Origin of the sequence: Lacinutrix venerupis, from assembly GCF_003663945.1 — a bacterium.
In the GTDB taxonomy this organism is placed as follows: domain Bacteria; phylum Bacteroidota; class Bacteroidia; order Flavobacteriales; family Flavobacteriaceae; genus Lacinutrix; species Lacinutrix venerupis.
Genome location: NZ_RCCH01000002.1, coordinates 1 through 57671, shown reverse-complemented (window position 1 = coordinate 57671; position 57671 = coordinate 1). Strand labels below are relative to the sequence as shown.

Here is a 57671-nt window from a genome sequence, read left to right as displayed (position 1 = left end):
AAGCCTTGTGTGGTTGTAAACAAAGTTGATAAAGAAAACTGTACTCCAGAAGAAGTGCATGAAAAAGTTTTTGACTTAATGTTTGAGTTAGGTGCAGAAGAGTGGCAGTTAGATTTTCCTACAGTTTACGGTAGTGCAAAAAATAACTGGATGAGTGATGACTGGAAAAAAGAAACTGAAAACATCGAGCCATTATTAGATATGGTAATTGAGCATATTCCTGAGCCTAAAATTGAAGAAGGAACTACACAAATGTTAATTACATCTTTAGACTTCTCTAGCTTTACAGGTCGTATTGCAATTGGACGTTTAACTAGAGGTGAGTTAAAAGTAGGACAAAATATTTCTTTAGTTAAAAGAGATGGTTCTATTGTTAAAAATAAAATTAAAGAGCTTCATACTTTTGAAGGTCTTGGTCGTTTAAAAGTTGAAGAAGTACAAACTGGTGATATTTGTGCAATTGTTGGTTTAGAAGGTTTTGAAATTGGTGATACTGTTGCCGATTTTGAAAATCCAGAAGGACTTAAAACAATTGCTATTGATGAGCCTACTATGAGTATGTTATTTACAATTAACGATTCTCCGTTTTTTGGTAAAGACGGAAAATTTGTAACATCTCGTCACATTAAAGACCGTTTAGCTAAAGAATTAGAAAAAAACTTAGCACTTAGAGTACAAGATACAGATAGTGCAGATAAATTTATGGTTTTTGGTCGTGGTGTATTACACTTATCGGTTTTAATAGAAACTATGCGTCGTGAAGGTTACGAGCTTCAAATTGGACAACCTCAAGTAATTATTAAAGAAATTGATGGTGTTAAATGTGAACCAGTTGAGGAAATGACTATAGATTTACCTGAGAATGTTTCTGGTAAAGCTATTGAAATGGTTACTATGCGTAAAGGAGAAATGTTAAGCATGGAAGCTAAAGGTGAACGTATGGTTTGTGAATTTATAGTGCCATCTCGTGGTATTATTGGTTTACGTAACCAGTTATTAACTGCTACTGCTGGTGAGGCTATTATGGCACACCGTTTTAAAGAGTACCAACCATTAAAAGGTGGTATTCCAGAACGTCAAAATGGATCATTAGTATCTATGGAGAAAGGTACAGCTATTCCTTACTCTATAGATAAATTACAAGATAGAGGAAAGTTTTTTGTAGATCCAGGTGAAGATATTTACGAAGGTCAGGTTATTGGAGAAAATTCTCGTGGTGATGACATGACAGTAAATATTACAAAAACTAAAAAATTATCTAACGTACGTTCTTCTGGTGCAGATGATAAAGCTAAAATTGTTCCTGCAATTAAATTCTCTTTAGAGGAAGCTTTAGAATATATCCAAAAAGATGAATATGTTGAGGTAACGCCTAATCACTTAAGAATACGTAAAATATACTTAACAGAAAACGAGCGTAAAAGAAATAAAATTATATAATTTTAAAAAGAAATTATAATAAATAGTTTAAAGAGAAATACCTTGTTGTATTTCTCTTTTTTATGAGATTAATTATGATTTTTACTAATATAAATATCGCTAATACACTTAAATTAAAATAGTCCGTTAAAGCTTAAATTAAGCGGAATAAAATATTTGAAGATTATGGAATTATTTGGAATTACTGGTACAGAATACATAGGCTACTTAGCCTCATTTATGGTGTTACTTTCTTTTACGATGAAAGATGTAAAAAAATTACGCATGGTAAACATGACAGGTTGTATTTTATTTATTATTTATGGTTTTTTAATGCCAACATTAAGAATAGGTCTGCCAATAATAATAGCTAATTTTGCTATTTTTTGTGTTAATTTTTACTACTCCTTTATCAAAAAACCGGAAGTAAAAGCATAATCCAATTTTAGCATAATTTTAAAAGCCACTATTTACTTGCTCTTTTTGTTCGAAAAATTAAAAAAATTGTATTTTGCAATACCCTAACCAACAATTTTTACTATTTATACTGTTCATAAATACTCAGCAAAACATCTAAATATTTGGAACAACTTTATCTCCAAAGCAAAGAATAGTACCTTTTTATTTAAGCGTGAGTTTATGGAATACCATAGCGATAGATTTCAAGATTTTTCGCTTATGGTTTTTAAAAATGAAAAATTAATAGCAGTATTACCAGCAAATAGAATTGAGAATAAATTATTTTCCCATCAAGGCTTAAGTTATGGCGGATTAGTTGTTTTAAAAGAAATTAGGACACTTGAGTATTTAAAAGTATTTAAGGCGCTTTTAAACTCGTTAAAAACCGAAGGAATTATAGAGGTTTCTATAAAACAATTACCTTTTATTTACAATAAACATTTAACAGAAGAGTTTGAGTATTTATTACATGAATTAAACTACAAAGTAATTGTAAATAATAGTTATTATGTTTTAGATGATTTGGCACACTATAAACCAAATCGAAATAGATTAAGAGGTATAAAAAAAGCTGAAAGTAATATGAAGCTTTTACAAACTGGGCTAGATGTTTTTTGGGAGCATATTTTAACTAAAAATTTGAAAGTAAAATTTGGAGTAAAACCAATTCATAGTTTTAAAGAGATAAACTTGTTAAAATCTCTATTCCCAAATGAAATTAAGTTTTATGCTGCAGCAAATACTAATGGTATTCAAGCAGGAGTAGTATTGTTTATTACAGATAATGTTGTGCATTTTCAATATAGTTCTGGAAAGGAGGATAGAAATGAAACCGGTGCATTAGATTTTTTATTTAATGCGATAATAAAAAAATATTCACATTATAAGTTTATTAGCTTTGGCAGTTCATCAACAGATAATTCTTATAAAATAGATAAAGGTTTAGCATATTGGAAAGAAAGTTTTGGAGCCTATTTAATACCACAGCGTACTTATAATATTAAAACTAATTCAGAAATTAATTTAGAAAATATTATAAAATGATTAAGTTTCTAGATTTACATAAAATAAATGCACGCTTTGATGTTCAATTAAAAAAAGAATTTCAACAGTTTGTAGACTCAGGATATTATGTGTTGGGAGATGGTACAACTGTTTTCGAAAACAATTTCGCAAACTATTGCAAAACAAAGCACTGCATAGGTGTTAGTAATGGCTTAGATGCTTTAATATTAATTTTTAAGGCCTATTTGCAATTAGGTAAACTTAAAATTGGAGATGAAGTTTTAGTGCCAGCCAATACTTATATTGCTTCTATAATATCAATTTTAGAAGTTGGCTTAAAACCTATTTTTATAGAACCAAATCTAGATACTTTTAATTGGGAAGCTTCTACAATAAAAAACCATATTACAAATAAAACTAAAGCAATATTAACAGTACATTTATATGGCCAATTAGCAGATAGCGAAGCTATTTTAAAATTAGCACAAAACAATAAATTATTATTAATAGAAGATGCTGCTCAAGCTCATGGAGCTGAAAATGAATTTGGGAAAAGAGCAGGTAACTTAAGTCATGCAGCTGCATTTAGTTTTTACCCAAGTAAAAATTTAGGAGCACTTGGTGAAGCTGGTGCTATAACAACCAATGATAGCGAACTTGCAGAAGTGATTTTAGAGCTAAGAAACTATGGTTCGGCTTTAAAATATCAAAATGTAAGACTTGGAGTTAACAATAGAATTGACGAGATACAAGCACGATTTCTAAATATAAAATTAGATTATTTAAACGTAGATAACGAAAGGAGGCGAGAGATAGCTAAACAATATTTATCTCTAATAAAAAATGAAAAAATTAAGCTTCCGTTTTATAATGGTTCAAAAAATCATAACTTTCATTTATTTGTTATTTTAGTAGAAAATAGAAGTAAGTTTATGGAGTTTTTATTGGATAAAGGCATTCAAACATCCATACATTATCCAAAACCACCTCATAAACAAAAAGCATTACAAGTGTTTTCTAAATTGCAATTACCTGTTACCGAATTTATTCATAAAAACTGTGTAAGTTTACCTATAAATCCTGTTTTATCTCAGGAGCAAGTTTTAAAAGTAATAACCGCTATTAATACATATTAATTGAAATTTATTTTAAAATATATAGATAATAATGTATTAGTTAAGGTTGCTTCTCTAAATTCTGTCTCTGTATTTATAAAAATTATTTCTGGATTTTTAACCTCTAAATTTATAGCTATTTTTGTTGGTGCAGAAGGATTAGCACTCATTGGTAACTTAAGAGATTTTGCTAGCGCTGCACGTACATTTTCTATTTTAGGGATGTATAATGGTGTTGTTAAATATGTAGCTCAATTTAAAACTAATAAATTGGAGCTTAGTAAAATACTCTCTACCACATTATATCTTGGCTTTATAGCTACCGGTCTTGTTAGTATATTTAGCTATTATTACTCAGAAGAAATTAATACCTACCTTTTTAAAGAATATAACGACTATGGTTATGTAATAAGAATATTTGCTATTGTATTACCTTTCTACGCATTAAATATGATGGCTTTTTCTATACTTAATGGCTTTTCAAAATTTAAATACCTTATCCTCTTTAATATTTTTGGGCAAATATTAGGAGCTGCTATTACTATAATTTTAATCTGGCAAAATCAAATAGATGGTGCTCTAATAGCAGTAGTAATTGCTGAGTCTATGCTATTTTTAATAACGTTAGTAGGTATATTGAATAGGCAAAATTTTGCACCATTAATAAAGGCCTCAAATTTTAATTTTGGATATGTGAAAAAATTAAGTGCTTATTCTGTAATGGCACTTTTCTCGGCTATATTGTTACCATTTATAGCAGTAAAAATTCGAGGATATATAACCGATGAATTAGGACTGCAAAAAGCAGGAATGTGGGAAGCTATGAACCGTATTTCTAAATACTATTTAATGTTTATAAGTTCTCTATTAGCTTTATATATCTTACCAAGATTTTCTGAGATAAACACCATAAAAGGTTTTAGAAAAGAAGTGTTTAATTTTTATAAAACTATTGTACCAATCTTTGCTTTAATTTTGGCAGTTATTTATTTATTAAGAAATTTTATTATTCAAATATTATTTACAAATGAATTTCAGCCAGTTGAAGAGTTGTTTTTATGGCAATTATTAGGAGATTTTATTAAAGTATTATCTATGATAATTACTTACCAATTTTTAGCCAAAAAAATGTTTTGGCATTATATTATAGTTGAAGCTTTTTCTGTTGCTGTTTTATACTTAACAAGTATTTATTTTATTGATGCATTTGGAGTTGTTGGTGCCACTATTGCACATTTTGCTACTTTTGTCTTGCACTACGGAATAGTATTATTAATTTTTAGTAGTTCTCTTTTTGGAGTATTGCCTAAAAACGAAGAAAACGATGATTAATAAATTAGCATCAAAAATTTACTTTTTTATATTTAGAGCAGTCTGTGCTGTAAAATCTAGCAATAATAATGTTGATGGAAATTTTAAAGCGTACCAACCGGTAGTTATTAGAGGGAAAGGACATGTGAAGTTTGGTAATAAAGTAAATATAGGAGTTATTAATTCTCCATTATTTTATAATACTTATGCTTATATTGAAGCTAGAAGTAATGATGCAGTAATATCATTTGGAAATAATATAAATATTAATAATTCATTTAGCGTTGTTTCAGAAAAAAGTATAACCATAGAAGATAATGTTTTAATTGGCTACAATTGTTCAATAATTGATAGTGATTTTCATGATTTAGAACCATCCAATCGAAATAATAATACCCAAAAAAAAGAAAGTGTTTTAATTTCTAAAAACGTATTTATAGGTAATAATGTTTCAATTTTTAAAGGTGTAACTATTGGAGAAAATTCTGTTGTAGCAGCAAGTTCTGTAGTTACAAAGTCTTTTCCTTCTAATGTAGTAGTTGGTGGGAATCCTGCAAAAATTATTAAAACACTTTAATATTATTTATTCCATTTTTCGAGGTACAATTTTGCACACGAAATATAATTGTGCTCACGTTCAATAAACCTTCTTGCTTCTTTAGAAATTTCAAGAATTTTATTCGGATTCAAAATTAGCCATTCTAGTTTTTCTACTAAATAATCTACATTTGGTAAAGCATTTATTGTAACGGTATTTTCTTTTAAATTGTAATAATCTAACCATTCTTGTTCTGCACCAGTAAAAACCACCTTTCCTTTAGCCATAGCTTCTAAGGCATTGTAACCTTGGTCATAACCATAGACTTGATCTAGTAAAATATGAGTTTCATTATAAATTTTTATGTACTCGTTATATGGCAGGTTTTCCGTAATTTTAATAGATACTTTTTCAGGATATTTATTTTGTATAATTTCTAAAGCTTTTTCGAAAAAAGAAATCCCTTTTTTTATTCTTGAATGTGTATTAATTCCTAAAAAAATATTGATTTTACCATCTATATTCAGTTTGTTGAATGCAATCTTTTTAGTGTTAATTGGGTTTGCTATCAATCCTATATAGTTGTTTTCATTTTGCATTGGAATATGGTAATCTATATCTGATGCAATAGTTCCTAAGCTATTTTCTTTTAAAAATTCATGAAGCTTTTTAAAAGGTTTTGTAGTGTATTTAAGTGAAAATACAAACCTGTGTTTTAACGATTTGTCGTTTAAATACGGAGTTAAGACAGAGTATTTTAGCTCTTCCTTTAAATAGTAATTTACAACAGTGTAATCGTCTCCACAACATAAAACAAAAAGTTTTTTGTTTTGAGAAATTAGTTTTTTTAATATTTTAATTTGTGTATAAGGTTCAACAAATAAAGCGTCTTCATTTATTAATTGTACAACATCAAAATTCTTAAATTTTGGAAGCAATTTTTTAAATCTATAAGCATTTTCAATTTTAATAAAATCGGTTTTTAAATATCTAATACATAGATTATTCAATTTGTTTAAAATAAACGAAGCTTTAATTTTAGAATTATAATTAATGTCTGTCTTAAATTTTTTCATACCATCGCCAGAGCTTACAATTGTTACATTGTGCCCAAGTTCTACTAAGCCTTCTTTTAAAGAACTGTGTAGTCTACTATACTCTCCAACTAATAGAATCTTCATTTATATTTTATACATTTGTTTTCAAAGATATATTAATGAGTAATGCTACCAAAACTAATTTAAAGTTAGAAATTCTGTTGTCTACCATGAACAGAAATTCTTTAGATTTTTTGGCGCATCTTTTTCCTAATAAAAATTATCAGGAATATAATTTACTCATTATAAATCAAACTACTAAAGATTGTTTATTAACGTCAAATTTTAAAAATATTCGTGTAATCAATTCCTTTAAAAAAGGTCTTTCAAATAGCAGAAACTTAGCTTTAAAAAATGCGATTGGTGATATTTGTTTAATAGCAGATGATGATGTTATTTATAATGTAAATTTTGATAAAATAATACTCAATAGTTTTATTGTTAACAATAATAGCGATGTTATTACATTTAAAATGAAAGATCTTATTGGTAAAGATTTTAAAAAATATACTATAAGCAAGTGGCATAACGAATCTTCTATAAAGCAAGTTAATTCTGTTGTTATAGCTTTTAAATTAAATAATATAAAATATAGAAATATAACCTTTAATCCTTTTTTTGGTTTAGGTTCTATGTTTAAAACAGGAGAAGAGTATGTTTTTTTAAGAGATTGTTTAAAAGCGGGTTTAAAATTGTGGTTTGAATCTACTTATATATTATCTCATAAAATTAATAGTTCGGGAAGAGATTCTGGTAGCGATAGACTAGTGTTTGCTAGAAGTGCTCTTTTTTATAAATATCACGGTTTTAAAGCTTATTTAAAAGTTGTACATTATCTTTTACTTATTAAAAGAGAAAGACTTATTAATAATAAAATGTTTTTTAAAAAGTTAAAGGTTGGATTGCAAGGTATTTCAGCATATAAAAAATTAGTTAAATCGGGTCAAGAAACAAGATAATTATATGAAAAAAACAACAATAGATAATGTTACAATAATAGATATACCTAAAATAATAGATGCAAAAAGAAGAGGTAATTTATGTGTTATTGAAAATGAAGTTTTGCCATACAAGGCAGAGCGTATTTATTATCTGTTTGATGTGCCAAGTGATGCGAGTAGAGGTGGACATTCTCATATAAATTGTCATGAGCTATTAGTGGCTTTAAGTGGTAGCTTTGATGTGGTGGTTAAAGATGGTAAAAACCAGAAAACAATTACATTAAATAAACCAGATAAAGGATTGCTAATTGTAGATGGTATTTGGCGAGAACTCGATAATTTTTCGTCTGGAGCAGTCTGTTTAGTAGTTGCATCAGAAACTTATAGTGAGGCAGATTATATAAGAGAATATACCGAATTTTTAAAATCTAAGCAGTAATAATGTGTTTGTAAGCATAACACATAAAGGTAATTCTATAAGCTTGTAATAAAGAAATTGATGGTGCTTTACCTAATAAGTTTTTTTTCATTTTAGTTTTAAATAATTTATAAAATAAACTAAAAAGCCAAACCAATTTTAATGTTTTAATTTTTGAAAACAAACGCAGCAAATCATTACTGTGGTTATTAAAACCTTCAGTTTTGTAAAAATGAAGTAAGGTTAATGCTGCTTGTTCTTTCTTTTTTAAATAAAGACTACTTTCTTCTATGCCAAGATGGTATACTTCATTATCTATGTGGTAAATATTAACATTGATATTTTGAAGTAATGCACCAAAATAATTATCGAAGCCATAGCCTTTGTTATCTTCAATTTTAAGGTTAACAGTATTAAATACTTTTTTTCTTATTAAATAATTTGCAGAAATTATTACTTTATATGGAGATAAGTTTCTTTTGGCTGCAATAACTTCTTCTTTTGTAGTTCCGTATTTCCAGCGTAAAAGATATTGTTTTTTGGGTTTAGCCTTATAATATGCAAAACCACCAAAATACGCATCATGCTTTAGTTTTATAGCGTCTATATAATTAGATATAAAAGATTTAGATTTAGGTAAAACATCCGCGTCTAAAAATAAAAGCCATTCGTAATTTGCTTTTAGAGCTAATTCTTGACGTGCTTTTACTCGTCCATTATTTGTTTTATTTATTAAAACAGTAGTGTTGCTTAAATTATTTGTAGAATTAATGTGTTGTGTGCTGCCATCTTCTAAAACCAAAATTTCAAAAGGGACATTGCAATTACTTAACTGCAAATGTATTGTTACAATTAGTTTTGAAACATCATAGTTATATGTTGGAATTAATACTGAGAGCATGTTTTTTTTTAGCTTTAAAAATACTGCTTTTTAATAGGAAGAAATAAGAAATTGTCTTTTAAATTTTTAACACCTAAATTCTTAATAAATTGGTAAATTGCGATAGTTTAATTTTTTATATTTTTCTTTTGGATAAGCAGGCCATTTCAGATGTTATTTACAATCATATTTTTGCCAATAAGCAATCTTTAATAGATCAGTTTAATAAAAGCAAAGAGGCAATTGGCTATTTTTATATAGACAATGTTTTACCAGAAGATTTAGCTTTGGAGTGTGCAAAGGTTTTTCCTAAACCTGAACAAATGAAAATGCTTAAGTCTTTACGCGAGTACAAACATGTGTCTGCCCAAATGGATAAACATCATCCGCTTTTAGAGCATGTAATTTATGCTTTTCAAGATGAAAGAATAGTAAAGCTTATTGGTGATATTTGTAGTATTCCTGTGCTGTATGCAGATGAATCATTGTATGCAGGAGGTTTATCTTTAATGGCTAAAGATAATTTTTTAAATCCTCATTTAGATAATTCTCACGATGCAAACCGAGCACGTTGGAGAGTTTTAAACTTGTTATATTATGTAACACCTAATTGGGAACAAAAAAATGGAGGACATTTAGAGCTTTGGCCTAACGGACCTAAAAACGATGCTATTGAATTAGAAAGTAAATTTAATAGGTTAATTGTCATGGCTACACATTCTAGTTCATGGCATTCTGTAAATAAAGTTAAGGTAGATAATAACCGTTGCTGTATTTCTAATTACTATTTTAGTAATAATGCTTTACGTGAAACCGATAAGTTTCATGTTACTAAATTTCGTGGTAGGCCTAACCAAACAGTTACAAATCTAATATTAGATTGTGATGCTAATTTAAGAATGCTTGTAAGAAAAATTTTTAAAAAAGGAGTCCGAAAAAATCCACACGTTTATAAAAATAAGTAATTAGGATTTGCGTTGTACAACCTCAAAAACTTGGTTTTCATCACATTTTAAAGTCTTACTTGGATATTTTAATAGTAAAGCATAGTCATGCGTTGCCATTAATATAGTGTTTCCATTTTTATTAATATCCTGTAAAACTTCCATAACTTCAACACTAGTTTGCGGATCTAAGTTACCTGTAGGTTCATCAGCAAGAATAAGCTCAGGGTTATTAAGTAGTGCGCGTGCAATAGCAATACGTTGTTGCTCTCCACCAGAAAGTTCATGAGGGAATTTAAAGCCAGTAGTTTTCATGCCAACTTTACTTAAAACCTCTTCTATTCTTGTTGCCATACTATTTTTGTCTTTCCATCCTGTGGCTTTTAAAACAAATTCTAAGTTAGCATTTACAGTTCTATCTGTTAAGAGTTTAAAATCTTGAAAAACAACACCTAATTTTCGTCTTAAAAAAGGAATATCTTTTTCCTTTAAAGTTTTTAAATTAAAGTCTACAATACTTCCATCGCCTTTTTTTAAAGGGATATCTGCATATAAGGTTTTCATAAAACTACTTTTTCCAGAACCAGTCTTTCCTATTAAATAGACAAAATCACCTTTGTTAATTTCCACATTAACATTAGATAAAACTAAGCTTTCGCCTTGAAAAATAGAAGCATCTTTAAATTCTAGAACAGTTTGAGACATATATTTGTAGTTATTTTTCTGTAAAGTATTTAGACTTCAAATCTAAAAAATTAATAACAACAAAGTAAACAATTAACGGTAAAAATGGAAATGCAAACCTACTATTCGATCCAAAAGCAACTAAAGCTTGTGCTAATGCACCAGAGAATACAATACAAACTATAAATAGATTGAAATTAAAAACTTTACATTTTGTTTTAAAAAACAAAAACAGTGTTTTTAAAGAGAAAATAATAAACAAAATATTAAATAGTATTAAAATATGTTTTTGAATTTGAGACCAAAATAGACCAAATAAAATTTTAGCTTTGCTATTAGCAAATTTTTTGTAATTCCATTTCATACTATCTGCATTCCCAAAAAATAAATAGAAAGATTTAAAAACTTGTTTGGCATATAAATCTGGATGTTCTTTAAATAAGGTCTTAGAAATCCTGCCAAGTTCTGCCGATAAATCTTGAGGTGAAAGCTCTGTTTTTTCAATAAGCTCATCGTATGCGAACCAAACACTCATTGGTAGTTTTTTTGGAGCGAAAACTGCTATAGAATCTCTTTTTCTGGTGAAAATATCGCGAATCAACGCATCTTCATCTGGAGCTTTATCAAAAAAAGAAGTTGCAGTTTGAGCTAGATTTATTCCAAAATAGTAAGTGTTTGTAAAATATCCAATATTCTTTTTATTAAAATTGTTCCATGAAAAATAAGTAAGAAAAGGAATAAAAATAACTAACATACTTTTTAAAATGGTATGTTTTAAATTACTTCTAAAATGTTTAACTAAATAAAATAAAGCAAAACCTAAACTAAAGTAAATAAACAATGGTTTTGTAAGGTATAACCAGCTTAAAATAATAGAAAGCAAGAGGTAATATTTTTTAGAGGTTTCAGCCATAAATAATTGATAGTATTCAATAATCCAAAAACTGAAAATGACTAAAAAAACGGTTAACGTTTCGGTTAAAATTGCAAATTCATAAAACAGAAAATGTAAAAACGAAGTGGTTATAAATGTAATCCAAAAAGCTGTTGATTTATTCTTAGTTTTTCTTAAAGAAAAATCGAATAAAAAATAAGTGCTTAATACTCCTAAACACAATTGAAAAAATACGGTAACTAATAAGCTGTTATTAGCTATAGCTATTAATAACGAATAGCCGGGAGTTCTATTTCCTGCATAGTTTTCAATATTAAACAGTGAAAGTAAGTTGCCCAAAACAATATAGTCTTGGCTATCTGGAAAAATGGTTATATTATTATAAAGCAGAGCAATAAAAATACGTGCTATTAGCGCGTAAATTAATAAGATAATTAATGCGTGTTTATTAATAAATACTTGTAATTTATTTAGCATAATTACTATAAAGTTTAAGCAATGCAAAAGGTGTTTTTAAGAAATCTATAAAAGATATCCTGGTGTCTTTAGTATCATGCCATTGATTAAGTGGAACTTCTATAATATTAGATTTGCAATACGCTTTTCCGTGTAGTTTTTTTGTTCGAGCCAATAATTCTACATCAAACAGCCATTTTGTTTTAAAAGGTTCTTTAAAAATGGAGAGCGCTAAATCGCTTTGTATAATTTTTGCTCCACATTGTGTATCGTAAATATCTAATTTTAATATTAGCGAGTCTATAAATGTGGCAACCATTCTCCCAAAAAAGTGTCTATAAAACTTTCGTTTAATAGAAGCACCTAAAACCTTTACTCTAGAGCCTAAAACGAAAGTTTTATTTTTAGTTTTGGCGATGTTAAGAAGTCTAGAAATCTCAGATAAAGAGGTAGATAAATCGGCATCAAGATAGCCAATATAGTTGTACTTTTTATTGGTTTGTAAAACTGCTTTTCTAATAGTTTCTGCTTTACCAGAATTTTTCTCAAAATTTAAAATGGAAACATTGGGTAATTTTTCATTTAAACTATTTAAAACAGCAAAAGTGTTATCTGTACTGCCATCGTTAGCAAAAAGTAAATTGATTGCATTATTTTGCTTTTGAAACGTTTTAAAAGTTTCAATATCAAGTCTATTTGCTTCATTAAAACAAGGAATAATAATACAACAATCTACCATAAAATATATTGAAATTACTTGGTAAAAGTATCATTAATAAGTTTAAGCACAAAAGTTATTTTTTCAATTTTTAATAAGTTGGTTTATAATTATAACAAATTTCTAACGTTAACATATTAGGATTAATTTATCTTTGATTTTTAAATTTAAAACACCTAGTCGATGACTAAAAAACATATAATTTCTCTCTTTTTTGTATTAAGTCTAGCTTTAACTTCTTTTGCGCAGCAATCTGCAGCTTACACAAATAATTTTGTAGCCTATCAAAAAGCATTAGCTTTATATAACAATCAGCAATATTTAGCATCTCAGGCAGCTTTTAAGCAAATAAAAAAAACAGCAACAGACAGAGCGATAGAGTCGGACTGTGCTTATTACATTGCTAATTGTGCAGTACGTTTAAACCAAAGAAATGCAGATACTTTAATAGAAGAATTTGTAGAGGATTACCCGACAAGTACTAAAAGAAATACAGCTTTTGTAGACGTTGCAGATTACTATTTTGAAAACGGAAAATTTGCGCATTCCGAAAAATGGTATAGTAAAGTAGATGAAAATGCGCTATCGCAAAAAGAACTTGAAAAATTTAACTTTAATAGAGGTTATACAGCTTTTTCTACTAAAAATTTTACAGCTGCAAAAAAGTATTTAAACCGTGTTGAAAATTCTCAAAAATATGGATCTCAAGCCAAATATTATATTGGTTTTATGGCTTATGAAGGCGATGATTATGATAAAGCAAACGAATATTTTACACAAGTTGAAGGAGAGGATAAGTACAAAGAAAAATTAAGCTATTATCAAGCAGATTTAAATTTTAAACTTGGGAAATTTGAAAAGGCAATTGAATTAGCAAAAGCTCAGTTGGAAAGTACTAACGATGTAAACGAAGTATCTGAACTTAATAAGATTATAGGAGAAAGTTATTTTAACCTACAAAAATATACTGAAGCTATTCCGTATTTAAACGAATATAAAGGTAAAAACGGTAAATGGAATAATACCGATTACTATCAATTAGGTTATGCTTATTACAAGCAAAAAGATTACGATAAAGCTATTTCAGAATTTAACAAAATTATAGATGGAAATAATAGTGTAGCTCAAAACGCCTATTACCATTTAGGAGAAAGTTATGTGAATTTAAATAAAAAGCAAGAAGCATTAAATGCTTTTAGAAATGCTTCACAAATGACTTACGATTTAAAAATCCAAGAAGATGCATGGCTTAATTATGCTAAAATTAGTTATCAAATAGGAAACCCATATCAATCTGTGCCACAGGTTTTAACTAGCTATTTAGATAAATATCCTAAAACTAAATATAGAGAAGAACTCGAAGCGCTATTAATAGACTCTTACATTACTTCAAAAAACTACAAAGAAGCTTTAGAGTTATTAAAAGGGAAAAACAGTTTCGAGAACAAGGTTGCTTACCAAAAAGTAGCTTATTATAGAGGAATTGAATTATATAATGAAAGTAATTATAGCGAAGCAGAAAGTATGTTCGATGCTTCTTTAAAAGAACAGCAAGATTCAAAATATACTGCTAAAGCAACATTTTGGAAGGCAGAGGCAGATTATAACTTAACAAATTATGATGATGCTTTAGTTGGTTTTAAACAGTTTCAACAACAAACAAACGCAAGTCAAGCTTCAGAGTTTAAAAACTTAGATTATAATTTAGCCTATACGTATTTTAAACAAAAAGATTATGCGCAAGCTGTGCAGTATTTTAAAAATTTTATAGAAAAAAATAAGGAAGATAAAATTAGGTTAAACGATGCTTACTTACGTTTAGCAGATAGTTATTTTGTTACAAGCTCCTACCAAAACGCTATTGCAATGTATAGCGAAGCTTTAAAAATTAATAAAATTGAAATGGATTATGCTTTTTTTCAAAAAGCAATGAGTTATGGTTTTTTACAAGAAACGGATAAAAAAATATCAGATTTAGAAACTTTTATAACTAAATATCCAACGTCAAAATTACGAGATGATGCTATCTATACATTAGGGAATGAGTATATTAAATCTGGTGACTTGGCTAAAGGAATGGAGATGTATAATCAAATAATTTCAGATTATAGTAATGGAACATTTACATCTAAAGCGTTATTACGCCAAGGTTTAGTTTATTACAATAAAAGTAAGAATGAGCAGGCATTAACTAAGTTAAAACAAGTAGCTGCAAATTATCCTAATTCTCCAGAAGCAAATCAAGCAGTAGCAACAGCACGTTCAATTTATATAGATTTAGGTCTTGTAGACGATTATGCAGCTTGGGTGCAAACTTTAGAATATGTAGAAGTTACAGATGTAGATTTAGATAATGCCACGTACCAATCTGCAGAAAAAAAATATTTAGATGGTAATACAAACGATGCTATTAAATTGTTTAATAATTATTTAAACGATTTTAAAAACGGATTACATTCAAACCAAGCGCATTTTTATTTAGCACAATTATATTTCAAAAAAGATTTAAAAGAGAATGCAAAACCACATTATAAATCAGTTTTAAATGCTTCACAAAGTGAATTTACAGAAGAAGCTTTATTGCGTTTATCACAAATTATTTTAGATCAAAAAAACTGGGAAGAAGCTATACCTGTTTTAAAACGATTAGAGACCGAATCTAATTTTCCTCAAAATAGTTTATTTGCGCAGTCTAATTTAATGCAGGCAAATTACCAATTAAAAAAGTATGATGCTGCTGTCGCTTACGCGGAAAAAGTACTAACTAATACAAACTTAGATAATAAAGTAAAAAGCGATGCATATGTTATTATTGCTCGTTCTGCAATACAAACAAACGATGAGGTTAAAGCAAAAGAAGCTTATTCGGAGGTAGAACTTACAGCAACTGGAGAAACAGCAGCCGAAGCTTTATATTATAACGCTTACTTTAGAAGTAAAGAAGGTAGTTATGAAACATCAAATGCAATAGTACAACGTTTAGCAAAAGATTTTTCTGGCTATAAATTATACGGCTCAAAAGGTTTAATAATTATGGCAAAAAACCAATATGCTTTAGGCGATGCCTTTCAAGCAACTTATATTTTAGAAAGTGTTATTAAAAACTTTACAGAGTTTCCAGATGTAATAGCAGAAGCTCAGGAAGAGTTAAATATAATTAAAACAGAACAGGCTAAAACAAATGCCTCTGTAGAAACTGAGGATTAAAAAAATAGTACAGTTACCATAATTTAACTCCTTTCAAATTTAAATTAAGAAATAAATAAAAGAATATATGTTTAATAAAAAGCAATTCTTATTAATAATAATAGTTTTAGCAACAACATTAACATTTGCACAAGAACGTGAACAAGACACGTTAAATCCAGATGTAATTAATGTAATAAAGCCTTATACGCCAACAATTTCAGATGCTTTTAAAGTAAAAGAAGTGCCAACGTTGGATGATGAAGAAACTTCTACAAAAAAAGAAGTTAAATACAATATATTTTCCTTTCCAGTAGCCTCAACATTTACACCTGCAAAAGGAAAAGCTGCGGTGGTTGATAAAGCAAAAAAGGTAAAATTATTCGATAATTATGCAACATTAGGTGTTGGAACATATACAACTATTTTAGGCGAAGTATATTTAAATCACGAAATAAACAATGGAGAGAATATTAGTGCACACTTGAGTCATCATTCTTCTGCTGGAGGAATAGATGATGTATTAACTAATGATGATTTTTTAGATTCTAAAATAGATTTAAGTTACTCTCAGTTAAATAATGATTTTAATTGGACTGTTGCCGGAGGCTTTGGTATGCAATCTTTTAATTGGTATGGGTTACAACAGCCACTATTTAATCAGGTGACAGCAAATAGTCTAGATGTTGGGCACAATTATACAAACGCTCATATAACAGGAGAAGTAAATATAGAAGATGGTATTTTTAAAGGCGCAAATGTTTTATTTAGACGTTTTGGAGATAACCAAGGATCTGGAGAAAATAGATTTAAACTTAGCGGTACAGCAGATTTATATATTAGCGACGAAATCGTTTCTACAGAAGTAAGTTTAGATTATTTAGGAGGTAATTTTGAAAATAACTACGCTAATACAGCAGAAGTAAATTACAGCAACATTCAAGTAGGTATAGCTCCAACATATCAACTAAAAAGAGATGATTTAACTGTAGATTTAGGTGTAATATTAACCTATTTAAATAATACAGAAGCAAGTAAAAGCAGCTTCTTTATTTATCCAAATATTAGTGCGAGCTATAGGTTGGTAGATGAGTATATAGTAGCTTTTGGAGGTGTAAAAGGAGGTTTAATACAAAATTCATATTATAATTTTGCAGACCAAAATCCATTTGTATCTCCAACATTATTTATAGTCCCAACAGACCAGCAGTATAATGCTTATGCCGGTTTAAAAGGAAAGCTATCAAACACCTTAGGTTATGCTGTTAGTGGTAGTTTTAAATCTGAAAAAAATAAAGCTTTATATACTAATAATCCATTAACTGCAGTACAAGATTATGCATATGGTAATTCTTTTGGAATAACTTACGACGATGTTACAACTTTAGCCTTTACAGGAGAGTTAAGTGCAGACGTTAATAGAAATTTTACATTAGGAATTAAAGGAGAGTACTTTGTTTACAATACTAAAAATGAAGCCGAAGCTTGGAACTTACCAGACATAAAAGCATCTTTATTTATGGATTACCAAATAAATGAGCATTGGTTTACAGGCGCAAGTATGTTTTTTGTAGGAGAACGAAAAGATGTTTTTTCAGATTTAAGAACAACAGTTATTTCAAACGAGCCAACAATGCTTAGTTTAGATAGTTATTTCGATGCAAATGCGCATGTAGGCTACCATGTAAACGATCGTATTTCAGTATTTGTAAAAGGAAATAACCTTATTGGAGAAAACTATACAAAATGGCAAAATACTCCAGTTCAAGGTATTCAGTTTTTAGCAGGAGGGACATATAAGTTTGATTTTTAATAAATAGCTACTATTAGAGATAAAAGAATAATCTCTTAAACCAATATTTAGTGATCTTGTAATAAAACTTTTATGCCTATATTTAGCATCCAAAAATATAGAGATGAAAAACCTTATAATAGCTATTACTTTACTTGCAATATTAAGTTGTAGCCAAGATAAAACAGAAGCAGATTCTATTGTTGTAAACGCTAATGTATATACAGTAGATTCAAATTTTAATAAAGCGGAAGCATTTGCTATTTCTAATGGCAAATTTGTAGCAGTAGGTAGTGCTTCAGAAATTAAAGAAAATTACACTTCAGATAATATTATTGATGCCAACGGCAAAACAATTGTACCAGGATTTATAGATGCACATTGTCATTTTTATGGGTTAGGCTTAAACCTGCAAACTGTAAATTTAGTAGGCACAAATAGTTTTGATGAGGTCATGAAACGAATTATTGACTTTCAAAATAAAAAAAATGCAACATTTATTATAGGTAGAGGTTGGGACCAAAACGATTGGGAAGATAAAACTTATCCTAACAAAACACTTTTAGATAAACTATATCCTAACACTCCTGTTGCAATAACAAGAATAGATGGTCACGCCATGCTTTGTAACCAAGCGGCATTAGATTTAGCAGGAATTACAACAAAAACAAATGTTAGTGGTGGAGAAATAAAAGTAGAAAATGGAAATCTTACAGGAATACTTATAGATAATCCTATGGAGTTAGTAGAAGCTATTTTTCCAAAACCCACTAAAAAAGAACAAGTAAACGCGTTATTAGATGCTCAAAAAATTTGTACAAATTTAGGCTTAACTACTGTAAGTGATGCCGGATTAGATAAACAAGTTATTGAGTTAATAGATAGTTTACAACGTGTAGAAGCGTTGCAAATGCGTGTTTATGCCATGATAAGTAATAAAAAAGAAAATCTTGACTATTACTTAAATAAAGGAAAAATTAAAACCGAAAGACTAAATGTGCAATCTGTAAAAGTTTATGCAGATGGCGCTTTAGGTTCTCGAGGTGCAGCTTTAAAAGAAGCTTATAGTGATGCTCATAATCATTTTGGTGCTATGGTAATTGGTGCAGATGCATATAAAACACTAGCCGATAAAATAGATGAAGCAGGTTACCAAATGAACACACATGCTATTGGAGATTCGGCAAACAGTTTTGTGTTAAAAACCTACGAGAAAACACTAGCAAATCAAAAAAATAGGCGTTGGAGAGTGGAGCATGCGCAAGTAATAACAGATAATGATTTTAATTATTTTACAAACCAAAATATAATACCTTCTATACAGCCTACACATGCGACTAGCGATATGTATTGGGCAAAAGACAGAGTAGGAGAAGAACGCATTAAAGGCGCTTATGCATACAAAACCTTATTAAATAAAAGTGGTAAAGTAGCTTTAGGAACAGATTTTCCTGTAGAACAAGTGAGCCCGTTTTTAACATTTTATGCCGCAGTTGCTAGAAAAGATTTAAAAGGATATCCAGAGAGTGGATTTCAAAAAGAAAATGCTTTGTCAAGAGAAGAAACTTTAAAAGGAATGACTATTTGGGCTGCTTATTCTAATTTTGAAGAAGAAGAAAAAGGAAGTATAGAAACAGGAAAGTATGCCGATTTTATAATATTAAATCAAGATATTATGGAAATTGCAGAAGAAAAGATACCTTTAACAAAAGTGCAACAAACCTTTATTAACGGTGTGGCACAATAATTGTTTTTAGAAAATAAAATATAAATTATGAAAAAAATATATACAGTATTATTGTTTTTTATATGTGCTTCAGCAAGTTTTGCTCAAGTCGATGCATATAGCGAAGATGTAAAGAAGTGTGTTAAAAGTAACGGTACAATGTCTTATTACGAAGATGTAATGGAGCAAATGTACGATATGCTTAAAGTACAATTTACAGATGAAAATGTACCAGAAGCTGTTTGGGCAGAAATTAAAAAAGGCAAACAAGACGCAATGGACGAGCTAGCTCAAATGATTGTGTCTGCATATAGAGGTCATTTTACACACGAAGATGTTAAAAACATGAATAATTTATATGCTTCTAAGGCAGGAAAAAATATGTTTAAAAAAGATGCACTTACAGAAGGTGATAAAGTTGTTTTAAACGAATTCTATAAAAGTGATACTGGGCAGAAAATTTTAGGATCTCAAGATTCTATGAACGAGTCTATGAGCAAAATTTCCGAGATGTGGAGTAGCGGTGTGTATCGTGGCGTTATAGCACAATTATCAGAAAAAGGCTATAATCTGTAGCCTTATTCTGCTACATATAGCTTTGCCAGATAATCAAAATGATCGCCTTCGGCAATTAGTTCACATTTTAAGCCAACCGTAGCACAAGCAATATTTAAAGTGCTAAAATCAAGATATAGCCATTTCATTGGCTCTTCTCTTTCGCCTTTATAACTTAAAAAGTAATCTAATTCTCCGTAATATCCAGAATTAAGATCTTGCCAAAAACCACCATCTTCATCTTCATACATATATTTTATGTCGCTAGAATCTATTAAAATTTGACCTTTTTCATTTAATAAACTCTTTAAATGATTTAGATATATTGGTAAATTTAAAATTGTTTGAAATATTCCAGTACCATTCATTAATAACAAAATAGTATCAAAATTTTGTTTCTCTTCTAAAAGTGGCAATAGTTTAGTGTTTAAAACACCTCTTTTTTTACAAACCTCTATAGCGCCTTTAGATATATCTATAGCTTTAACTTTAAAGCCTTTTTCTTGTAGCCATAAACTGTGGCTACCGGCACCACAACCAACATCTAAAACCTCTCCTTTAGCTAGTTTTAATGCTTTTTTTTCAAGTTTTGGCATTTCGGTATAGCTTCTAAATAAGTAATCTAGAGGTAAAATATCTTCGTCTGATATGTTCGTGGAAGTAATAATATCTTCGGTACTATTTTTATTGTAAAAATCTAATATAGCTTTACCAAATATGTCCTTTTTCATTTAATTGTATTGTTAGACTTTAGTTGTATTAATCTATTTACATAAATATTACTTTAGTCATAGTTTCTTTGTAAAAACGAAAACATTATTTTTGTTTTCTATGAAAGAACTTTTAAATAATCTTCCAAAGCTTGCCAAAGATAAGCATAAGGAGAATAAAACTTTTTTTACGAAGCTAAAAAAAAAGCCACCTAAACAATTAGATTATATTATGCAGGAATTGCATGATGAAGAATTTAAAAAAACCGATTGTTTAACCTGTGCTAATTGTTGTAAAACTACTGGTCCATTGTTTACAGATAAAGATGTTGAGAGAATTTCAAAGCATTTTAAAATGAAAGCACAAAAGTTTATAGAACAATTTTTAAGAGTAGACGAAGATAACGACTATGTTTTACAAAGTGTGCCATGCATTTTTTTAGGTGCAGATAATTACTGTTCTATTTACAATGTAAGACCAAAAGCTTGTAGCGAATTTCCGCATACCAATAGAAAGAAGTTTCAACAAATATCTAATTTAACAATTAAAAATGTTGCTATTTGTCCTGCCGCTTTTAATATTGTTGAGAAAATGAAAGAAAAAATAAAAGTTTAAAGCTACTATTATTGGCTTGATTATAAGCTTATAGCTAAGTTTTTCTTTTTAAAAATTGAAATAAATTATTTGTTTATCTTTAAAATAAAATTTTTTGGAAACTATAATATCTTATTTCGAAACGATACCATCTCTTCATAGAAGTATTATTCTTATTGGTGGAATTACATTATTCTGGGTTTTAGAAGGCATTTTGCCATTATTTAATTTTAGTTATAAAAAATGGAAACATGCTTGGCCAAATCTGTTTTTTACATTTACAACAATTATAGTAAATTTTGCTCTGGCATTTTTACTATTAAAAACAGCAGATTGGGTAACTATTAACAATTTTGGAATTATTAATTGGTTACCAGAAATGCCGTTGTGGTTATATGTAATATTAGGATTATTATTACTGGATTTTATTGGTGCTTATTTAGCACATTTTACAGAGCATAAAATAAGTGTATTGTGGATGGTACATTTAGTACACCATAGCGATCACGAAGTAGATACAACCACAGCAAACAGGCATCATCCTTTAGAAAGCATAATACGTTTTATATTTACGCTGGCAGGAGTTTTTGTTATAGGAGCTCCAATAGGTATTGTTATGTTATATCAATCTATGTCTTTAATTTTTACACAATTTACCCATGCAAATATTAAAATGCCTAAGCAATTAGATAAAGTGTTAAGTTATGTTGTAGTTTCTCCAGATATGCATAAAATACATCATCATTTTAAATTACCTTATACCGATTCTAACTACGGCAATATATTTTCTATCTGGGATCGTATTTTTGGAACCTACATGTATTTAGACAGAGAGAAAATAGTATATGGAGTAGATACTTTTCCTAATGCCGAAGAAAATGCAAGTTTAAAGCATCTTTTAAAACAACCTTTCCATAAATATAGAAAACCTACTCATTAGGTTGCATTTTTTTTAATGTTTTACTAATTAAAACATATATTCTTTAGTTTTTTAACAAAACTTATGTTTTATACTAATAGATTATACCAAAAAATTTATTAAGTGATTGATTATCAGATAAAATTGTATTTTGCCGACTATATTGGGCTTTTCGGCTAAATTACCCTAAATTATATATGAAACACATATGTATAAGTAGTATTTGCTTTACTTTTGTGTACCTGATACTAATTGATTTTTAGCAAAATTTAATAATTAGTAAAAATTTCAGTCATGAAAACCCAAAAAATCCTAAATTTACTTGTATTCGCTTTATTATTAGGCATGTCTTCCTACGGACAGCAAGCACCATTAACAAATATTCAAAAAAATATTAATGAACGTGCTTCAGGTTTAGAACAAACTTTAAACTTTACATTAGATACATTATCACTTAAAAGTGATAAAAATATATTACGTGTTTCTTTTTTAAGTCATGATGAAAAAGATACAGTATTTATAGATGTTGATGCACCAGAAGTTAAAATTCCACTATACCACTTTAAAAAAGGACGTTATACTATTGTTGTTTATAGAGAAGATGTTTTAATTACAGTAGGAGCAAATAGATTAGTAGACATACCTAAGCCCAAAAATGCTATAGAAGACTTAGAGGAGAGTATTTTAAGATCGAGTTTAAGTGAAGAAGAGCAAATAGCTAGGAATATGAAACCACTTAAAAAGGAGCCTAAAGTTGTCGAGCAAGTGGATACTCGTGTAGCAGAAGCTAAACCAAAAGAAACTAAAAAAGTAGAAAAGCCTAAGGCGCAAGTAAGCACTCGTAAACAAAGAGAGCCAAAAGTTGTTTCTAATGTAAATAAGAAAAATATATTTGAAATTGCAGCAGAAAGAGAAGAAGCCAAAAAAGCTGCAAGACTTAAAAATGAAAACAGTAGAGACGTTGCAGAGGTTGAAAAACCAACACCACCAGCAAGGCAAACTACCGAAATAGAAATTAAAAAAGTAACCTACAACCTTTCAGACGTGCAAGGAAAAAATGTAGAAAAACAAACTCGTGCAGATTATAGAAAAAATAATTTACGTCCTAACGGAACCAGATACGAGAATTAATTATAAAGTAAATATTTACTTCTAATATTTTTAAATTTATCTAAGCCATCTTTCCAGGTGGCTTTTATATTTTCTATACTTTCTCCAGCTTCAATTTGGTTTTGTAATTGTTTTGTTCCTGCAAGTTTTGTAAAGAATCCGTTAGTTAAAAAGAATTTACTTTTATCGCTTGTAGCATTATAAGCATTTATTAAATAACTTAAATCTAAGCTATTTAATTTAGGAGAGTTAGTTAAGTTAACACCATAACATACTTTGTTTTCATGTTTTGGGTACTTAGATCCAAAATTAGGTTGAGGTGTAAAACTAAAATCCGTTTTAGGTAAAAAAGGAGCGCCATAAATTTGGAACTGTAATTCTGTACCACGACCAACGCTTATGTTTGTACCTTCAAAAAAGCAAAGACTTGGATATAAGTTTATAGCAATATCATTAGGTAAATTAGGAGACGGTTTAATAGGTAAACTATATGTAAGTTTATGGTTGTAGTTTTTCATTGTAATAACAGTAAGCTCACATTTTATATTGTTATTTAGCCAATTTTCACCATTAATCATTTGCGCATATTCGCCAATCGTCATACCATGAATTACAGGAATAGGATGCATACCAATAAAGCTTTTATGTTCTTTTTCTAGAATAGGACCATCAATATAATGTCCATTTGGGTTTGGTCTGTCTAAAATTATTACAGGAATATTAGCTTCGGCACAAGCCTCCATAACATAATGTAATGACGAAATGTAAGTGTAAAAACGAGCTCCTACATCTTGAATATCAAAAACCACAACATCTAAACCTTTTAACTGTTCTGGCGAAGGCTTTTTATTACTACCATAAAGAGATACTATAGGTAAACCGGTTTTAGTGTCAAAACCATCTTTAACCACTTCACCGGCATCAGCTTGACCTCTAAAACCATGTTCTGGAGCAAACACCTTTTTTATATTAACATTAAGAGAAAGTAAAGAGTCTACAAGATGAGTGTTCTTTTTATTTTTAAAAGTAGAAGCAGTATGTTCTTTAAACACAACACTTGTTTGGTTTGCTACAATGCCTATATTTTTATTTTTTAATAAATTTAAATAAGCCTCAGTTTGGTTTGCGCCAACAATAATAGGTTTAAGGCTTTCTAGATTATCTTTTTCGCTTAGAGTGCTTTCATTTTTTACATCTAGCTTTTCGCTAATTGTTTCAAATTTATTAGTCTTTCCGCAAGAAATTCCTAAAAAAAGAAATAATAAAACAGTATTTTTACACCACATTAATTGTACACTCATAACTTTTTTGAATTTAGAATATTTTATAGCTAAACGCATTATAGACAGTAAAGCGTATAAAAGTAGTATATCGGCACCAATAATAAAAATTGGTATCGTGGCAATTGCATTGGGAATTATAGTAATGATGATTGCTATAGCCACCGGAATTGGTCTTCAGCAAAAAATAAGAGACAAAGTAGTAGCTTTTAATGGGCATGCAACAATTGCTAAATACGATACAAATAACTCTCAGGAAAGCGAAAATCCTATATCAATAAACCAAGATTTTTATCCAAATTTCAATAGTGTAGAAGGAGTAAAACATATACAAGGAGTTGCAACAAGACACGCTGTTTTTAGACTAGAAGATACTTTTGAGAGTGTTGTAGTAAAAGGAGTTGGTGCAGATTACGATTGGCAATATTTAAAAGAATATTTAGTAGAAGGTGAGTTGCCAGATTTTTCTAATAAAAGAAACGAAAATCTTTTAATATCTCAATACTTTGCAAACAGGCTAAACTTAAAAATAGGAGATACCGTAAATGCCTATTTTTTAAGAAAAGACCTTAACAAAGCGCCTAGAATCCTTCCTTATAAAATTGTAGGTATTTATAATTCTGGTTTTAAAGAATTCGATCAGCAATTTGCCATTGGAGACATAAAACACATTCAACGTTTAAATAAATGGGAGCCAGACCAAATAGGAAATTTTGAAGTTTTTATAGATAATTTCAATGCTCTAGACGAAAAAACAAAAGCTATTTTTCAAGAAACACCATCTACTTTAAACGTGGTATCTGTAAAGCAAAAATTTAGTTTAGTATTCGAGTGGATTGGAATATTCGATAAAAATATAGCAGGCATCATTGGTATCATGATTCTTGTAGCAGGTATTAACATGATAACTGCATTACTTGTACTAATTATGGAACGAACACAAATGATTGGTATCCTTAAAGCCATGGGAAGCAGTAGTAATAGTATTAGAAAAATATTTGTTTACAATGCAACCTATCTTATAATTATAGGCCTTTTTTGGGGTAACCTAATAGGATTAAGTTTACTATATGCGCAAAAATATTTTGGTATATTAAAGTTTCCAAACCCAGAACAGTATTACATGACAATTATTCCAGTATATATAAGCTTAGATTACATATTGCTATTAAATCTAGGCACATTTATACTCTGCTTAGCAATGCTGTTAATACCATCTTACATTATAACCAAAATATCTCCGGTAAAAGCTATCCGTTTCGAATAAAATAATTTGGGCGTTACCTAAAGGTCGCGTTTTCCGCAGTCGCTCTCTGCGAGGAGCTCCAACAATGCTCCAACCGCTAACGCGTTCCACTATATAAAATCTCTTTTATTTAATAAAGTATAGTTCTCTTAAGTTTAGGCTTTTTATTACTTTTGCACCAATAAAAAAAATTACATGCAATACGCAAAAAACATTCTAGAAACTATAGGTAATACACCATTAGTAAAAATAAATAAGTTAACAGCAGACCTACCTTGCTTAGTACTTTCAAAATACGAAACCTTTAACCCAGGAAACTCTGTTAAAGACCGTATGGCATTACAAATGATTGAAGATGCAGAAGCAGACGGCCGTTTAAAACCAGGCGGAACCATTATAGAAGGAACTTCTGGAAACACAGGAATGGGCTTGGCATTAGCAGCCATTGTAAAAGGTTACAAATGCATCTTTGTAATTAGCGATAAACAATCTAAAGAAAAAATGGATATTCTTCGTGCTGTAGGCGCAGAGGTTGTAGTTTGCCCGACAGATGTTGAGCCAGAAGATCCAAGATCATACTATTCAGTATCAAAAAGATTAGGTGAAGAAACACCAAACTCATGGTACGTAAACCAGTACGATAATCCAAGTAATACCAAGGCACATTACCAAAGCACAGGACCAGAAATCTGGAAACAAACCGAAGGTAAAATTACACACTTTGTTGTTGGAGTAGGAACAGGTGGAACCATTTCTGGAGTTGGTAAATATTTAAAGGAGCAAAATCCAGACATTAAAATTTGGGGAATAGATACTTATGGTTCTGTATTTAAAAAATACCATGAAACAGGAATTTTTGACGAAAAAGAAATTTATCCATACGTTACAGAAGGTATTGGAGAAGATATTTTGCCAGAAAATGTAAATTTCGATGTTATTGATGGTTTTACAAAAGTAACCGATAAAGATGCGGCAGTTTACACGCAGCTTTTAGCAAAAGAAGAAGGTATGTTTTTAGGCAACTCTGCAGGAGCAGCCATAAAAGGTTTACTACAGTTAAAAGAGCACTTTACTAAAGACGATGTAGTTGTAGTATTATTTCACGATCATGGTTCTCGTTATGTAGGTAAAATGTTTAACGACGACTGGATGCGTAAAATGGGATATATAGAGTAACAAATTCCTGCGAATGCAGGAATCTCAAAATAGAAAAGCAAAAAGCACAGTTTATAAACTGTGCTTTTTTTATGAATTTTATAAAAGGTTCGTTTAACGTGTTTGTATATGGTTTGTTGCGTGGTTAAGCACGTAATTTAGTAAATAAAAACCGAATAGAAAATCCGCGAGGATTTTCGTAAGTAGGCTAGAACTAGCAATAAATTATATACGGTGTTAGAGGCAGTTTTTATTACTATTCTAATTCCTTTAGTTTAGCTTGAGCTTCTTGATTTCCGTCTATTCCAAGTGCTTTTTTATAGTATTTAATTGCTTCTGATTTGTTTTTTTGAGATAAAAAGTAATTCCCCAAAGCAACAAAACTTTTTGATTCATTAGGATAGAAATCAGCATTCAGTTCTAAATATGCTAAAGCTTTTTTGGGAAGATTATGTCCATCCAACATAAAGAACCCAACTTGATTTAGTAATTCCCAATCAGGTTTTACTTCACGTTTCATTCGAATGCTCAATTTTTTATAGTGCGTTTTAAAGGGTTCTGTTAATTCTTTGGCTGAATATTCTTTTGGTGTGTTAAAACGCCACATTTCTGGGAATGGAAACCAAGAGAAAATAGACCGCAATCCATTATATTGGGCTGGAACAACAATGCTTCCGTGGTCTTCATTCTCAAAGTATTCCCATTTAAAATTAATCTCTTTATTATTTTTCACTAATAGGTCGTGAAACTTTAAATTGGCTCTAATCTGTTCAGTAGGAACTGTTTTGTCTTTTCTAACTTTAACCGTGTCCATTGCTTTGCCAATACTATTAGCCACAGCTATATATAATGATTTTTCTTTACGATTTCCTTTGTTTAGTAGTTCTTGAGTTTCTTTAACCAGATTTTCTTTGTCCCACCAAAGACTTGGGTCAATTGCCAAATAATTATCAAAAGAATTTTCGTGATGTAAGAATGAATAAAGTACAAACAGACCTCCTGTAGAATGACCAATAATGGTATTGTTGTTTTCGGTTGGGTATTTGTTGTTTATATATGGTTTTAATTCTTCGTCTATAAACTTTATAAAATTACTGGCACCTCCAGAAGTTTCCGATTCGTGTCCGCGTTGAAAAGGAACATTAGTATGCGTAAAATCTCTTGTTCTATCTGTATTGGTAATACCAACTATTATAGATTGAGGAATTTTGAAAGGTGTTAGTTGTTTTTGCATTCCAGCAATAACATAAAATTGTTGAGATGCGTCCAATACATAAATAACTGGATATTTTTTAGTGCTATTAAAGTCCTCAGGTGTATGTATCCAAATTTCTCTTTGTTCTTTTAATATTTTAGAATATAAACTATCAACTTTCCCAACTACTATTTGCTTTTCGCTATTTTGATTAAATTGTGCTATTCCTTTGAAACATAGGAACAAGGTAATTATGGTTATTACAATTTTAGACTTTCTCATTTGTTTGGTAAGGTTTTAGTTTGTAATTATTTCTTTTGGCTAATTGACAACATCAAAAATAATTTCATACTTGTCTTTTTTACCTATCGTGCTTTTTTTAAATTGCCTCTAATATTTCGTTGATATAAAAACGTTTCAATGTTTTATATCATACGTTAAACGAAGTTAGCAGAAAAAAATAACAAAGTCAACATTGTAATGCGCGAAAATGCGTACATTTAAAAATGCAAGAAGACTTCTTACATTATCTCTGGAAACATAAAAAAATAATTTCCACAAACTTAAAAACAACTAAGGGAGAGTTAATTACCATAGTTGCAGTAGGCAAGCATAACCATAATACAGGTCCGGATTTTTTTAATGCTCAAATTTTAATAGATAATCAATTATGGGCAGGAAACCTGGAAATACACATAAAATCTAGCGACTGGTATTTGCACAATCATGAAATAGATAGTAATTACGACAATGTAATATTGCATGTGGTGTGGGAGCATGATACCGAGATTTTTAGAAAAAACAATACCGAAATTCCTACACTAGAATTAAAAAATTACGTAACAAAAACAGCGTTAAATAACTATCAAAAATTATTTAGTAATACGCAAAAATGGATAAATTGCGAAAACGATTTTGCATCTATTCCAGAATTTACATTTAATAATTGGTTAGAACGTTTATATTTTGAGCGTTTAGAACGCAAAGCAGGTAATATAGAATCTGTATTAAAACTTAGTACTAATAATTGGGAAGTTGTTTTGTTTAAATTGTTAGCTAAAAATTTTGGATTAAAAGTTAATGGAGATTCCTTTTTTAGTATTGCTAATAGTTTTGATTTTTCAATAGTTAGAAAACAACAATCTAATTTATTAAGTTTGGAAGCTCTGTTTTTTGGTCAAGCTGGATTGTTACAAATAGATTGCCAAGAGCCATACTATTTAGAATTAGAAAAAGAATATAATTTTTTAAAACAAAAATTTAATTTAAGTGCCCAAAATGTAACTGCGTTGCAATTTTTTAGATTAAGACCGCCAAACTTTCCAACAATTAGATTGTCTCAACTAGCTAACATCTATTTTATACATCAAAATGTATTTTCAAAATTATTAGAAATTAAAACTTTAGAAGACTTTTATACTTTTTTTCAAATAGAAACATCTGTGTTTTGGGAAACACATTATACATTTGGTAAGGCATCTAAAGCCTCAAAAAAGAAGTTAACAAAGGCATTTATAGATTTGTTATTAATAAATACTATAATACCAGTTAAATTTAGTTACGCTAAACAATTAGGTAAAAATATAGACGAAGAAATTATAAAATTACTTCAGCAAATTAATTCAGAAAAAAACAGTGTAATAAATAAGTTTAATAGTTTAAAAAATGTTTCAAAATCTGCGTTACAATCTCAGGCATTAATTCAATTAAAAACCGAATACTGCGATAAAAATAGATGCTTAAAATGCGCAGTAGGAAATTCACTTTTAAATAAAATTTAAATCAAATAAAAGATTTATTACCTTGCAGTATGCAAATAGCAAGAAATACATTATTGTTTTTTCAAAAACACGGTTATCATGTTTGCCAAAGAATTGCAGATAGATTAGGTATTCGTGCAAAAATTGTACGCACTTCTTTTATGTATTTAACTTTTGTAACATTAGGTTTTGGTTTTGCACTGTATTTATTTATGGCTTTTTGGATGCGTATAAAAGATATTGTTTATACCAAAAGAACTTCAGTTTTCGATTTATAATAAATGAAAAACTTTTTAACAAATATTTTTAAAACTAAAATATATTTAGCATTAGCGCTATTAGTTTTTGTTTTATTAGTAGGCGTTTTAGGTTTTAAAATTATTTCAGAATACTCATGGGTAGATGCTGTATACATGACGGTTATTACTATAACAACTGTTGGTTTTGGCGAGGTGCAGCCATTAGATGATAACGCCAAAATTTTTACCGTATTTTTAATATTATCTAGCGTTGTTATTGTAGGTTACGCACTTTCTATTATTACAGAATACATATTGAGTAGCAATAATTTAGAGGATTTAAAAAAGAAAAAAATGCAAAAGAAAATTGACGAGTTACAAAACCATACCATAATATGTGGTTATGGCCGCAACGGAAGACAAGCTGCTAAAAAATTACTGTCTTATAATAAACCTTTTGTTGTAATAGAAAAAAACAAAGAAATTATAGAAAGTAATCAAGACGATAAAGTGCCAATGGTTTTTGGTAATGCTAATGAAGACGATGTGTTAATTCAAGCAGGTTTAGACCGCGCAAGTACATTAATTACAGCATTGCCAAGTGATGCAGATAATTTATTTGTAGTACTTTCTGCTAGACAGTTAAATAAGAAAGCTTGTATTATAAGTAGGGCGTCCCAAGAAACATCATACCAAAAATTAAAATTAGCAGGAGCAAATAATGTTATTTTACCAGATATTATTGGTGGTGACCATATGGCTTCATTAGTTGTTGTTCCAGATTTAATAGAATTTATAGATAATTTAGCTGTTGGTGGAAATGAAGATGTTAATATAGAAGAAATCGATGTAGATAAGCTTTACAATACATCTAGTAAAGTACAAACAATTAAAGATTTAGATTTACGAAATAAAACAGGTTGTACAGTAATAGGTTATAAAGGCAGTGATGGAGAGTATATTGTTAATCCAGAAGCCGAGATTAAATTAGTACCACATTCTAAGGTAATTGTTTTAGGTCGTCCAGAGCAAATTCAAAAAATGAATTCTATTTACGAATTAGATTAAAGCAGCTTTTTAACAACTTCCATTTTAAATATTCAGCATTTTTTTGCATATTGCTACATTAAATTTAACATTAAACTAACAAAAACTAATTATGAAGAAGTATCTTCTCTCAATTTTTACATTAATATTACCATTGCTAACTTTTGCGCAAGATAGCACAGCAGATCAAATCGATTCTATATTTAAGAAATACACAGGTTGGTTTGTTGAAGGCATCTTTTCGGAAATTCCATTTACCGACACCATAAAAATTCCTTGGGTATTATTAGTATTAATTGGAGGCGCATTATTTTTTACTATATATTTTAAATTTATAAACTTTACTGGATTTAGAACCGCAATAAAAGTAGTTCAAGGTAAATATGAAGATATCGAAAAACATGGTGTAGATTCTCTTTATGGAGATCAAACACCAGGAGGAGATGTTATTGAAACTATGAAAAAAGAAGGTGCAGATGGTGAGGTTTCTCACTTTCAGGCACTAACAGCAGCATTATCTGCAACCGTAGGTTTAGGTAATATAGCAGGTGTTGCAGTAGCACTATCAATTGGTGGGCCAGGAGCAACATTCTGGATGATTATTGCAGGATTATTAGGTATGGCATCTAAATTTGCAGAATGTACATTAGGTGTAAAATATAGAGATGTTGGTGAAGACGGAACGGTTTACGGTGGACCAATGTATTATTTAACAAAAGGTTTAAAAGAAAAAGGAGCAGGTGGAATAGGTAAGGTTTTAGCAGTCCTTTTTGCAATATTTGTAGTTGGTGGTTCTTTTGGTGGAGGAAACATGTTTCAAGCCAATCAAGCAGCAGCGCAGTTTACAAAATTATTTAACTTAACAGGAGAAAATGCAGGAATGTATTTTGGTATTGTTATGGCTGTTTTAGTAGCCGTTGTAATTATTGGTGGTATTAAGCGTATTGCTTCGGTTACAGAAAAAGTAGTACCGTTTATGGCGGGAATATATGTGTTAGCTGCTTTAATAATATTATTTGCTAACTTTACTTTAATAGATGATGCTTTTGTAGCAATATTTAATGGAGCATTTACGCCTTTAGCAGGTTTAGGTGGTATTATTGGTGTAATGATTCAAGGTGTGCGTCGTGGAGCTTTTTCTAACGAAGCAGGTGTTGGTTCTGCAGCAATTGCACACTCTGCAGTACGTACAAAATATCCAGCGAGTGAAGGTATAGTTGCATTGTTAGAGCCATTTGTAGATACTGTAGTAATTTGTACAATGACAGCTTTAGTTATTGTAATTACTAACTTCGATGGTGGTTTTATGGAATATGGAGTAGAAATAAAAGAAGGTGTAGAAATTACTGCAACTGCTTTCGATAGCGTTATACCTCACTTCTCAATTGTATTAACTATTGCAGTTATATTATTTGCATTTAGTACTATGATTTCTTGGTCATACTACGGTATGCAAGGTTGGGTTTTCTTATTCGGAAAAGGAAAAATTACAGATTTAGTTTATAAAGTATTATTTTTATTCTTTGTAATTGTAGGAGCTTCAATTAGTTTAGGAGCTGTAATAGATTTCTCTGATGCCATGATTTTTGCTATGGTAGTTCCAAATATTATTGGTGTAATTATGTTGTCTCCAATAATTAAAAAAGAGCTTACAAAATATATGAATGCTATTAATAAAAAAGAAGAGGCATTAGAAGACGGAGCAACAGATTTAGTTGATGAAATGTAAAATCTTAAAAATATAAAATGAATATTAAATCCCATTTCAAGTTTTCAAAACAACAACGAAATGGGATTTTTTTATTGTTGGTTTTAATTATTGTGCTACAATGTGTATATGCTTTTGTAGAATTTCCTTTAAAAGATGTTACGATTAATTCTAAAGAGTTAGAGGGATTTCAAGCAGAAATAGATTCTTTAAAATTAGTGGAAATTGAAAATAGAAAACCAAAAATATATCCATTCAATCCAAATTTTATTACAGATTATAAAGGCTATGCTTTAGGAATGTCTAACGAAGAAATAGATAGGCTGCTAAAGTTTAGAGCCAAAAATCAATGGATAAATTCTGCAAAACAATTTCAACAAGTAACAGAAGTTTCAGACTCTGTTTTTAATAGAATATCACCATACTTTAAATTTCCAGATTGGGTAACAAATCCTAAGCCCAAAAAACAATATGCTAAGTCTTTCAATACAAATAAACCAAAAACTGAAGCTCAAAAAATAGACTTAAATAAAGCAACAGTTGCTCAACTTCAAAGTGTTTATGGTATAGGAGAATATTATGCAAACAGTATTGTAAAATACCGTACTAAACAAAATGGATTTATTTCTATGGTAGAATTAGGTGAGGTTTATGGTTTAAAACCAGAAACAATAGAAGAAATTAAAAAGTCTTTTACACTAAAAACACCAAGAGAAATAAACAAAATAAACATCAATACAGCTACAAAGGCGCAATTAGTAACTGTTAGATATATAGATTACGAAATTGCGCATAATATTATAGAGTACAGAACACTACACGAAGGTATAAAGTCTCTTGACGATTTAATAAAAGTTAAAGACTTTCCGGTGAAAAAAATAGAGATAATTAAGTTATATTTACAACTTAATTAGAATATAATAAAAATGGATAACAGATACTTCACCGAAGAGCATAATTTATTTAGAGAAAGTTTGGCAGATTTCCTTAAAAAGGAAGTCGTTCCGCACATAGAAAAATGGGAAAAAATTGGACATATAGAGCGTTTTATTTGGGAGAAATTTGGTGAAATGGGCTTCTTTGGTATTGCATATCCAGAGACTTATGGAGGTATGGATTTAGATTTGTTTTATACCGTTATATTTTTAGAAGAATTACAAAAAATAAATTCTGGCGGATTTGCTGCTGCAATGTGGGCGCATGCTTACTTGGCTATGACTCATGTAAATGCAGAGGGTAGTGAAGAAATAAAACAAAAATACCTAACAAAAAGTATTACAGGAGAATACATTGGTGCTATGGCAGTAACAGAACCTTTTGGAGGTAGTGATGTTGCAGGAATGCGAACAACAGCTGTAAAAAAAGGAGATACATACGTGCTAAATGGCTCTAAAACATTTATTACAAATGGAGTATATAGCGACTATATAGTAGTAGCGGCCAAAACAAGTCCGGAACTTGGTAATAAAGGAATAAGTATGTTTATTGTAGATAGAGATACAAAAGGAGTAAGCGCTACTAAGCTAGATAAATTAGGATGGAGAGCAAGTGATACAGGTGAAATAGCATTCGATAATGTTACCATTCCAGCAAGCCACTTAATGGGTGAAGAAGGAAAAGGTTTTCCATATATAATGCAGCATTTTGCATTCGAGCGTTTAATTATGGGAATCAATGCGCACGCAAGAGCAGAATTTGCTTTAGAATATGCTGTAAAATACATGGGAGAACGCCAAGCTTTTGGTAAATCTATAGATAAGTTTCAAGCATTACGCCATACTATGGCAGATTGTTATGCAGATATGGAAGTGTGTAAAGAATTTAATTATACAGTAGCAGCTAGATTAGATAAAAACGAATACGTTGTAAAAGAAGCAACCATATCAAAACTGCGTTCAACAAAAATGGCAGACGAAGTTATATACCAATGCTTACAAATGTTAGGAGGCTATGGTTATATAGAAGAGTATCCAATGGCACGCTTATTGCGAGATAGTAGACTAGGACCTATTGGTGGAGGAACTAGTGAAATTCTTCGTGAGATTATCGCTAAAATGGTAATTGATAAAAAGGAATATAAACCGGCGGTAAAACACTAATTTCTGCATTTGCAGAAATCTTATAATAAATAGGGAAAGGTCATCGTTTAAATATAATATAATCAACTTTTTTAAAATGAAATACCCAAATCAACTTCTATACATTCTATTTTTCTTATTTGCTACATCAGTATTTGCACAAAAAGAAATTAATAATCAAGTAGTAGATTTTTTTAAAGATGAACCCATAGAAAGCGCAAGTGTGTATATTCAAAATACTGCAATCGGTACTATTACAAATGCCGATGGTAAGTTTGTGCTTAGAATACCAAAAGAAAATGTATCAGATACATTGGTAATATCATCTATCGGGTATTCTACCGAAAAAATACCTTTAGATCAGTTTGATGCATCAGATGCAATATATTTAGTAGAAGCAGTTGCATCTTTAGACGAAGTTGTGTTAGAGGCAGAAGTTAGGCCAAAAACAGGAAACGATATCGTGTTAAAAGCTATTGAAAGGCTGTCTTCAACAATGCCAGACTCGTCTTATATTCAAAAAGGTTTTTTACGTCATAAAGAGCGTAATAAAAAAGAATTTAAATGGTTAATAGAAAGCGCAATTTCTGTTTACGATTCTAGTAATAGCGTTCCAGCTAAAGACTATTTAAAAATTAACGTAGATCAAATGCGTAAAAGTTACGATCTTAGAGATATAGATAGTCTATTTACATATGCATCATACTTAAACCAGAATACTAAAATAAAAACAAATCCTAGAAACTTAAAAAGAAGTCAAGTAAAAACAGCTCTTCTTGAAAAGTCTATAAAATGGAACGATAATAGAGTAAACGGACTCCAAAATATATTCCAAGGAAAACTTAATATGTTTAGAAATATAGATGGAAAAAAAGCCATATTCGGAGAAAATATTTTAGAAAATCATCAATTTAGATTAGATACTATTTTAGTAGATAACGAACGTAAGCTTTATAAAATAGAAATAAATAAAGGAGAAGAATACGTAGGTTTAGATACTAAAGGAATATATAACGAAGGCTTCGAACCTAAAGGATGGTTGTATATCTATTATGATAACTTTGCAATTAAAAAAGTAGAATACGAATTATTAGCAGCTTCAAAAGAGCAAAAAAGTAGAAGTAAAAGATTGTTTGATACTAATGTGAACCATAAATTAATAATTAACTATAAGGAATTTCAAGATAAAATGTATCCAAATTATATTTACTACGAAACTCCAAAACTTGTAAATGTAGGCTTTAAACCTAAAAACAAGCAAGAAGAACACCTTGCAGAACAATACAATAAAGAAGAACGTTATTATTACACCGTTCAAGAAATACTGTTCTCAGATATTATTGTTAATCATGATGAAATAGAAGCAGAACTTAAAAAAGAATGGGATATGGATATCTTTTCTCCTAAACCATATAATAAAGAATTTTGGGAAACTTATAATGTATTATTAGAAAGCGAGGATGACGAAAAATTAATAGAAGACTTAAGTAAAAGAGCTTCATTATTTAAAGAATAATTTTTTTTGGGCGTTCCCAAGACATGCAAAAAAAAGCATGACTTGGTCAGGCTCTCAGCTATATCTTTTTTGCGCATAAGCGCGCACAAAAAAGGATGCCGCTTTCATCCTTAACGCATAAAGTGCGCTGGCAAATTTATTATCGTTAATAAATAAATATTAATCATGTCTATAAAAGCCTTTACAGATTATCTTTTATTAGAAAGAAACTACTCAAATCTTACTGTAAAAGCCTATATGAACGATATAAGCTCCTTTCAATCTTTTTTAGCTAAAGAGTTTGAAAACTCTCAATTAAGCCTAGTAAACTATCCGCAAATAAGAAGTTGGATTGTACAATTGGTAGAATCTAAAATTTCCAATCGAAGTATAAATCGTAAAATTTCCGCTTTAAATTCCTATTATAAATTCTTATTAAAAATAGGAGATATAGATAAAAATCCACTAGCAAAACATAAAGCTCTTAAAACAAGTAAAAAAGTTCAAGTACCATTTTCAGAAGCCGAAATTAATATAGTGCTAGATGAATTGAAATATGATGATGATTTCGAAGGATTAAGGAATAAATTAATCATAGAATTGTTTTACTCAACCGGTATAAGGCGAATAGAGCTTGTAAACTTAAAACTTTCAGATATTAATAATAAAACATTAAAAGTACTCGGTAAACGCTCTAAGGAACGCTACGTTCCTTTATTACAGTCTGTAACACAAACACTAGAAGATTATCTGCAAAAACGAAAAGAGCTAAAAGATATAAAAGATAATGAAGCTCTTTTTTTAACAAAAAAGGGAGTTAAAATATACGAAACTCTTGTCTATAGAATAATAAATGATTATTTTAGTCAAGCATCAAATAAAGTGAAAAAGAGTCCACATATATTAAGGCACTCATTTGCAACACACTTATTAAATCAAGGTGCAGATTTAAATGCTGTTAAAGAGCTTTTAGGGCATTCAAGTTTAGCTGCAACTCAAGTTTATACACATAATAGTATAGCCGAACTTAAAAAAGTTTATTCAAACGCACACCCAAGAAGTAAAAAATAACAGCTATTGTATAACAAATACTCAAAACGTAAACCCATGTTTTAGAGTATATTAATAGCAGTATTTATGATAGTAAACACCCAAGCAGTAAATTTCAATGCAAATCCAGAATTGTTGAATTTTGTTAAAACACGAATGGATAAATTAGAAACCTATTACGATAAGGTCATAAAATCAGACGTATTCTTAAAAATAGAGAACACAAGCGGAAAAGAAAACAAAATTTTTGAAGCCAAAGTAAGTATACCTGGAGATAGTTTAATAATTAAAAAGCAATGCAAATCTTTCGAAGAAGGTGCAGATACTGCAATTGCATCGCTTCAAAGGCAATTAAAAAAACGAAAAGAGAAATTAAGAGCACATTTATAAAAATATTTGTAAAAAATATTTTTGAATAACTAAATAAATATATACATTTGCAGTCCGTTAGAAATAGCGGGCTTTTTTTATTCGTAAAAAAAGAATAAAAAGCCGATGTAGCTCAGCTGGCTAGAGCAGCTGATTTGTAATCAGCAGGTCGTGGGTTCGAGTCCCTCCATCGGCTCTTAAAATTAAGAAGGTTTAAAAGCTTTTTTAAAGTTCTTTAAAAGATTGATAAAATTTAAAATTGGGGAGATACTCAAGCGGCCAACGAGGGCAGACTGTAAATCTGCTGACTACGTCTTCGCAGGTTCGAATCCTGCTCTCCCCACATTTTTACCAAGAAATGTAAGTTTTAAATTTGAGAATTTAAATAATTGCGAGAGTAGCTCAGTTGGTAGAGCGTCAGCCTTCCAAGCTGAATGTCGCCGGTTCGAACCCGGTCTCTCGCTCTAATATTTAGCCGGTGTAGCTCAGAGGTAGAGCGTTTCCTTGGTAAGGAAGAGGTCACGGGTTCAATTCCCGTCATTGGCTCGATTTTTTAGAAAACAAAAATTTGAACACTAATATTATTATATAACTAAGATTAAATTATTTAAAACATGGCAAAGGCAACTTTCGATCGTTCAAAACCACACTTAAATATTGGTACAATTGGACACGTAGATCACGGTAAAACAACTTTAACTGCTGCTATTACTAAAGTATTAGCTGATGCAGGTTTATCAGAAGCAAGAGATTTCGATACTATCGATAACGCTCCAGAAGAAAAAGAAAGAGGTATTACAATTAATACTTCACACGTAGAGTATCAAACAGCTAACCGTCACTACGCACACGTAGATTGTCCAGGTCACGCCGATTATGTAAAGAACATGGTAACGGGTGCTGCACAAATGGATGGTGCTATATTAGTTGTAGCTGCGACTGATGGTCCTATGCCACAAACTCGTGAGCACATCTTATTAGGTCGTCAGGTAGGTATCCCAAGAATCGTTGTATTCTTAAATAAAGTGGATATGGTTGATGATGAGGAGTTATTAGAGTTAGTAGATATGGAGGTTCGTGAATTATTGTCTTTCTACGAGTATGATGGAGATAATGGGCCTGTAATATCTGGTTCTGCTTTAGGAGCTTTAAATGGTGAGCAAAAATGGGTTGATACTGTAATGGAATTGATGGAAGCTGTTGATAACTGGATTGAAGAGCCATTAAGAGAGGTTGATAAAGATTTCTTAATGCCTATTGAAGATGTATTCTCTATTACTGGACGTGGTACAGTAGCAACTGGTCGTATTGAGACTGGTATTGCTAACACTGGAGATCCTGTTGAGATTATCGGTATGGGTGCAGAGAAATTAACTTCTACTATTACAGGAATTGAAATGTTCCGTCAAATATTAGATAGAGGTGAAGCTGGTGATAACGCTGGTATCTTATTAAGAGGTATTGAGAAGTCTCAAATTTCTAGAGGTATGGTTATTACAAAGCCAGGTTCTGTAACACCACACGCTAAATTTAAAGCTGAGGTTTATATCCTTAAAAAAGAAGAAGGTGGACGTCACACTCCATTCCATAATAACTACCGTCCACAGTTCTACGTACGTACAACTGATGTAACTGGTAACATTGCACTTCCTGATGGAGTTGAGATGGTTATGCCAGGAGATAACTTAACAATTACTGTTGAGCTTATCAATACAATTGCGATGAATGTTGGTCTTCGTTTCGCTATCCGTGAAGGAGGAAGAACAGTTGGAGCAGGTCAGGTAACTGAAATCTTAGATTAAGATTTAGTCTAATAAATATAGAGTTAAGGTGTCTCGTTTTCGTGGCACCTTGACTTATATTTACGGGTTTAGCTCAGTTGGTAGAGCACTGGTCTCCAAAACCAGGTGTCGGGAGTTCGAGTCTCTCAACCCGTGCTTATAGTTGTAAAGAGTTTTAATAACACTTTGTAACTAAAATAAATTTGAAAAATATAGAAATATATTTTTTATAAAATAAAGATTAAAAATGGCTGGAATAGTAAATTATATTAAAGAATCATTTGGTGAGTTGAAAAATAATGTGACTTGGACACCTTGGCCAGAAGTGCAAAGGTTAACAATATTGGTTGCTGTTTTTTCAATCATATTCTCTTTAGCAATTTGGGGAGTTGATACTGTTTTCAGTAAGGTTATTGCCGAGTACTTTAAATTAATAAGTTAGTATAAAGTTTATGGCTGAAGTAGGAGAAAAAAAGTGGTACGTTGTAAGGGCAGTAAGTGGTCAAGAAAATAAAATTAAAACTTATATAGAGAATGAAATTGCTCGTTTAGGTTTACAAGATTATGTTGAGCAAGTATTGGTGCCTACAGAAAACGTAGTACAAATAAGAAACGGAAAAAAAATAAATAAAGAGAAAGTATATTTCAGTGGTTATATAATGATTAAGGCAAACCTTACAGGTGAAGTTCCTCATATCATAAAATCAATAACTAATGTAATAGGCTTTCTAGGAGCTACTAAAGGAGGAGATCCTTTACCGTTAAGACAATCAGAAGTTAATAGAATGTTAGGTAAAGTAGACGAATTATCAGTAGATATAGATACAAGTGTAGCTATTCCATTTACAAAAGGTGAAACTGTTAAAGTTATAGACGGTCCTTTTAATGGTTTTGATGGTACTATTGAAAATATTAATGAAGAAAAACGTAAACTTGAAGTAATGGTTAAGATTTTCGGAAGAAAAACACCGTTAGAATTAAGTTACATGCAAGTAGAGAAAATTTAATAATTGTTACAACAATAAAGAAAGTATTAAGTCAGCTTCAACTATAGACTTAATATGAAACTAAATTATTTAAAATGGCAAAAGAATTAGGCAAAGTAGTCAAATTACAAGTAAGGGGAGGTGCAGCGAATCCGTCGCCACCGGTTGGACCCGCTTTAGGTGCTGCTGGTGTTAATATCATGGAGTTCTGTAAGCAATTTAATGCTAGAACTCAAGATAAAGCTGGTAAGGTTTTACCAGTTGTGATTTCTGTTTACAAAGACAAATCATTTGACTTTGTAATCAAAACTCCTCCAGCTGCAGTTCAATTATTAGAAGCGGCCAAAGTAAAAAAAGGATCAGGTGAACCTCATGTACGTAAAGTAGCTAAGGTAACTTGGGATCAAATTAAAACAATTGCAGAAGATAAAATGGTAGATTTAAATGCCTTTGAAATCGAATCAGCAATGAAAATGATCGCAGGAACAGCAAGATCTATGGGTATAACAGTTAAAGGTGGAGAAGCACCTAATTAACCTAAAAAGATTTTAAAATGGCAAAATTAACAAAGAAACGTAAAGAGGCTGTTGCTAAGATAGAAAAGGATAAATTATATTCTTTACAAGAAGCTTCAGCACTGATAAAAGAAATATCAAACACAAAATTTGATGCTTCAGTAGATTTAGCGGTACGTTTAGGAGTAGATCCTAGAAAAGCAAACCAAATGGTTAGAGGAGTTGTTTCTCTTCCACATGGTACAGGTAAAGATGTAAAAGTATTAGCATTAGTAACTCCAGATAAAGAAGCAGAAGCAAAAGAAGCTGGAGCAGATTTCGTTGGTTTAGATGAGTACCTTGATAAAATTAAAGGTGGTTGGACAGACGTAGACGTAATTATTACTATGCCTAGTGTAATGGGTAAATTAGGTCCATTAGGACGTGTATTAGGTCCTCGTGGTTTAATGCCTAACCCAAAGACAGGTACTGTAACTATGGATGTTGCAAAAGCTGTTACAGAAGTGAAAGCTGGTAAAATTGATTTTAAAGTTGATAAAACTGGTATTGTTCACGCTGCTATTGGAAAAGCATCTTTTAGTGCTGATAAAATTGCAGGTAACGCAAACGAATTATTAACAACATTATTAAAACTGAAGCCAACAGCAGCTAAAGGAGTTTATGTAAAAAGCATTTTTATGTCGTCTACAATGAGTCCTAGTATTGCAGTTGATACAAAAATCGGTTAGTAGTTAAATACTTTATATCATGACAAGAGAAGAAAAATCACAAGTTATAGAAGAATTAACTGCACAATTAGCAGATAATGCTAATATTTATTTAGCTGATATATCAGGTTTAAACGCAGGTAGTACTTCAGATTTACGTCGTGCTTGTTTTAAAGCAAATGTAAAATTAGCAGTAGTAAAAAACACATTACTTGAAAAAGCAATGGAAGCTTCAGATAAAGATTTTGGAGACTTACCATCAACGCTTAAAGGAAATACATCAGTGATGTATTCTGAAACTGGAAATGCTCCAGCAAAAGTAATTAAGAATTTCCGTAAAAAATCTGAAAAACCTTTATTAAAAGGAGCTTTTATTGAGGAAACAGTTTATATAGGAGATGATCAACTAGATATGTTAGTTGATATTAAATCTAAAGAAGAATTAATTGGAGATATTATTGGATTATTACAATCTCCTGCTAAGAATGTTGTTTCTGCACTTAAATCTAGTGGAGGAAAACTTTCAGGAATTCTTAAAACATTATCTCAAAAAGAGGGATAATTTCACTAGTACGCACTTTATACTTAAATATTAAAAATTAAAAATTATTACAAAATGGCAGATTTAAAAGATTTCGCAGAACAATTAGTTAACCTTACAGTAAAAGAAGTAAATGAGTTAGCAACTATATTAAAAGATGAATATGGTATCGAGCCTGCTGCTGCTGCAGTAGCTATGGCAGGACCAGCTGCTGGTGGTGGAGACGCTGCTGAAGCTCAAACTGAATTTGATGTAATCTTAAAAGCACCAGGTAGCGCTAAGTTAGCTGTTGTAAAATTAGTTAAAGAATTAACTGGTTTAGGATTAAAAGAAGCTAAAGGTTTAGTTGATGATGCACCAAGTGCAATCAAAGAAGCTGTTTCTAAAGATGAAGCAGAAGCTCTTAAAACTCAGTTAGAAGAGGCAGGAGCAGAGGTAGAGCTTAAGTAAGCATTACCAATAATTTTTACAAAGGTTTAGGTCTTGAGAATGCTCTCAAAGACCTAGACCATTTGTCGTATATAGGTAATACCTATAAACAAGTATTTTTTTTTAATCAAAATTTCGTCCATTGATGTTAGTAACACAAGCTGAAAGATTAAATTTCTCGTCTATTATTAATAGAACTGAATATCCAGATTTTATGGATATTCAAATAAAATCCTTTCAGGATTTTTTCCAACTTGAAACAAAATCTGAAGAAAGAGGTAATGAAGGATTGTATAATACCTTCATGGAGAACTTTCCAATCACAGATACTCGTAATCAATTCGTTTTAGAATTCTTAGATTACTTTGTCGACCCACCAAGATATGCTATTGAAGAGTGTATAGAAAGAGGACTTACGTATAGCGTTCCATTAAAAGCAAGGTTAAAACTATACTGTACAGACCCTGAACATGAAGATTTCGAGACCATTGTTCAAGATGTGTACTTAGGAACAATACCTTATATGACACCTTCTGGTACATTTTGTATCAATGGTGCAGAACGTGTTGTAGTATCTCAATTACATAGATCACCAGGAGTATTTTTTGGTCAATCATTCCATGCAAATGGAACAAAATTATATTCAGCAAGAGTAATTCCATTTAAAGGATCTTGGATAGAATTCGCTACGGATATCAATCAAGTGATGTATGCTTACATCGATAGAAAGAAAAAATTACCTGTAACTACTCTATTTAGAGCTATAGGTTTTGAAAGAGATAAAGATATTTTAGAAATATTTGATCTTGCGGAAGAGGTTAAAGTATCAAAATCTGGATTAAAAAAAGTATTAGGTCGTAAACTTGCTGCTCGTGTATTAAATACATGGCATGAAGATTTCGTTGATGAAGATACAGGAGAAGTTGTATCTATAGAGCGTAACGAAATTGTATTAGATCGTGATACAGAATTAGATAAAGACAATATTGAAGAAATTCTTGAAATTGGAGTAAAAACTATTCTTTTACATAAAGAAAGTGCTCAACAAGGAGATTACGCAATTATACATAATACGCTTCAAAAAGATCCAACAAACTCTGAAAAAGAAGCAGTAGAGCATATTTATAGACAACTACGTAATGCTGAGCCGCCAGATGAGGAAACAGCACGTGGTATTATAGATAAATTATTCTTTAGTGACCAACGTTACTCTTTAGGAGAAGTAGGACGTTATAGAATGAATAAAAAATTACAGTTAGATATCGGAATGGATAAGCAAGTACTTACCAAAGAAGATATTATAACTATTATAAAATATTTAATTGAGTTAATAAACTCTAAAGCAGAGATTGATGATATTGATCACTTATCTAACCGTCGTGTACGTACAGTAGGAGAACAATTATCTTCTCAATTTGGTGTTGGTTTAGCACGTATGGCTCGTACTATTCGTGAACGTATGAACGTTCGTGATAACGAGGTTTTTACACCAATCGATTTAATTAATGCAAAGACATTATCGTCTGTAATTAATTCTTTCTTTGGTACAAACCAATTATCTCAATTTATGGATCAAACCAATCCACTTGCAGAAATTACGCACAAGCGTCGTTTATCAGCATTAGGACCAGGAGGTTTATCTAGAGAGAGAGCTGGTTTCGAAGTACGTGATGTACACTACACTCACTATGGAAGACTTTGTCCAATTGAAACTCCTGAGGGACCAAACATTGGATTAATTTCATCTTTATCTGTATATGCAAAAGTGAATTCTATGGGATTCATTGAAACACCATATAGAAAAGTAACAGATGGTGTTGTAGATATTAAAGGAACACCTACATATTTAAGTGCAGAAGAAGAAGAAGAAAAATTAATAGCGCAAGCAACTGTAAAAGTTGATGACGAAGGTAAAATTTTACACGACAAGGTAATTGCTCGTATGGAAGGTGATTTTCCGGTAATGGATCCAAAAGATATTCATTATACAGATGTTGCACCAAACCAAATTTCATCTATTTCAGCTTCTTTAATTCCTTTCTTAGAGCATGATGATGCCAACCGTGCATTAATGGGATCTAACATGATGCGTCAAGCCGTACCATTATTACGCCCTCAAGCACCAATTGTTGGAACAGGATTAGAAAGACAAGTTGCATCAGACTCTAGAGTATTAATTAATGCAGAAGGAGAAGGTGTTGTAGAATACGTAGACGCTAACGAAATCGTAATTAAATACGAGCGAAGCGATGATGAAGCTAAAGTAAGTTTCGATAGTGATATTACAAGATATCCTTTAGTAAAATTTAGAAAAACAAACCAAGGAACATCTATTAACTTAAAACCAATCGTAAAGAAAGGTGATAAAGTAAAAAAAGGACAAGTTTTATCTGAAGGTTATGCAACTCAAAAAGGGGAGTTAGCTTTAGGAAGAAATATGAAAGTAGCCTTCATGCCTTGGAAAGGATATAACTTTGAGGATGCCATTGTAATTTCAGAAAAAGTTGTTCGTGAAGATATTTTTACATCTATTCATATTGATGAGTATTCATTAGATGTTAGAGATACAAAATTAGGTAACGAAGAGTTAACTAATGATATTCCTAACGTATCTGAAGAAGCAACAAAAGATTTAGATGAAAACGGAATGATCCGTATTGGAGCAGAAGTTAAACCTGGAGATATATTAATAGGTAAGATTACTCCTAAAGGTGAAAGCGATCCAACACCGGAAGAGAAATTATTACGCGCTATCTTTGGAGATAAAGCGGGTGATGTAAAAGACGCTTCATTAAAAGCATCTCCTTCATTACACGGTGTAGTAATTAACAAAAAGTTATTTGCTCGTGCTATTAAAGACAAACGTAAAAGAGCTCAAGATAAAGAAGATATCGCTCAATTAGAAGGTATCTATAATTCTAAATTTGATGCTTTACAAGCAGTATTAGTTGAAAAACTTTTCACAATTGTAAACGGAAAAACCTCTCAAGGTATATTTAACGATTTAGGAGAAGAAGTTTTACCAAAAGGTAAAAAATTCACACTTAAAATGTTAAATGCTGTTGATGATTATACGCACTTAACTGGTGGAACTTGGACAACAGATGAGCACACAAATAAATTAGTTGCAGATTTAATTCATAACTATAAGATTAAAGAAAACGACTTACAAGGTTCTTTACGTCGTGAGAAGTTTACAATTTCTGTAGGAGATGAATTACCAGCAGGTATCATTAAATTAGCTAAAGTTTACATTGCTAAAAAACGTAAACTAAAAGTTGGTGATAAAATGGCAGGACGTCACGGAAACAAAGGTATTGTTGCACGTATTGTACGTCAAGAAGATATGCCTTTCCTAGAAGATGGAACTCCAGTAGATATCGTATTAAATCCATTAGGTGTACCATCACGTATGAATATTGGACAAATTTATGAAACAGTATTAGGATGGGCTGGACAAGATCTTGGTCGTACTTTTGCAACACCAATATTCGATGGAGCTACTATAGACCAAATTAACGAATTAACAGATGAAGCTGGAATTCCAAGATACGGTCATACATACTTATACGATGGAGGAACAGGAGAGCGTTTCGATCAGCCAGCAACAGTTGGTGTAATCTACATGCTTAAATTAGGGCATATGGTAGATGATAAGATGCACGCACGTTCTATTGGACCATACTCATTAATTACTCAACAACCATTAGGAGGTAAAGCACAATTTGGTGGTCAGCGTTTTGGTGAGATGGAAGTATGGGCACTTGAGGCATATGGAGCTTCAAGTACGCTTAGAGAAATCTTAACAGTAAAATCTGATGATGTAGTTGGTAGAGCTAAAACTTACGAAGCTATCGTAAAAGGTGAACCAATGCCAGATCCAGGATTACCAGAATCTTTTAACGTACTTATGCACGAATTAAAAGGGTTAGGATTAGACATTAGATTAGAGGAATAAAAATAGTTTACAGTGTTCAGTCAGCAGGTTTACTGCGACTGAATACTGAATACTGAAAACTATAAAAAAATGGCAAGAAAGCAAGATAAGAATACAGTACAGAGATTTAACAAAATCTCAATTGGTTTAGCATCACCAGAGTCTATTTTAGCAGAATCAAGAGGTGAAGTTTTAAAGCCAGAAACTATTAATTATCGTACACATAAACCAGAAAGAGATGGTTTATTCTGTGAGCGTATTTTTGGTCCTGTAAAAGACTACGAATGTGCTTGTGGTAAATATAAAAGAATTCGCTACAAAGGTATTGTTTGTGACCGTTGTGGTGTAGAAGTAACAGAAAAGAAAGTACGTCGTGACAGAGTTGGGCACATTAATTTAGTTGTTCCTGTTGCACATATTTGGTATTTCCGTTCTTTACCAAACAAAATAGGATACTTATTAGGCTTACCATCTAAGAAATTAGATATGATAATTTACTACGAACGTTATGTAGTAATTCAAGCAGGTAATGCTAAAAATGCAGAAGGAGAACCATTACAAAAAATGGATTTCTTAACAGAAGAAGAATACTTAAATATTCTTGAAACACTTCCGCAGGATAATAATTACTTAGAAGATACAGACCCAAATAAGTTTATTGCTAAAATGGGAGCCGAGTGTCTTATTGATTTATTAGCACGTATAGATTTAGATTCTTTATCTTTCCAATTACGTCATAAAGCAAATACAGAAACATCAAAACAACGTAAAACAGAAGCATTAAAGCGTCTACAAGTTGTAGAAGCTTTACGTGAGTCTAATTTAAATAGAGAAAACCGTCCAGAATGGATGATTTTAAAAGTTGTACCAATTATTCCACCAGAATTAAGACCTTTAGTGCCTTTAGATGGTGGTCGTTTTGCAACTTCAGATTTAAATGATTTATACCGCCGTGTAATTATTAGAAACAACCGTCTTAAAAGATTAGTTGAAATAAAAGCACCAGAAGTTATTTTACGTAACGAGAAGCGTATGTTACAAGAGTCTGTAGATTCTTTATTAGATAACACACGTAAATCTTCAGCTGTAAAAACAGATTCTAATAGACCTTTAAAGTCGTTATCAGATTCACTTAAAGGTAAGCAAGGACGTTTCCGTCAAAATTTATTAGGTAAGCGTGTTGATTATTCTGCACGTTCTGTAATTGTTGTTGGACCAGAATTAAAATTATTTGAATGTGGACTGCCTAAAAATATGGCAGCAGAATTATATAAACCTTTCATTATTCGTAAATTAATTGAAAGAGGAATTGTAAAAACTGTAAAGTCTGCAAAGAAAATTATAGATAAAAAAGAGCCTGTGGTTTGGGATATTTTGGAAAATGTTCTTAAAGGACATCCAGTATTACTAAACCGTGCGCCTACGCTTCACAGATTAGGTATACAAGCATTCCAACCAAAATTAATTGAAGGGAAAGCAATACAGTTACACCCATTAGCATGTGCCGCATTTAATGCCGATTTTGATGGAGATCAAATGGCAGTGCACTTACCATTAGGACCAGAAGCTATATTAGAATGTCAACTTTTAATGTTGGCTTCTCATAACATTTTGAATCCAGCAAATGGTGCTCCAGTAACAGTACCATCTCAGGATATGGTACTTGGTCTTTATTACATGACTAAATTACGTACTTCAACACCAGAAGTACCAGTTAAAGGAGAAGGTTTAACTTTTTATTCTTCAGAAGAAGTAACAATAGCTTATAACGAAAAACGTGTAGATTTAAATGCACAAATTAAAGTTCGTACTATTGATTTTAATGAAGAAGGAGAATTAGTACCACAAATTATTGAAACCACTACAGGACGAGTACTTTTTAATGAAAAAGTACCGGCTGCCGCAGGTTATATAAACCAAGTACTAACTAAGAAATCTTTAAGAGATATTATTGGTGAAATATTAAAAGTAACTAGTGTTCCAGAAACAGCTGCTTTCTTAGATGAAATTAAAACTTTAGGATATTTATTTGCCTTTAAAGGTGGATTATCATTTAGTTTAGGAGATATTATTATCCCGCCAGAAAAGCAATCTATGATTGATGCTGCAAACACAAAAGTTGATGGTATTACTGGTAACTATAACATGGGACTAATTACCAATAACGAACGTTATAACCAAGTAATTGATATTTGGACTTCAACAAATGCAGAATTGACAGAATTGTCAATGAAACGTATTAGAGAAGATCAGCAAGGATTTAACTCAGTATTTATGATGCTTGATTCTGGAGCCCGTGGATCTAAAGAACAGATTCGTCAGTTAACAGGAATGCGTGGATTAATGGCTAAGCCTAAAAAATCTACTGCAGGTGGAGGATCTATTATTGAGAATCCAATTCTTTCTAACTTTAAAGAAGGGCTTTCAATTTTAGAATACTTTATATCAACTCACGGTGCTCGTAAAGGTCTTGCCGATACCGCACTTAAAACTGCCGATGCAGGTTATTTAACACGTCGTTTAGTAGATGTTTCTCAAGATGTTATTGTAAACAGTGTAGACTGTGGTACTTTAAGAGGTGTAGAAGTTACAGCATTAAAGAAAAATGATGAAATTGTAGAAAATTTAGGAGCAAGAGTTGTAGGACGTATTGCACTAAACGATGTTTATAACCCATTAACTGAAGAGCTAATAGTTGAAGCAGGACAATTAATTGATGAAGATATTGCTAAAAATATTGAAAATTCACCAGTAGATTCAGTAGAAGTACGTTCACCATTAAGTTGTGAGGCTAAGAAAGGAATCTGTGCACAATGTTACGGAAGAAACTTAGCAACAAACAAAATGGTACAACGTGGTGAAGCAGTAGGTGTTGTAGCAGCACAATCTATTGGAGAACCAGGTACACAATTAACACTTCGTACATTCCACGTAGGTGGTATTGCAGGTAACATTTCTGAAGAAAACAAGCTTGTAGCTAAATTTGATGGAGTTGCAGAAATTGAAGAATTAAAAACTGTAAAAGGTACTAATAAGGATGGAGAAGAAGTAAACATTGTTATTTCTCGTACTTCTGAATTAAAATTGGTAGATAAGAAAACAGGAATTACTTTAAGTACTAATAACATTCCTTACGGTTCAACTATATTTATTGAAAGTGGAGATAAACTTAAAACTGGAGATGTAGTTTGTGAGTGGGATCCATATAACGGAGTTATTATTTCTGAATTTGCAGGAAAAGTTAGATACGAAAATATTGAGCAAGGTGTTACTTATCAAGTAGAAATTGATGAACAAACAGGTTTCCAAGAAAAAGTAATTTCAGAATCTAGAAATAAAAAATTAATTCCAACACTTATTGTTGAAGATGGTAAAGGAGAAGCAATTCGTTCTTACAACCTTCCAGTAGGAGCACACATAATGATTGATGATGGAGAAAAAGTTAAGATTGGTAAAGTCTTAGTTAAAATCCCTCGTAAATCTGCTAAAGCAGGTGATATTACAGGTGGTTTACCTAGAGTAACAGAATTATTTGAAGCTCGTAATCCTTCTAATCCTGCAGTAGTAAGTGCTATTGATGGTGTGGTTTCTTTTGGAAAAATTAAGAGAGGTAATCGTGAGATTATTGTAGAATCTAAATTAGGAGATATTAAGAAATACTTAGTTAAATTATCAAGTCAAATTCTTGTACAAGAAAACGACTTTGTTAAAGCAGGTATGCCTTTATCAGATGGTTCTATAACGCCAAACGATATCTTAAACATAAAAGGACCTGCAGCGGTACAACAATACTTAGTGAACGAAGTTCAAGAAGTTTACCGTTTACAAGGTGTAAAAATTAACGACAAGCATTTTGAAGTTGTTGTAAGACAAATGATGCGTAAAGTGAGAATTATTGACTCTGGAGATACTATTTTCTTAGAAGATCAATTAGCTCATAAAGCAGACTTTATTGAAGAGAATGATGCTATTTTTGGTAAAAAAGTAGTTGAAAACGCAGGAGATTCAACAAACTTAAAAGAAGGTCAAATAATTACTGCTTTCGAGTTAAGAGATGAAAACTCTTTATTACGCCGTGAAGATAAGGCATTAGTTGAGGCAAGAGACGCACAACCAGCTACTGCAACTCCTATACTTCAAGGTATTACAAGAGCTTCGTTACAAACTAAATCGTTTATTTCTGCGGCATCGTTTCAGGAAACAACAAAAGTTCTTAATGAAGCAGCTGTAGCAGGTAAGGTTGACTCTTTAGAAGGATTAAAAGAAAATGTAATTGTAGGACACAGAATTCCAGCAGGAACAGGAATGCGTTCTTACGATAATATTATTGTAGGTTCTAAAGAAGAGTTTGATCAAATGATGCAAGCTAAAGAAGAGGTTAACTATAATTAATATATAGCCTACGCAGGTAGGAATCTCAATAATTAAAACAATAGTTTTAATATAATTTAAAAGTCCTGCTTTAATAGCAGGACTTTTTATTTAAAATATCATTTTATATTTAAAAAATAAATAAAACATGGCAGATAATAAAGATAACAAACCTAAGCAAGGTCAAATTAATATAGAGCTAGACGAAAAAGTAGCAGAAGGAACCTATTCTAATTTAGCTATAATTAATCATTCTGTTTCAGAGTTTGTAGTAGATTTTGTTAGTATTATGCCTGGAACTCCAAAAAGTAAGGTGAAATCCAGAATTATATTAACACCACAACATGCAAAAAGATTATTAAAAGCTTTAAACGATAATGTTCAAAGATTTGAAAAAACGCATGGTGAGATTAAAGATTATGAACAACCTCCAATTCCATTAAATTTTGGACCAACAGGTCAAGCATAAATTTTAAGTAAAAAAAATCTCTAAGTAATTTTAGAGATTTTTTTTTAAACAATGAGTATAATAGTTTTTAATTATTGAAATTGTTTTTATTTATAATTAAAAATTATCATTATTAAAAATTGTGTTTATTTAAACCGTACAATTATTAATTTTATTTTTATTGGCTACTAATAAGGCATTGGTTGTGTTAAAAGTGCCTTAAAACGCCTTAAAATTAATTTTAGCTATTTAAACTCCGAAACATAATGGAATTTTACTGTAGGATATTTTTGTTGTGTCATTTGTAAAGAAAAAGATGAATCTGCTAAAAATACTAATTGACCACGCTTATCTTTAGCTAAATAACGTTGTTTTACTCTTTTAAACTCTTTAAACTCTTCATTTTTTGGATCTTCAGGATCTACCCAACAAGCTTTATAAACATTTAAATTTTCATAAGTACATTTTGCTCCGTATTCATGCTCTAATCTATACTGTATTACTTCGTATTGTAATGCTCCAACAGTTCCAATAACTTTTCTACCGTTAAGTTCTAAAGTAAATAACTGTGCTACTCCTTCGTCCATTAATTGATCAATACCTTTGTGTAATTGTTTAGATTTCAAAGGATCTGCGTTATTTATGTATCTAAAATGTTCAGGTGAGAAACTAGGTACACCTTTGTAATTTAAAACCTCTCCTTCAGTTAAAGTATCTCCAATTTTAAAAGTACCTGTGTCTTGTAAACCCACAATATCACCAGGATAAGAGATGTCTACTATTTCTTTTTTTTCAGCAAAAAAAGCATTAGGACTAGAAAATTTAACCTTTTTCTTATGTCTAACATGAAGATAAGGTGTGTTTCTTTTAAACTCACCAGAAACAATTTTTATAAATGCTAATCTATTTCTATGATTAGGATCCATATTAGCATGGATTTTAAAAACAAAACCAGTAAATTTATCTTCATCAGGTTTAACCAGGCGTTCTTCACTTTGCTTAGCTCTTGGTTTTGGTGCTATTTCTACGAAACAATCTAATAGTTCACGAACTCCAAAACTATTTAAAGCAGAACCAAAAAATACTGGTTGTAGTGTACCATTTAAATATTCTTCGTTATTAAATTGCGGGTAAATACCTTCAACAAGTTCAATTTCTTCTCGTAGTGTATTTGCAGATTTTTCACCAACTAAATCATCTAATTCCGAAGCATTTAAATCAGAAATTTCTATAGTTTCTTCAATATTCTTCCTACTATCTCCGCTAAAAAGATTAATATTTTTTTCCCAAATATTATATATACCTTTAAAATCATAACCCATTCCAATAGGAAAACTTAAAGGTGTAACTGTAAGTCCTAATTTTTGTTCTATTTCATCTAAAAGTTCAAAAGCATCTTTACCTTCACGATCCATTTTATTAATAAAAACAATCATTGGTATATTACGCATTCTACACACTTCAACAAGTTTTTCGGTTTGCTCTTCTACACCTTTTGCAACATCTATAACCACAATTACACTGTCTACAGCGGTTAAGGTTCTAAAAGTATCTTCAGCAAAATCTTTGTGACCTGGCGTATCTAAAATATTAATTTTTATCCCATCATACTCAAATGCAAGAACAGAAGTAGCCACACTAATACCACGTTGGCGTTCAATCTCCATAAAATCACTAGTAGCTCCTTTTTTTATTTTATTGCTTTTTACAGCTCCAGCTTCATTAATTGCTCCACCAAAAAGTAATAATTTTTCTGTAAGTGTTGTTTTTCCTGCATCTGGATGCGATATTATTCCAAAGGTTCTTCTTCTATTTATTTCGTCCTTAAATTTCATTACAATGTGTTTTTGGCAAATATAGTTGTAATACAAATACTAATGAAAATAGATTTAAAGTTTATAAAAAAGCATGTTATATAATGTTAATTTAATACTAATATTATAAGTTTAATAATTATGTTTACTTTTTAAATTTGTACGATTTATCTGTTTTAAAAAATATTTTAATGTTTTTAGTCGGTTTTTTGTTGTGTTTTATCGAGTATTTAAACATATTATTATTATGTCTAAACAAAGAATATAAATTTAAAACTAGATTTGTTAACTGTTAAAGAACCGTTAAACGGATATAAATTCAATACAACGTATAAGTTTAAAATAATTTTGTTTTGTTTTTATTTTAGTATGTAAATTAAATTTGTTTATATAATTTTACAGTGTGAATAAGATTGTTGATATTTCTTTTCATATAAATTTAAAAGTATTGATTTTTTTAAATAACCATATATTGGAAAAAACTTTACACTACAACTACTTGAATTTCAAAAAATTAAAAACAATACTGTTTTTAATAATTCCCTATATATAATTGCTTCATTAATAGCTTTTAGCTGTTATGTTTTTCAAAATAAAAATAAAATATATTCATTCTAATATGTAAAACTTTACTCAATTTTCGTTAAAACACATTAATACTTTATTTGTATTTGTTTTATTGTTTTTGTTTAGTCAGATTGGTTCTGCGCAAAATATATCACCTACAGATGGTGCAGGTGCCAGGTGCGGTAATTGCGTTCCACCAGGATGGTTAGATAATGGAGGTACTCCAGATATTTCTGATCGTTTTAATGTTGCTGGTACAGGTGCTGGTTTAGGTGAAAATGATGCTTGGGATGCATCTCCTCTTCCATTACCTCCAAATGGACACACAACTTGGTTAACATTGCGTGATGTAGGTACTTTAGCAACTGAAGAAAGTGTGACAACGACTATAACTGGTTTAACAGTTGGGAATACTTATGAATTACATATATATGCACTTACTTCAACGACTGCAAGTTATAGCCCTGAATTTATTGATTTTTATCAATATCAAATCCAAGGAGAGGCTGAACAAAATGTTTCTCCTATTAATACGGTAAATTGGCAAACAACTGTTTTAAGATTTATTGCAACAGCAGCAGATAGAACGATAGTTCTTTCGCCAGGAGCAAATATGGGAAATAATACAGCTAATTTAGAGTCTGTTAACTTATCTGTTTCTTTAAATGCTATAAACAGTGTTCCTGTTGCAGATGATAATTCTGATATATCTGCAATCAATACTCCTGCAACATTTAATGTAACTAATACTGATGCAGATGCAGATGGAAATATTGATGTAGCAACAGTAGATTTAGATCCTACTACTTCTGGAATCCAAAATTCTTTAACTACTGCAGATGGAAACTGGTCAGTAGATAATTTAGGAAATGTAACTTTCAATCCTAATTCAGGTTTTATAGGAACTACAAGTATCCCTTATACAGTAAATGATGATTATGTACTAGATGGTAATAACGCATCGGCAACTTCTAATCCAGCGTCATTAACAGTAAATGTATTACCAGATAATGATGGTGATGGTATTGATGATGTTACAGATTTAGATGATGATAATGATGGTATTTTAGATTCTATTGAATGTAATTATTCAATAGGTTTCACAGGACCATTTAATAGTTCAAACACAACTTTTAACTTTACTGGTTCAGGAGGTAATGGACCTGCTGAATTAGATGCTGTTGTTGTTAATGGTAATGTAATTACAAATTTTATAGTTCCAGATGGTTACGAGGAGAATTTTGTAACTACAGATGCAAATAGTATTTACGAGGTTACTAATGATATAGATGGAAATGTTGGAGGTGTTTCAGGTGATAATATTAGTAATCCTAACTGGAATAATTTAATTCTAGATGCTTTTCAAGACCGAAACTTAAATCACTTTCAAAAGCAAGATTCAGCTATTCAACCTTCAGATTATTATACACTTACTTATAATACTCCTGTATTAATAGCAGGAGATTCCTTTTTATTTATATCTGAAAGAGGAGGAAACAATAATACAATTATAGAGGCCTATGATATAAATAATAATTATTTAGGTTCACAAATAGTTATAGTAGCTAATTCAGCTAACTATTTAACCACATCAGTTACAGCTTCAAATGGTCAAGTTATTGAAATAGCTCCTTATAGTTTGTCAGATTTAGGACCTGTTGGTAGTTATATTTCTTCATTAAGAATAATAAGTAACTCGACAGGAGACGCTGCGGACGGTAAAGTTTTTATTTATACAGATCCTTTTGCTTGTGAAGATACCGATGGTGATGGTTTGCCAGACAGTTTAGACACAGATTCAGATGGAGATGGTTGTTTTGATGCGCTTGAAGGAGGTGATAATATTGAAGCAGTTAATGTTTTACCTAATGGACAATTAGATGGAGCAGTAGATTTAACAACTGGTGTACCTAATAATGTTGATGTTAACAATGGACAAACAGCAGGGACATCGATAGATAATACTCAATTTGATTCATTTGGACAATGTGATTCTGATGGAGATGGAGTAATTGATGCAAATGATATATGTAACGGTTTCGATGATACGGCAGATATTGATGGAGATGGAGTGCCTAATGGTTGTGATTTAGATAATGATAATGATGGTATTTTAGATGTAAACGAATGTTCACCTTCTAAAACTGTCGATATTCTAATACAAGCTACAGATTTAACATATACAGCGAGTGGTAATCCAGGAAATATTGGTGATACAGCAAGATATGCTAATGTAGGATCATACGAAGGTACTGCTATAGATTTAAGAATTACAGTTTTAGGGAATTCAGATCCAGCTAATTTAGAAGTAGATCTTTCGGGTGTTAGTTTTGATCCAGCAAATGGAGAACCTATAATTTATTATCCTATATATTTAGCAAGTACAGATCCAGCGATAACTGGTTTTGCTAATTTCGATTTTGAATTTTTAATAAACGGAACTAATAATCTTATTGAAGTACCAGCAAATATGGTGTTTCAAGATATTGATGATACAACTCCAGGTGAGCTTGTTGAATTTAATAAAGTTGATATCTTAGATTATGAAGTGACCACTACAACTTCTTTAGTAGTGGCTAGTAGTGTTACTACATCTTCATTTGGTTCTGCTGGCTCATTTCTAAGAGTAACTTCAACTGGTAATTCTGCAGGTGCTGCAGATGAAAACTTATGGTTTGGAATACAAATGCCATTTGTGGATCAATTTGATATAACTTTTGCTAAACGACAGTTTGATACCGGTTATTTATTTAACACACAATCATTTGTTAACCCAACTACTACTACACAAGTTACACCAGCTTGTACAGCAGATTACGATAACGATGGTATTCCTGATTATTTAGATGTAGATAGTGATAATGATGGTTGTTTTGATGCCTTAGAAGGTGATGAAAATATTCCAGCTACAGAAGTGTTAGCTAATGGACAGTTAAACGGATCGGTAGATGCTAATGGTGTACCAAATAATGTTGCTAACCAAGCAAATGGACAAGGAGCTGGAAGTTCTACTGATGAGACTGTTATTGTATGTAATCCAGATGCAGAAGACGATACCGCAACAACAGAAGAAGATACACCAGTAGATATCGATGTATTAGACAACGATGATTTAGGAACAGAACCAACAACGATCACAGCAGTTACTACACCAGCCAATGGAACAGCAACTATCAATGATAATGGTACACCAGCAGATCCAAGTGATGACTATGTGGTTTACACACCAAATGCAGACTTCGATGGTCCAACCGATACGTTCGATTACACAATTACAGATGCTAATGGAAATGAGTCAACAGCAACGGTAACGGTAACAGTAACACCAACACCAGATGCAGAAGACGATACCGCAACAACAGAAGAAGATACACCAGTAGATATCGATGTATTAGACAACGACGATTTAGGAACAGAACCAACAACGATCACAGCAGTTACTACACCAGCCAATGGAACAGCAACTATTAATGATAATGG

The 57671-nt window shown here is 30.8% G+C and carries 47 protein-coding genes and 5 tRNA genes (1 of these 52 running past the window's edge); 43 read left to right on the top strand and 9 right to left on the bottom strand.

The annotated features are described in order from the left end of the window. From typA to CLV86_RS14400, 6 genes are all read left to right on the top strand, one after another. Window positions 1-1440: the 3' portion of a translational GTPase TypA gene (gene typA, locus CLV86_RS03030; protein WP_076733840.1), read on the top strand. Its footprint begins 360 nt before the window's first position; 1440 of the gene's 1800 nt are visible here — the last part of the coding sequence; its start codon lies beyond the left edge, outside the window; its stop codon occupies window positions 1438-1440. Window positions 1441-1605: 165 nt separating this feature from the next. Further along, window positions 1606-1857, top strand: coding sequence for a uroporphyrinogen decarboxylase (locus tag CLV86_RS03025; RefSeq protein ID WP_076733839.1), 252 nt, complete (start codon window positions 1606-1608; stop codon window positions 1855-1857). A gap of 201 nt (window positions 1858-2058) precedes the next feature. Continuing rightward, a complete protein-coding gene (locus CLV86_RS03020; protein ID WP_121049513.1) occupies window positions 2059-2922 on the top strand; it encodes a GNAT family N-acetyltransferase in 864 nt (287 codons plus the stop codon). Further along, entirely contained in the window at window positions 2919-4019 is a 1101-nt protein-coding gene (locus CLV86_RS03015; protein WP_121049510.1) for a DegT/DnrJ/EryC1/StrS family aminotransferase, read from the top strand. Before CLV86_RS03020 ends, CLV86_RS03015 begins: the two co-directional genes overlap by 4 nt. After that, window positions 4020-5330, top strand: a complete 1311-nt coding sequence (locus CLV86_RS03010; protein WP_121049507.1) for an O-antigen translocase — start codon at window positions 4020-4022, stop codon at window positions 5328-5330. Continuing rightward, entirely contained in the window at window positions 5323-5886 is a 564-nt protein-coding gene (locus CLV86_RS14400; protein ID WP_121049504.1) for an acyltransferase, read from the top strand. The genes CLV86_RS03010 and CLV86_RS14400 overlap by 8 nt, the downstream gene beginning before the upstream one ends. 2 nt (window positions 5887-5888) lie before the next feature. Here CLV86_RS14400 and CLV86_RS03000 read toward each other — a convergent pair whose 3' ends face one another. Next, complete coding sequence (locus tag CLV86_RS03000) at window positions 5889-7028, bottom strand: glycosyltransferase (protein WP_121049501.1); 1140 nt, start codon at window positions 7026-7028, stop codon at window positions 5889-5891. Window positions 7029-7063: 35 nt separating this feature from the next. Between CLV86_RS03000 and CLV86_RS02995 the strand changes: the two genes are divergently transcribed. Continuing rightward, window positions 7064-7903: a glycosyltransferase family 2 protein gene (locus CLV86_RS02995; protein WP_121049498.1), complete on the top strand. Its 840-nt coding sequence runs from the start codon at window positions 7064-7066 to the stop codon at window positions 7901-7903. A gap of 4 nt (window positions 7904-7907) precedes the next feature. Further along, complete coding sequence (locus CLV86_RS02990) at window positions 7908-8324, top strand: sugar 3,4-ketoisomerase (protein ID WP_076733832.1); 417 nt, start codon at window positions 7908-7910, stop codon at window positions 8322-8324. On the opposite strand, the gene CLV86_RS02985 is transcribed toward CLV86_RS02990, so the two are convergent. Next, window positions 8314-9204 (bottom strand): glycosyltransferase family 2 protein, encoded by an 891-nt coding sequence (locus tag CLV86_RS02985; protein ID WP_121049494.1) that lies wholly within the window; start codon window positions 9202-9204, stop codon window positions 8314-8316. The two genes, CLV86_RS02990 and CLV86_RS02985, sit on opposite strands and share 11 nt — an antisense overlap. A gap of 128 nt (window positions 9205-9332) precedes the next feature. Here CLV86_RS02985 and CLV86_RS02980 point away from each other — a divergent pair, with 128 nt between their 5' ends. Next, entirely contained in the window at window positions 9333-10148 is an 816-nt protein-coding gene (locus CLV86_RS02980) for a 2OG-Fe(II) oxygenase (protein WP_121050228.1), read from the top strand. On the opposite strand, the gene CLV86_RS02975 is transcribed toward CLV86_RS02980, so the two are convergent. Genes CLV86_RS02975 through CLV86_RS02965 form a run of 3 tightly spaced genes read right to left on the bottom strand, consistent with a single transcriptional unit; the run spans window position 10149 to window position 12901 of the window. Further along, window positions 10149-10832 carry a cell division ATP-binding protein FtsE gene (locus CLV86_RS02975; RefSeq protein ID WP_076733830.1) on the bottom strand — a complete coding sequence of 228 codons (684 nt, stop codon included), beginning with the start codon at window positions 10830-10832 and terminating at the stop codon, window positions 10149-10151. A gap of 10 nt (window positions 10833-10842) precedes the next feature. After that, on the bottom strand, window positions 10843-12183 hold the full coding sequence (locus CLV86_RS02970; RefSeq protein ID WP_121049491.1) for a glycosyltransferase family protein: 1341 nt from the start codon (window positions 12181-12183) through the stop codon (window positions 10843-10845). Then, the gene (locus CLV86_RS02965) at window positions 12173-12901 is read right to left on the bottom strand and encodes a glycosyltransferase (RefSeq protein WP_121049488.1); all 729 of its coding nucleotides are present in this window, start codon (window positions 12899-12901) and stop codon (window positions 12173-12175) included. Before CLV86_RS02965 ends, CLV86_RS02970 begins: the two co-directional genes overlap by 11 nt. 162 nt (window positions 12902-13063) lie before the next feature. Between CLV86_RS02965 and CLV86_RS02960 the strand changes: the two genes are divergently transcribed. From CLV86_RS02960 to CLV86_RS02945, 4 genes are all read left to right on the top strand, one after another. Next, the gene (locus tag CLV86_RS02960; RefSeq protein ID WP_121049485.1) at window positions 13064-16087 is read left to right on the top strand and encodes a tetratricopeptide repeat protein; all 3024 of its coding nucleotides are present in this window, start codon (window positions 13064-13066) and stop codon (window positions 16085-16087) included. A 67-nt stretch (window positions 16088-16154) separates the two neighbouring features. Beyond that, window positions 16155-17879 carry a TonB-dependent receptor gene (locus CLV86_RS02955; protein WP_121049482.1) on the top strand — a complete coding sequence of 575 codons (1725 nt, stop codon included), beginning with the start codon at window positions 16155-16157 and terminating at the stop codon, window positions 17877-17879. 103 nt (window positions 17880-17982) lie between these two features. Further along, window positions 17983-19605, top strand: coding sequence for an amidohydrolase (locus CLV86_RS02950; RefSeq protein ID WP_121049479.1), 1623 nt, complete (start codon window positions 17983-17985; stop codon window positions 19603-19605). A gap of 27 nt (window positions 19606-19632) precedes the next feature. After that, window positions 19633-20160, top strand: a complete 528-nt coding sequence (locus tag CLV86_RS02945; RefSeq protein WP_076733824.1) for a DUF2059 domain-containing protein — start codon at window positions 19633-19635, stop codon at window positions 20158-20160. Window positions 20161-20162: 2 nt separating this feature from the next. Here the strand turns inward: CLV86_RS02945 and CLV86_RS02940 are convergent, their stop codons facing one another. Further along, window positions 20163-20870, bottom strand: a complete 708-nt coding sequence (locus tag CLV86_RS02940) for a class I SAM-dependent methyltransferase (protein WP_121049476.1) — start codon at window positions 20868-20870, stop codon at window positions 20163-20165. Window positions 20871-20970: 100 nt separating this feature from the next. Between CLV86_RS02940 and CLV86_RS02935 the strand changes: the two genes are divergently transcribed. From CLV86_RS02935 to CLV86_RS02925, 3 genes are all read left to right on the top strand, one after another. Further along, a complete protein-coding gene (locus CLV86_RS02935) occupies window positions 20971-21465 on the top strand; it encodes a YkgJ family cysteine cluster protein (RefSeq protein WP_121049473.1) in 495 nt (164 codons plus the stop codon). A gap of 94 nt (window positions 21466-21559) precedes the next feature. Further along, window positions 21560-22384, top strand: a complete 825-nt coding sequence (locus CLV86_RS02930; RefSeq protein ID WP_121049470.1) for a sterol desaturase family protein — start codon at window positions 21560-21562, stop codon at window positions 22382-22384. A gap of 273 nt (window positions 22385-22657) precedes the next feature. Further along, a complete protein-coding gene (locus tag CLV86_RS02925) occupies window positions 22658-23494 on the top strand; it encodes a hypothetical protein (RefSeq protein ID WP_121049467.1) in 837 nt (278 codons plus the stop codon). On the opposite strand, the gene CLV86_RS02920 is transcribed toward CLV86_RS02925, so the two are convergent. Continuing rightward, the gene (locus CLV86_RS02920; protein ID WP_249037442.1) at window positions 23491-24774 is read right to left on the bottom strand and encodes an exo-beta-N-acetylmuramidase NamZ family protein; all 1284 of its coding nucleotides are present in this window, start codon (window positions 24772-24774) and stop codon (window positions 23491-23493) included. The two genes, CLV86_RS02925 and CLV86_RS02920, sit on opposite strands and share 4 nt — an antisense overlap. Before the next feature lie 7 nt (window positions 24775-24781). On the opposite strand from CLV86_RS02920, the gene CLV86_RS02915 reads away from it, so the two are divergent. Further along, window positions 24782-26020, top strand: a complete 1239-nt coding sequence (locus tag CLV86_RS02915; protein ID WP_121050225.1) for an ABC transporter permease — start codon at window positions 24782-24784, stop codon at window positions 26018-26020. A 174-nt stretch (window positions 26021-26194) separates the two neighbouring features. Next, the gene (locus CLV86_RS02910) at window positions 26195-27175 is read left to right on the top strand and encodes a PLP-dependent cysteine synthase family protein (protein WP_076733818.1); all 981 of its coding nucleotides are present in this window, start codon (window positions 26195-26197) and stop codon (window positions 27173-27175) included. A 235-nt stretch (window positions 27176-27410) separates the two neighbouring features. On the opposite strand, the gene CLV86_RS02905 is transcribed toward CLV86_RS02910, so the two are convergent. After that, on the bottom strand, window positions 27411-28631 hold the full coding sequence (locus tag CLV86_RS02905; protein WP_121049461.1) for an alpha/beta hydrolase-fold protein: 1221 nt from the start codon (window positions 28629-28631) through the stop codon (window positions 27411-27413). Window positions 28632-28855: 224 nt separating this feature from the next. Here CLV86_RS02905 and CLV86_RS02900 point away from each other — a divergent pair, with 224 nt between their 5' ends. From CLV86_RS02900 to CLV86_RS02785, 24 genes are all read left to right on the top strand, one after another. After that, on the top strand, window positions 28856-30130 hold the full coding sequence (locus CLV86_RS02900; RefSeq protein WP_121049458.1) for a DUF2851 family protein: 1275 nt from the start codon (window positions 28856-28858) through the stop codon (window positions 30128-30130). Between the two features lie 29 nt (window positions 30131-30159). Next, entirely contained in the window at window positions 30160-30387 is a 228-nt protein-coding gene (locus tag CLV86_RS02895; RefSeq protein WP_076733812.1) for a PspC domain-containing protein, read from the top strand. A gap of 3 nt (window positions 30388-30390) precedes the next feature. Next, window positions 30391-31416 carry a potassium channel family protein gene (locus tag CLV86_RS02890; RefSeq protein WP_121049455.1) on the top strand — a complete coding sequence of 342 codons (1026 nt, stop codon included), beginning with the start codon at window positions 30391-30393 and terminating at the stop codon, window positions 31414-31416. Window positions 31417-31507: 91 nt separating this feature from the next. Then, window positions 31508-33124: an alanine/glycine:cation symporter family protein gene (locus CLV86_RS02885; RefSeq protein WP_121049452.1), complete on the top strand. Its 1617-nt coding sequence runs from the start codon at window positions 31508-31510 to the stop codon at window positions 33122-33124. A gap of 17 nt (window positions 33125-33141) precedes the next feature. After that, window positions 33142-34017 carry a ComEA family DNA-binding protein gene (locus CLV86_RS02880; protein WP_121049449.1) on the top strand — a complete coding sequence of 292 codons (876 nt, stop codon included), beginning with the start codon at window positions 33142-33144 and terminating at the stop codon, window positions 34015-34017. Window positions 34018-34029: 12 nt separating this feature from the next. Then, window positions 34030-35202, top strand: a complete 1173-nt coding sequence (locus CLV86_RS02875; protein WP_121049446.1) for an acyl-CoA dehydrogenase family protein — start codon at window positions 34030-34032, stop codon at window positions 35200-35202. Between the two features lie 76 nt (window positions 35203-35278). Further along, entirely contained in the window at window positions 35279-36697 is a 1419-nt protein-coding gene (locus CLV86_RS02870; RefSeq protein ID WP_076733807.1) for a carboxypeptidase-like regulatory domain-containing protein, read from the top strand. A 165-nt stretch (window positions 36698-36862) separates the two neighbouring features. Beyond that, a complete protein-coding gene (locus CLV86_RS02865) occupies window positions 36863-37747 on the top strand; it encodes a tyrosine-type recombinase/integrase (RefSeq protein ID WP_121049443.1) in 885 nt (294 codons plus the stop codon). Between the two features lie 66 nt (window positions 37748-37813). After that, window positions 37814-38116 carry a ribosome hibernation-promoting factor, HPF/YfiA family gene (gene hpf, locus CLV86_RS02860; RefSeq protein ID WP_076733805.1) on the top strand — a complete coding sequence of 101 codons (303 nt, stop codon included), beginning with the start codon at window positions 37814-37816 and terminating at the stop codon, window positions 38114-38116. 101 nt (window positions 38117-38217) lie between these two features. Further along, a tRNA-Thr gene (locus tag CLV86_RS02855) sits at window positions 38218-38291 on the top strand. Window positions 38292-38356: 65 nt separating this feature from the next. Continuing rightward, window positions 38357-38438, top strand: a tRNA-Tyr gene (locus tag CLV86_RS02850). Between the two features lie 48 nt (window positions 38439-38486). Then, a tRNA-Gly gene (locus CLV86_RS02845) sits at window positions 38487-38559 on the top strand. A gap of 10 nt (window positions 38560-38569) precedes the next feature. Then, window positions 38570-38641 (top strand) — tRNA-Thr (locus CLV86_RS02840). Window positions 38642-38709: 68 nt separating this feature from the next. Next, the gene (gene tuf, locus CLV86_RS02835; RefSeq protein WP_076733804.1) at window positions 38710-39897 is read left to right on the top strand and encodes an elongation factor Tu; all 1188 of its coding nucleotides are present in this window, start codon (window positions 38710-38712) and stop codon (window positions 39895-39897) included. A 62-nt stretch (window positions 39898-39959) separates the two neighbouring features. Then, a tRNA-Trp gene (locus CLV86_RS02830) sits at window positions 39960-40032 on the top strand. A 91-nt stretch (window positions 40033-40123) separates the two neighbouring features. Beyond that, the gene (secE, locus tag CLV86_RS02825; protein ID WP_076733803.1) at window positions 40124-40318 is read left to right on the top strand and encodes a preprotein translocase subunit SecE; all 195 of its coding nucleotides are present in this window, start codon (window positions 40124-40126) and stop codon (window positions 40316-40318) included. Window positions 40319-40328: 10 nt separating this feature from the next. Beyond that, on the top strand, window positions 40329-40883 hold the full coding sequence (gene nusG, locus CLV86_RS02820) for a transcription termination/antitermination protein NusG (RefSeq protein WP_076733802.1): 555 nt from the start codon (window positions 40329-40331) through the stop codon (window positions 40881-40883). A gap of 74 nt (window positions 40884-40957) precedes the next feature. Then, window positions 40958-41398, top strand: coding sequence for a 50S ribosomal protein L11 (gene rplK / locus CLV86_RS02815; protein WP_076733801.1), 441 nt, complete (start codon window positions 40958-40960; stop codon window positions 41396-41398). A 17-nt stretch (window positions 41399-41415) separates the two neighbouring features. Next, window positions 41416-42105, top strand: a complete 690-nt coding sequence (gene rplA / locus CLV86_RS02810) for a 50S ribosomal protein L1 (protein WP_076733800.1) — start codon at window positions 41416-41418, stop codon at window positions 42103-42105. 19 nt (window positions 42106-42124) lie between these two features. Further along, window positions 42125-42646 carry a 50S ribosomal protein L10 gene (rplJ, locus tag CLV86_RS02805; RefSeq protein ID WP_076733799.1) on the top strand — a complete coding sequence of 174 codons (522 nt, stop codon included), beginning with the start codon at window positions 42125-42127 and terminating at the stop codon, window positions 42644-42646. A gap of 54 nt (window positions 42647-42700) precedes the next feature. Continuing rightward, complete coding sequence (rplL, locus tag CLV86_RS02800; protein WP_076733798.1) at window positions 42701-43075, top strand: 50S ribosomal protein L7/L12; 375 nt, start codon at window positions 42701-42703, stop codon at window positions 43073-43075. A gap of 124 nt (window positions 43076-43199) precedes the next feature. Beyond that, window positions 43200-47012 carry a DNA-directed RNA polymerase subunit beta gene (gene rpoB / locus CLV86_RS02795; RefSeq protein WP_076733797.1) on the top strand — a complete coding sequence of 1271 codons (3813 nt, stop codon included), beginning with the start codon at window positions 43200-43202 and terminating at the stop codon, window positions 47010-47012. A 69-nt stretch (window positions 47013-47081) separates the two neighbouring features. After that, window positions 47082-51383 (top strand): DNA-directed RNA polymerase subunit beta', encoded by a 4302-nt coding sequence (gene rpoC / locus CLV86_RS02790; RefSeq protein ID WP_121049440.1) that lies wholly within the window; start codon window positions 47082-47084, stop codon window positions 51381-51383. A gap of 127 nt (window positions 51384-51510) precedes the next feature. Next, complete coding sequence (locus CLV86_RS02785; protein ID WP_076733795.1) at window positions 51511-51831, top strand: DUF3467 domain-containing protein; 321 nt, start codon at window positions 51511-51513, stop codon at window positions 51829-51831. 224 nt (window positions 51832-52055) lie between these two features. On the opposite strand, the gene CLV86_RS02780 is transcribed toward CLV86_RS02785, so the two are convergent. Continuing rightward, window positions 52056-53645: a peptide chain release factor 3 gene (locus CLV86_RS02780; protein WP_121049437.1), complete on the bottom strand. Its 1590-nt coding sequence runs from the start codon at window positions 53643-53645 to the stop codon at window positions 52056-52058. 664 nt (window positions 53646-54309) lie between these two features. Here CLV86_RS02780 and CLV86_RS02775 point away from each other — a divergent pair. Then, window positions 54310-57671 (top strand): Ig-like domain-containing protein (locus CLV86_RS02775; RefSeq protein WP_170148506.1); only part of this gene is annotated, 3362 nt, incomplete at its 3' end.

What these genes read in the sequence shown, in the direction of transcription:
- CLV86_RS02935 (WP_121049473.1), top strand. Translation starts at nt 20,971, where the DNA reads ATGAAAGAACTTTTAAATAATCTTCCAAAGCTTGCCAAAGATAAGCAT.
- secE (WP_076733803.1), top strand. Translation starts at nt 40,124, where the DNA reads ATGGCTGGAATAGTAAATTATATTAAAGAATCATTTGGTGAGTTGAAA.
- CLV86_RS02940 (WP_121049476.1), bottom strand. Translation starts at nt 20,870, where the DNA reads ATGAAAAAGGACATATTTGGTAAAGCTATATTAGATTTTTACAATAAA.
- nusG (WP_076733802.1), top strand. Translation starts at nt 40,329, where the DNA reads ATGGCTGAAGTAGGAGAAAAAAAGTGGTACGTTGTAAGGGCAGTAAGT.
- CLV86_RS02970 (WP_121049491.1), bottom strand. Translation starts at nt 12,183, where the DNA reads ATGCTAAATAAATTACAAGTATTTATTAATAAACACGCATTAATTATC.
- CLV86_RS02875 (WP_121049446.1), top strand. Translation starts at nt 34,030, where the DNA reads ATGGATAACAGATACTTCACCGAAGAGCATAATTTATTTAGAGAAAGT.
- CLV86_RS02785 (WP_076733795.1), top strand. Translation starts at nt 51,511, where the DNA reads ATGGCAGATAATAAAGATAACAAACCTAAGCAAGGTCAAATTAATATA.
- CLV86_RS02870 (WP_076733807.1), top strand. Translation starts at nt 35,279, where the DNA reads ATGAAATACCCAAATCAACTTCTATACATTCTATTTTTCTTATTTGCT.
- CLV86_RS02965 (WP_121049488.1), bottom strand. Translation starts at nt 12,901, where the DNA reads ATGGTAGATTGTTGTATTATTATTCCTTGTTTTAATGAAGCAAATAGA.
- rpoC (WP_121049440.1), top strand. Translation starts at nt 47,082, where the DNA reads ATGGCAAGAAAGCAAGATAAGAATACAGTACAGAGATTTAACAAAATC.
- CLV86_RS02985 (WP_121049494.1), bottom strand. Translation starts at nt 9,204, where the DNA reads ATGCTCTCAGTATTAATTCCAACATATAACTATGATGTTTCAAAACTA.
- CLV86_RS02920 (WP_249037442.1), bottom strand. Translation starts at nt 24,774, where the DNA reads ATGAGTGTACAATTAATGTGGTGTAAAAATACTGTTTTATTATTTCTT.
- CLV86_RS02925 (WP_121049467.1), top strand. Translation starts at nt 22,658, where the DNA reads ATGAAAACCCAAAAAATCCTAAATTTACTTGTATTCGCTTTATTATTA.
- CLV86_RS02995 (WP_121049498.1), top strand. Translation starts at nt 7,064, where the DNA reads ATGAGTAATGCTACCAAAACTAATTTAAAGTTAGAAATTCTGTTGTCT.
- CLV86_RS14400 (WP_121049504.1), top strand. Translation starts at nt 5,323, where the DNA reads ATGATTAATAAATTAGCATCAAAAATTTACTTTTTTATATTTAGAGCA.
- CLV86_RS03020 (WP_121049513.1), top strand. Translation starts at nt 2,059, where the DNA reads ATGGAATACCATAGCGATAGATTTCAAGATTTTTCGCTTATGGTTTTT.
- CLV86_RS02975 (WP_076733830.1), bottom strand. Translation starts at nt 10,832, where the DNA reads ATGTCTCAAACTGTTCTAGAATTTAAAGATGCTTCTATTTTTCAAGGC.
- CLV86_RS02885 (WP_121049452.1), top strand. Translation starts at nt 31,508, where the DNA reads ATGAAGAAGTATCTTCTCTCAATTTTTACATTAATATTACCATTGCTA.
- CLV86_RS02890 (WP_121049455.1), top strand. Translation starts at nt 30,391, where the DNA reads ATGAAAAACTTTTTAACAAATATTTTTAAAACTAAAATATATTTAGCA.
- CLV86_RS02990 (WP_076733832.1), top strand. Translation starts at nt 7,908, where the DNA reads ATGAAAAAAACAACAATAGATAATGTTACAATAATAGATATACCTAAA.
- CLV86_RS03000 (WP_121049501.1), bottom strand. Translation starts at nt 7,028, where the DNA reads ATGAAGATTCTATTAGTTGGAGAGTATAGTAGACTACACAGTTCTTTA.
- CLV86_RS02955 (WP_121049482.1), top strand. Translation starts at nt 16,155, where the DNA reads ATGTTTAATAAAAAGCAATTCTTATTAATAATAATAGTTTTAGCAACA.
- CLV86_RS02945 (WP_076733824.1), top strand. Translation starts at nt 19,633, where the DNA reads ATGAAAAAAATATATACAGTATTATTGTTTTTTATATGTGCTTCAGCA.
- rpoB (WP_076733797.1), top strand. Translation starts at nt 43,200, where the DNA reads ATGTTAGTAACACAAGCTGAAAGATTAAATTTCTCGTCTATTATTAAT.
- CLV86_RS02960 (WP_121049485.1), top strand. Translation starts at nt 13,064, where the DNA reads ATGACTAAAAAACATATAATTTCTCTCTTTTTTGTATTAAGTCTAGCT.
- tuf (WP_076733804.1), top strand. Translation starts at nt 38,710, where the DNA reads ATGGCAAAGGCAACTTTCGATCGTTCAAAACCACACTTAAATATTGGT.
- rplA (WP_076733800.1), top strand. Translation starts at nt 41,416, where the DNA reads ATGGCAAAATTAACAAAGAAACGTAAAGAGGCTGTTGCTAAGATAGAA.
- CLV86_RS02910 (WP_076733818.1), top strand. Translation starts at nt 26,195, where the DNA reads ATGCAATACGCAAAAAACATTCTAGAAACTATAGGTAATACACCATTA.
- rplJ (WP_076733799.1), top strand. Translation starts at nt 42,125, where the DNA reads ATGACAAGAGAAGAAAAATCACAAGTTATAGAAGAATTAACTGCACAA.
- hpf (WP_076733805.1), top strand. Translation starts at nt 37,814, where the DNA reads ATGATAGTAAACACCCAAGCAGTAAATTTCAATGCAAATCCAGAATTG.
- CLV86_RS02950 (WP_121049479.1), top strand. Translation starts at nt 17,983, where the DNA reads ATGAAAAACCTTATAATAGCTATTACTTTACTTGCAATATTAAGTTGT.
- CLV86_RS02865 (WP_121049443.1), top strand. Translation starts at nt 36,863, where the DNA reads ATGTCTATAAAAGCCTTTACAGATTATCTTTTATTAGAAAGAAACTAC.
- CLV86_RS03015 (WP_121049510.1), top strand. Translation starts at nt 2,919, where the DNA reads ATGATTAAGTTTCTAGATTTACATAAAATAAATGCACGCTTTGATGTT.
- CLV86_RS02780 (WP_121049437.1), bottom strand. Translation starts at nt 53,645, where the DNA reads ATGAAATTTAAGGACGAAATAAATAGAAGAAGAACCTTTGGAATAATA.
- CLV86_RS02880 (WP_121049449.1), top strand. Translation starts at nt 33,142, where the DNA reads ATGAATATTAAATCCCATTTCAAGTTTTCAAAACAACAACGAAATGGG.
- rplL (WP_076733798.1), top strand. Translation starts at nt 42,701, where the DNA reads ATGGCAGATTTAAAAGATTTCGCAGAACAATTAGTTAACCTTACAGTA.
- CLV86_RS03025 (WP_076733839.1), top strand. Translation starts at nt 1,606, where the DNA reads ATGGAATTATTTGGAATTACTGGTACAGAATACATAGGCTACTTAGCC.
- CLV86_RS02895 (WP_076733812.1), top strand. Translation starts at nt 30,160, where the DNA reads ATGCAAATAGCAAGAAATACATTATTGTTTTTTCAAAAACACGGTTAT.
- CLV86_RS02905 (WP_121049461.1), bottom strand. Translation starts at nt 28,631, where the DNA reads ATGAGAAAGTCTAAAATTGTAATAACCATAATTACCTTGTTCCTATGT.
- rplK (WP_076733801.1), top strand. Translation starts at nt 40,958, where the DNA reads ATGGCAAAAGAATTAGGCAAAGTAGTCAAATTACAAGTAAGGGGAGGT.
- CLV86_RS02900 (WP_121049458.1), top strand. Translation starts at nt 28,856, where the DNA reads ATGCAAGAAGACTTCTTACATTATCTCTGGAAACATAAAAAAATAATT.